Annotated in this window: 50 protein-coding genes and 4 pseudogenes (1 of these 54 only partly in view); 20 read left to right on the top strand and 34 right to left on the bottom strand. The window is 61.1% G+C overall.

Features of this window, described 5'->3' with window-relative positions; all coding sequences use genetic code 11:
* A protein-coding gene (locus NED97_RS21225; RefSeq protein WP_252490786.1) for an FAD-dependent oxidoreductase crosses the window boundary here: on the bottom strand, positions 1-1,001 show its 5' portion. Its footprint begins 220 nt before the window's first position; the window shows 1,001 of its 1,221 coding nt (coding positions 1-1,001); the start codon lies at positions 999-1,001; its stop codon lies off the left edge, out of view.
* On the bottom strand, positions 998-1,255 hold the full coding sequence (locus tag NED97_RS21220) for a hypothetical protein (protein ID WP_252490785.1): 258 nt from the start codon (positions 1,253-1,255) through the stop codon (positions 998-1,000). Before NED97_RS21220 ends, NED97_RS21225 begins: the two co-directional genes overlap by 4 nt.
* A gap of 195 nt (positions 1,256-1,450) precedes the next feature.
* Here NED97_RS21220 and NED97_RS21215 point away from each other — a divergent pair, with 195 nt between their 5' ends.
* Complete coding sequence (locus tag NED97_RS21215) at positions 1,451-2,077, top strand: helix-turn-helix domain-containing protein (RefSeq protein ID WP_252490784.1); 627 nt, start codon at positions 1,451-1,453, stop codon at positions 2,075-2,077.
* Between the two features lie 224 nt (positions 2,078-2,301).
* Here NED97_RS21215 and NED97_RS21210 read toward each other — a convergent pair whose 3' ends face one another.
* The 5 genes from NED97_RS21210 to NED97_RS21190 form a co-directional block, all read right to left on the bottom strand.
* On the bottom strand, positions 2,302-2,703 hold the full coding sequence (locus NED97_RS21210; RefSeq protein ID WP_252490783.1) for a GFA family protein: 402 nt from the start codon (positions 2,701-2,703) through the stop codon (positions 2,302-2,304).
* Entirely contained in the window at positions 2,700-3,182 is a 483-nt protein-coding gene (locus NED97_RS21205; RefSeq protein WP_252490782.1) for an SRPBCC family protein, read from the bottom strand. Before NED97_RS21205 ends, NED97_RS21210 begins: the two co-directional genes overlap by 4 nt.
* The gene (locus NED97_RS21200) at positions 3,179-3,688 is read right to left on the bottom strand and encodes an SRPBCC family protein (protein ID WP_252490781.1); all 510 of its coding nucleotides are present in this window, start codon (positions 3,686-3,688) and stop codon (positions 3,179-3,181) included. The genes NED97_RS21205 and NED97_RS21200 overlap by 4 nt, the downstream gene beginning before the upstream one ends.
* The gene (locus NED97_RS21195; RefSeq protein ID WP_252490780.1) at positions 3,685-4,023 is read right to left on the bottom strand and encodes an ArsR/SmtB family transcription factor; all 339 of its coding nucleotides are present in this window, start codon (positions 4,021-4,023) and stop codon (positions 3,685-3,687) included. The genes NED97_RS21200 and NED97_RS21195 overlap by 4 nt, the downstream gene beginning before the upstream one ends.
* Before the next feature lie 263 nt (positions 4,024-4,286).
* A complete protein-coding gene (locus tag NED97_RS21190; protein ID WP_252490779.1) occupies positions 4,287-4,910 on the bottom strand; it encodes a TetR/AcrR family transcriptional regulator in 624 nt (207 codons plus the stop codon).
* A 95-nt stretch (positions 4,911-5,005) separates the two neighbouring features.
* On the opposite strand from NED97_RS21190, the gene NED97_RS21185 reads away from it, so the two are divergent.
* Positions 5,006-5,923, top strand: coding sequence for an ABC transporter ATP-binding protein (locus tag NED97_RS21185; RefSeq protein WP_252490778.1), 918 nt, complete (start codon positions 5,006-5,008; stop codon positions 5,921-5,923).
* On the top strand, positions 5,916-6,701 hold the full coding sequence (locus tag NED97_RS21180) for an ABC transporter permease subunit (protein WP_252490777.1): 786 nt from the start codon (positions 5,916-5,918) through the stop codon (positions 6,699-6,701). The genes NED97_RS21185 and NED97_RS21180 overlap by 8 nt, the downstream gene beginning before the upstream one ends.
* 63 nt (positions 6,702-6,764) lie before the next feature.
* On the opposite strand, the gene NED97_RS21175 is transcribed toward NED97_RS21180, so the two are convergent.
* Both NED97_RS21175 and NED97_RS21170 read right to left on the bottom strand, forming a co-directional pair.
* Positions 6,765-8,057 carry an MFS transporter gene (locus NED97_RS21175; protein WP_252490776.1) on the bottom strand — a complete coding sequence of 431 codons (1,293 nt, stop codon included), beginning with the start codon at positions 8,055-8,057 and terminating at the stop codon, positions 6,765-6,767.
* A 250-nt stretch (positions 8,058-8,307) separates the two neighbouring features.
* The gene (locus tag NED97_RS21170) at positions 8,308-9,441 is read right to left on the bottom strand and encodes an MFS transporter (protein WP_382207857.1); all 1,134 of its coding nucleotides are present in this window, start codon (positions 9,439-9,441) and stop codon (positions 8,308-8,310) included.
* A 1,003-nt stretch (positions 9,442-10,444) separates the two neighbouring features.
* Between NED97_RS21170 and NED97_RS21165 the strand changes: the two genes are divergently transcribed.
* Positions 10,445-11,542, top strand: a complete 1,098-nt coding sequence (locus NED97_RS21165; RefSeq protein WP_252490774.1) for a carboxypeptidase-like regulatory domain-containing protein — start codon at positions 10,445-10,447, stop codon at positions 11,540-11,542.
* Positions 11,543-11,615: 73 nt separating this feature from the next.
* Here the strand turns inward: NED97_RS21165 and NED97_RS21160 are convergent.
* The 3 genes and pseudogenes from NED97_RS21160 to NED97_RS21150 form a co-directional block, all read right to left on the bottom strand.
* Positions 11,616-11,728, bottom strand: a pseudogene (locus NED97_RS21160) (IS6 family transposase); the annotation flags it as partial.
* Between the two features lie 102 nt (positions 11,729-11,830).
* Positions 11,831-12,375 (bottom strand): annotated as a pseudogene (locus tag NED97_RS21155) (class I SAM-dependent methyltransferase); the annotation flags it as partial.
* A 113-nt stretch (positions 12,376-12,488) separates the two neighbouring features.
* The gene (locus NED97_RS21150; protein ID WP_252490773.1) at positions 12,489-12,815 is read right to left on the bottom strand and encodes a TRAM domain-containing protein; all 327 of its coding nucleotides are present in this window, start codon (positions 12,813-12,815) and stop codon (positions 12,489-12,491) included.
* A 483-nt stretch (positions 12,816-13,298) separates the two neighbouring features.
* Here NED97_RS21150 and NED97_RS21145 point away from each other — a divergent pair, with 483 nt between their 5' ends.
* The 3 genes from NED97_RS21145 (at position 13,299) to NED97_RS21135 (ending at position 17,334) form a co-directional block, all read left to right on the top strand.
* Positions 13,299-14,456 (top strand): MFS transporter, encoded by a 1,158-nt coding sequence (locus NED97_RS21145; protein WP_252490772.1) that lies wholly within the window; start codon positions 13,299-13,301, stop codon positions 14,454-14,456.
* Positions 14,457-14,633: 177 nt separating this feature from the next.
* Positions 14,634-16,178, top strand: a complete 1,545-nt coding sequence (locus NED97_RS21140; protein WP_252490771.1) for a hypothetical protein — start codon at positions 14,634-14,636, stop codon at positions 16,176-16,178.
* A gap of 418 nt (positions 16,179-16,596) precedes the next feature.
* Positions 16,597-17,334 carry a hypothetical protein gene (locus tag NED97_RS21135; protein ID WP_252490770.1) on the top strand — a complete coding sequence of 246 codons (738 nt, stop codon included), beginning with the start codon at positions 16,597-16,599 and terminating at the stop codon, positions 17,332-17,334.
* A gap of 201 nt (positions 17,335-17,535) precedes the next feature.
* Here the strand turns inward: NED97_RS21135 and NED97_RS21130 are convergent, their stop codons facing one another.
* Both NED97_RS21130 and NED97_RS21125 read right to left on the bottom strand, forming a co-directional pair.
* Positions 17,536-18,666, bottom strand: a complete 1,131-nt coding sequence (locus NED97_RS21130) for a hypothetical protein (protein WP_252490769.1) — start codon at positions 18,664-18,666, stop codon at positions 17,536-17,538.
* Positions 18,667-18,898: 232 nt separating this feature from the next.
* On the bottom strand, positions 18,899-19,504 hold the full coding sequence (locus NED97_RS21125) for a hypothetical protein (protein ID WP_252490768.1): 606 nt from the start codon (positions 19,502-19,504) through the stop codon (positions 18,899-18,901).
* Between the two features lie 974 nt (positions 19,505-20,478).
* Between NED97_RS21125 and NED97_RS21120 the strand changes: the two genes are divergently transcribed.
* Both NED97_RS21120 and NED97_RS21115 read left to right on the top strand, forming a co-directional pair.
* Positions 20,479-20,817 (top strand): hypothetical protein, encoded by a 339-nt coding sequence (locus NED97_RS21120; RefSeq protein ID WP_252490767.1) that lies wholly within the window; start codon positions 20,479-20,481, stop codon positions 20,815-20,817.
* A 194-nt stretch (positions 20,818-21,011) separates the two neighbouring features.
* Positions 21,012-21,170: a hypothetical protein gene (locus NED97_RS21115; RefSeq protein WP_252490766.1), complete on the top strand. Its 159-nt coding sequence runs from the start codon at positions 21,012-21,014 to the stop codon at positions 21,168-21,170.
* A gap of 489 nt (positions 21,171-21,659) precedes the next feature.
* Here the strand turns inward: NED97_RS21115 and NED97_RS21110 are convergent, their stop codons facing one another.
* The 7 genes from NED97_RS21110 to NED97_RS21080 all read right to left on the bottom strand — a co-directional run bounded on the left by NED97_RS21110 (position 21,660) and on the right by NED97_RS21080 (position 30,262).
* On the bottom strand, positions 21,660-22,043 hold the full coding sequence (locus NED97_RS21110; protein WP_252490765.1) for a GNAT family N-acetyltransferase: 384 nt from the start codon (positions 22,041-22,043) through the stop codon (positions 21,660-21,662).
* Between the two features lie 292 nt (positions 22,044-22,335).
* Positions 22,336-24,222, bottom strand: a complete 1,887-nt coding sequence (locus NED97_RS21105) for a transposase (protein WP_252490764.1) — start codon at positions 24,220-24,222, stop codon at positions 22,336-22,338.
* A 779-nt stretch (positions 24,223-25,001) separates the two neighbouring features.
* Positions 25,002-25,238, bottom strand: coding sequence for a DUF2061 domain-containing protein (locus NED97_RS21100; protein ID WP_252490763.1), 237 nt, complete (start codon positions 25,236-25,238; stop codon positions 25,002-25,004).
* A 314-nt stretch (positions 25,239-25,552) separates the two neighbouring features.
* Positions 25,553-26,758: a CaiB/BaiF CoA transferase family protein gene (locus tag NED97_RS21095; RefSeq protein WP_252490762.1), complete on the bottom strand. Its 1,206-nt coding sequence runs from the start codon at positions 26,756-26,758 to the stop codon at positions 25,553-25,555.
* Between the two features lie 140 nt (positions 26,759-26,898).
* Positions 26,899-28,110 (bottom strand): molybdopterin molybdotransferase MoeA, encoded by a 1,212-nt coding sequence (locus tag NED97_RS21090; protein WP_252490761.1) that lies wholly within the window; start codon positions 28,108-28,110, stop codon positions 26,899-26,901.
* A 40-nt stretch (positions 28,111-28,150) separates the two neighbouring features.
* Positions 28,151-28,597 carry a hypothetical protein gene (locus NED97_RS21085; RefSeq protein ID WP_252490760.1) on the bottom strand — a complete coding sequence of 149 codons (447 nt, stop codon included), beginning with the start codon at positions 28,595-28,597 and terminating at the stop codon, positions 28,151-28,153.
* Positions 28,598-28,687: 90 nt separating this feature from the next.
* Positions 28,688-30,262: a uracil-xanthine permease family protein gene (locus NED97_RS21080; protein ID WP_252490759.1), complete on the bottom strand. Its 1,575-nt coding sequence runs from the start codon at positions 30,260-30,262 to the stop codon at positions 28,688-28,690.
* 208 nt (positions 30,263-30,470) lie between these two features.
* On the opposite strand from NED97_RS21080, the gene NED97_RS21075 reads away from it, so the two are divergent.
* On the top strand, positions 30,471-32,360 hold the full coding sequence (locus NED97_RS21075; protein ID WP_252490758.1) for a CocE/NonD family hydrolase: 1,890 nt from the start codon (positions 30,471-30,473) through the stop codon (positions 32,358-32,360).
* Between the two features lie 124 nt (positions 32,361-32,484).
* Positions 32,485-32,916: a universal stress protein gene (locus tag NED97_RS21070; RefSeq protein ID WP_382207835.1), complete on the top strand. Its 432-nt coding sequence runs from the start codon at positions 32,485-32,487 to the stop codon at positions 32,914-32,916.
* Positions 32,917-32,953: 37 nt separating this feature from the next.
* On the opposite strand, the gene NED97_RS21065 is transcribed toward NED97_RS21070, so the two are convergent.
* On the bottom strand, positions 32,954-33,712 hold the full coding sequence (locus NED97_RS21065; RefSeq protein ID WP_252490757.1) for a cyclase family protein: 759 nt from the start codon (positions 33,710-33,712) through the stop codon (positions 32,954-32,956).
* A 335-nt stretch (positions 33,713-34,047) separates the two neighbouring features.
* Between NED97_RS21065 and NED97_RS21060 the strand changes: the two genes are divergently transcribed.
* Together NED97_RS21060 and NED97_RS21055 are read left to right on the top strand one after the other, a co-directional pair.
* Complete coding sequence (locus tag NED97_RS21060) at positions 34,048-34,944, top strand: FAD binding domain-containing protein (RefSeq protein ID WP_252490950.1); 897 nt, start codon at positions 34,048-34,050, stop codon at positions 34,942-34,944.
* On the top strand, positions 34,938-35,474 hold the full coding sequence (locus tag NED97_RS21055) for a CoxG family protein (protein WP_382207833.1): 537 nt from the start codon (positions 34,938-34,940) through the stop codon (positions 35,472-35,474). The genes NED97_RS21060 and NED97_RS21055 overlap by 7 nt, the downstream gene beginning before the upstream one ends.
* A gap of 54 nt (positions 35,475-35,528) precedes the next feature.
* On the opposite strand, the gene NED97_RS21050 is transcribed toward NED97_RS21055, so the two are convergent.
* Together NED97_RS21050 and NED97_RS21045 are read right to left on the bottom strand one after the other, a co-directional pair.
* Positions 35,529-38,015 (bottom strand): xanthine dehydrogenase family protein molybdopterin-binding subunit, encoded by a 2,487-nt coding sequence (locus NED97_RS21050; RefSeq protein WP_252490755.1) that lies wholly within the window; start codon positions 38,013-38,015, stop codon positions 35,529-35,531.
* A gap of 2 nt (positions 38,016-38,017) precedes the next feature.
* Positions 38,018-38,527 (bottom strand): (2Fe-2S)-binding protein, encoded by a 510-nt coding sequence (locus tag NED97_RS21045; protein WP_252490754.1) that lies wholly within the window; start codon positions 38,525-38,527, stop codon positions 38,018-38,020.
* A gap of 140 nt (positions 38,528-38,667) precedes the next feature.
* Between NED97_RS21045 and NED97_RS21040 the strand changes: the two genes are divergently transcribed.
* Positions 38,668-40,098, top strand: coding sequence for a dihydroorotase (locus NED97_RS21040; RefSeq protein ID WP_252490753.1), 1,431 nt, complete (start codon positions 38,668-38,670; stop codon positions 40,096-40,098).
* 2 nt (positions 40,099-40,100) lie between these two features.
* Positions 40,101-40,700: a nucleotidyltransferase family protein gene (locus NED97_RS21035; protein ID WP_252490752.1), complete on the top strand. Its 600-nt coding sequence runs from the start codon at positions 40,101-40,103 to the stop codon at positions 40,698-40,700.
* Here NED97_RS21035 and NED97_RS21030 read toward each other — a convergent pair.
* Positions 40,679-41,833: an XdhC family protein gene (locus NED97_RS21030; RefSeq protein ID WP_252490751.1), complete on the bottom strand. Its 1,155-nt coding sequence runs from the start codon at positions 41,831-41,833 to the stop codon at positions 40,679-40,681. The genes NED97_RS21035 and NED97_RS21030 overlap by 22 nt on opposite strands.
* A gap of 266 nt (positions 41,834-42,099) precedes the next feature.
* Here NED97_RS21030 and NED97_RS21025 point away from each other — a divergent pair, with 266 nt between their 5' ends.
* Positions 42,100-42,858, top strand: coding sequence for an IclR family transcriptional regulator (locus tag NED97_RS21025; protein WP_252490949.1), 759 nt, complete (start codon positions 42,100-42,102; stop codon positions 42,856-42,858).
* 1,511 nt (positions 42,859-44,369) lie between these two features.
* Here the strand turns inward: NED97_RS21025 and NED97_RS21020 are convergent.
* Both NED97_RS21020 and NED97_RS21015 read right to left on the bottom strand, forming a co-directional pair.
* Positions 44,370-44,624, bottom strand: coding sequence for a PRC-barrel domain-containing protein (locus NED97_RS21020; protein WP_252490750.1), 255 nt, complete (start codon positions 44,622-44,624; stop codon positions 44,370-44,372).
* Positions 44,625-45,156: 532 nt separating this feature from the next.
* Entirely contained in the window at positions 45,157-46,497 is a 1,341-nt protein-coding gene (locus NED97_RS21015) for an Nramp family divalent metal transporter (RefSeq protein ID WP_252490749.1), read from the bottom strand.
* Positions 46,498-47,123: 626 nt separating this feature from the next.
* On the opposite strand from NED97_RS21015, the gene NED97_RS23285 reads away from it, so the two are divergent.
* Positions 47,124-47,276: a hypothetical protein gene (locus NED97_RS23285; RefSeq protein WP_345781251.1), complete on the top strand. Its 153-nt coding sequence runs from the start codon at positions 47,124-47,126 to the stop codon at positions 47,274-47,276.
* A gap of 66 nt (positions 47,277-47,342) precedes the next feature.
* On the opposite strand, the pseudogene NED97_RS23280 reads toward NED97_RS23285, so the two are convergent.
* The 3 genes and pseudogenes from NED97_RS23280 to NED97_RS21000 form a co-directional block, all read right to left on the bottom strand.
* Positions 47,343-47,648: pseudogene (locus NED97_RS23280) on the bottom strand (WD40/YVTN/BNR-like repeat-containing protein); the annotation flags it as partial.
* Positions 47,649-47,657: 9 nt separating this feature from the next.
* Positions 47,658-48,260, bottom strand: coding sequence for an NADPH-dependent FMN reductase (locus NED97_RS21005; RefSeq protein ID WP_252490747.1), 603 nt, complete (start codon positions 48,258-48,260; stop codon positions 47,658-47,660).
* Positions 48,257-48,676, bottom strand: coding sequence for a DUF6069 family protein (locus tag NED97_RS21000; protein ID WP_252490746.1), 420 nt, complete (start codon positions 48,674-48,676; stop codon positions 48,257-48,259). The genes NED97_RS21005 and NED97_RS21000 overlap by 4 nt, the downstream gene beginning before the upstream one ends.
* A 167-nt stretch (positions 48,677-48,843) precedes the next feature.
* Between NED97_RS21000 and NED97_RS20995 the strand changes: the two genes are divergently transcribed.
* Both NED97_RS20995 and NED97_RS20990 read left to right on the top strand, forming a co-directional pair.
* A complete protein-coding gene (locus tag NED97_RS20995; RefSeq protein ID WP_252490745.1) occupies positions 48,844-49,254 on the top strand; it encodes a winged helix-turn-helix transcriptional regulator in 411 nt (136 codons plus the stop codon).
* A 454-nt stretch (positions 49,255-49,708) separates the two neighbouring features.
* A pseudogene (locus tag NED97_RS20990) lies at positions 49,709-50,314 on the top strand (zinc ribbon domain-containing protein); the annotation flags it as partial.
* A gap of 11 nt (positions 50,315-50,325) precedes the next feature.
* Here NED97_RS20990 and NED97_RS20985 read toward each other — a convergent pair.
* Genes NED97_RS20985 through nikB form a run of 4 tightly spaced genes read right to left on the bottom strand, consistent with a single transcriptional unit; the run spans position 50,326 to position 56,046 of the window.
* On the bottom strand, positions 50,326-51,870 hold the full coding sequence (locus NED97_RS20985) for an ABC transporter substrate-binding protein (RefSeq protein WP_252490744.1): 1,545 nt from the start codon (positions 51,868-51,870) through the stop codon (positions 50,326-50,328).
* Positions 51,867-54,194 carry a dipeptide ABC transporter ATP-binding protein gene (locus tag NED97_RS20980; protein WP_252490743.1) on the bottom strand — a complete coding sequence of 776 codons (2,328 nt, stop codon included), beginning with the start codon at positions 54,192-54,194 and terminating at the stop codon, positions 51,867-51,869. The genes NED97_RS20985 and NED97_RS20980 overlap by 4 nt, the downstream gene beginning before the upstream one ends.
* A complete protein-coding gene (gene nikC / locus NED97_RS20975; protein ID WP_252490742.1) occupies positions 54,191-55,108 on the bottom strand; it encodes a nickel transporter permease in 918 nt (305 codons plus the stop codon). The genes NED97_RS20980 and nikC overlap by 4 nt, the downstream gene beginning before the upstream one ends.
* Positions 55,105-56,046 carry a nickel ABC transporter permease gene (nikB, locus tag NED97_RS20970; protein WP_252490741.1) on the bottom strand — a complete coding sequence of 314 codons (942 nt, stop codon included), beginning with the start codon at positions 56,044-56,046 and terminating at the stop codon, positions 55,105-55,107. The genes nikC and nikB overlap by 4 nt, the downstream gene beginning before the upstream one ends.
* 629 nt (positions 56,047-56,675) lie before the next feature.
* Between nikB and NED97_RS20965 the strand changes: the two genes are divergently transcribed.
* Positions 56,676-57,359: a class I SAM-dependent methyltransferase gene (locus tag NED97_RS20965; RefSeq protein WP_252490740.1), complete on the top strand. Its 684-nt coding sequence runs from the start codon at positions 56,676-56,678 to the stop codon at positions 57,357-57,359.
* Positions 57,360-57,671 lie beyond the last annotated feature (312 nt).

Below are 57,671 nucleotides of genomic sequence, written 5' to 3'. Positions count from 1 at the left end.
GGGATATCTCGAAGGCACTTGGCCAATACGATCGCGTCCTCGAGCGCCATCGACGCACCGTGACCGTTGTGCGGCGGCGTGGCGTGTGCGGCATCACCGATCAGACAGACCGGTCCCTCGTGCCAGGTGTCTAACGTGGGCAAATCGTACAGCGGCCACTTGCCGATCGTTCCGTCGGTCGATCGAATAATCTCGGAGATGAACGACGAATCGTCCTCGTGTGCGTCCAGCAGGTGCCGTTTCCACTCGTCGTTCGACATCGAACCGTGCTCCCCTCGCGCCGGTTCCCCGGGCCACGGGAGGTTGTCGAACCAGTAGACCTCGTCGTCCGGTTTAGCGAGGTAGCCGAAGAAGGCTTGCTTCCCGTAGGTCATGTGCATCGCGCTGGAAGACGGAACGGACGACGGCCGGGTGGTGAAGCCGCCGCAGTCGACCATTTTGGTGTACTCGGGTGCAGGTGCGTCGGGCATGACGAGTCGCCGCGTTTTCGAGCGCACGCCATCACATCCGACGAGGAGGTCACCTCGAGTCACGGGTCCGTCCTCGAACGCAGCTTCGACGGTGTCGTCGTCGACGATCTCGATATCCTCGAGTTTCGCATCGAAGCGAACGGTGATTCCGCGCTCGATCGCCGCTTCGCGAAGCAGTTTGGCCAAACGGCCGCGTTTGATAACGTAACTCCGCGCACCGTAGGCTTCCGTTTCGTTCGTCCCATCTAATTCAGCGATGGTCTCGCCCTCGCTGTTGTAGAAGACGATGCCCGAGTCGGGGAATCCGCCGGCGGCTTCGATCTCGTCGTCCGTAATCCCGAGCGTCTTGAGCACGTTGACACCCATCGGCGCCAGTTGCAGAAATGCACCTTCGTCGTCTCTCGGCTCGGCTGCGGCTTCGTACACTATCGGGTCCATTCCCGCGCGCTGCAAGAACGCGGCGAGAACCGGTCCGGCGATCCCACAGCCGATTACGAGTACGCTGCGGGACGTTCGTTCGCTCGAGGTCACTGGTGTCCCTCTCGGGCGGTGAGATCGGCGCGGTCGGTACGTGCCTCGTCGAAGAGCATGCTGCGAAGGAAGTCGAGCAACAGTACCGTGCCAAACCCGATACCGATCGCCATTCCGGTCGGCATTCCGAGGAACCAGATAAACGAGGTGAGGAGTGCCCCAACTGCGACGACCCCCTCGAGCCGGGTCCAGTTCACCGTGTCGCCTACGCTGACGCGAGTCGAGTTCGTTTCGTCCGTGTGTTCGGTAGTCATCGTCTCTCGTCAGCTAGGAGACCGCCGCCCGACTTCTCGATTTTCGCAAACATGTTGTCCTCCTCGAACGACGCGCCTTGCTACCGGCTTGATCGCCTTCTCGAGTTCACGATCGACTGGCAGTGAGATCGTTCGAACGGTCGATGGCAACATGTTTGCGTCTATGTTGAACCGCTGGCTCGTCGTACAGAGCGTATGCCCACCGTTCGAATGAAGGTAGAAGCGTTCGGCGGTCTCGCGACGCTCTCGACCGAGTATCCGGATGCCGAATTCGCGCTGCTGACCTCCTGTGAGACTACAGACGGCCACGTGACGCTCGTCGAGATAACCGGGCTGGATCACGACGTCGCTCGTCGATACTTCGAGACCGATCCGGACGTGCGATCCTACGAGGAGATACACGCCGGCGAACAGCGGCTCGTGGTCCAGTTCCGCCAGCGGTCGGAGCCTGCACCCGGTCGCGCGGGACGCGAATCCGGAAATCCGCCGCCGTTTCCGATGCGCATCCGAGACGGGTGGGTGGTCACCGAGGCGACGGTCACGCACGATCAGCTGACTCGATACACGACCGAACTCGAGGCGGCGGACGTCGCGTACGAGCTGGTATCTATTACGCAGTCGCACGATCCGCACGAGTTACTCACGGATCGGCAGCGCCAGTTCGTCGCGGCGGCGATCGAGAGAGGGTACTACGATTCCCCGCGTCGGTGCTCGCTCACGGATATCGCGGACGAATTCGACGTGAACAAGGCGACGGCGAGCGGAATCCTTCACCGGGCCGAGGGGACGATCATTACGGAGTCCATGCGTGATCCGATGTAGGCCGATTCGGCCGGACGCGGGTTCGTCGATGCGCTTCGAACGAAAGTCGAAAACGCTCGGTGGGGCCGGAGACGAGGGACGAGCGATTCGCGCTCGTCTCGAAGTCCGGTTTCGTCGATGGGCTCGACGACGACCTCGATGCGCTCGAGACGCTACTTTGATGTCGATACCGTGGCTTTCGTTCTCCAGGTGGACGGTCCGCGCATCGGTGAGGATCACACGCTTCAGAGGTGTCGAGTCTCGGCGGGCGACGACTCCCGGTCGTGTCTTCCGTCGACGTAGGTGACCGGCGCTTCTGCCAGCTCTTCGTCCGTAGCGTCGTCCAGGCAGGCGACGTTGACGGCGTAGAAGTCGCCACCGAGTTCGGCCGCGGTCCCTCGACCGAACGGCTTGACACTGCAGCGACTGCAGAAGCGGTGGTGAATCGTATCGCCTCCGAGCTGATAGTCCGTCAACGCGTCCGCGCCCTGCAGCAGTCGGAACGCATCGGGGGTAGCGACGGCGGCCCAGTACCGCGTCTTTGCGCAGATCGAGCAGTTACACCTGGTGGTCCCCTCGAGCAGATTGAGCTCCGACTCGAAGCGAACCGCGCCGCAGTGACAGCTTCCGGCGTACGTTTCCTTCATTCGCGGCTCGCAACCCCTTCTAGCTTCTCGAGCGCGCTGGTCCACCCCTCGGCGTAGCCGTCGGCGTTCTCGCGCGCCGAACGATCCTGGTACGGACCGATGTCTTCGTGGGTGAGCACGACTTCCGTTCCGTCGTCGACGTCCCGGAACTCGTAGGTCACGCGGCTCTCTTCTTCACCCGGGTACTGCCAGGTATGGACGATCCGCTCGTGCTCGAGCACCTTCAGGAACGTTCCCTCGATATCGGTCGGGTGCTCCTCGTCCACGAAGCTGAGTGAGAGGGCACCGTCGGGCTCGGGTTCGAGGATATGGACCTGTGTCGTCACCTCTCCCGGTGCGAACCACTGCTCGAGTTCTTCGGGGTCGGTGAAAGCTCGGAAGACGCGCTCGCGCGGCGCGTCGAAGGTCCGGCGGATGGTTAGGCTCGCCTCGTCCGTTTCGAGCTGCCGCCGATCACCAGTTCCGGCGTCGTCCGTCACTCCGCATCACCTGCTGACTGAGCGACGTACGCGTCGAGCTTGTCGAGGCTCTGACTCCAGCCCAGTTCCATTCCCTCGAGTGCATCGGCCACCTCGGGGGTCCCCGTGATGACCTCCGCTTCCAGCGTGAGTTCCGTTCTGCCGTCGCGGTCGGCGAACGTCACGGTCTGGCGCACCTCGAGCTGGAAGTCGCCATCCTCGTCCTCGAATGCGCGGCTCGTGGCGACGAGTCGTTCGGGTTCGTCGACCTCGTGAAATTCCCCTTCGTCGGGGTAGATGGTCCCGTCGGGGGCTTCCATGTCGATGTGAAAGGATCCGCCCGGCCGCACGTCCATCTCACAGCGGGGTACCGTGAAACCCTCCGGTCCCCACCACTGCTCGACCTGCTCGGGATTCGTCCACGCTTCCCAGACGCGCTCGCGCGGCGCGTCGAACGTTCGTTCGATGATCAGGTTATACTCGCTCGGTTCGAATTCGGTCTCGTCGGCCGCCTCGTGATCTGTCATTGGTCATCTTCCTCTAGATGGTCTTCGAGCGCGTCGAGCCGATCCTCCCAGAAGATCCGGTACCGAGTCAGCCAGCCGAAGGCGTCGCTCAGCGGTGCGGCGTCCAAGCGGCAACGGCGTACACGGCCGTCCTTCTCGACCTCGATGAGGCCCGCGTCTTCCAGCACTTGCAGGTGCTTCGACACCGCCGCCAGGGACATGTCGTGGGGCTCTGCCAGATCGCCGACGCTCTCTGAATTGCCGGCCAACTGCTCGATGAGCGCCCGTCGGGTCGGGTTGGCCAGCGCTCCGAAGATCGCGTCGAGGTCCGGATCGTTCGCCTCTCGTTCAACCATCCGGTTGAATAGACGCCGCGCTCTTATTTAACCTTTTAGTTGAATGAGGTGAACGACCGGATATAGATAGTCCGTGCGGACGTTCGTGACCCGGTCTCGTCGCGCCCGTGTCACCGTCGTGTGCGACGACCACAGCTTCAGCGGTGTCGAGTGGTGCCGGTATTCGTTCGTCGATCGGATCGGGAGCGGTCGACGCGGAACGCCAGTAACCGACTGTCGTCCCGTCGGAGAACGAGGTTGCGCCGACGGACGGGTCGACTGCATCAGTTCTGCCGTTCGGCTGTCAACCCTCTGGCGAGCGTCGCGATGAGCAGTTCCTGGACCTGTTCGTAGTAGTTATCGGCGTACTCCTCGTACTCGTCTCTGTAGAACACCAGGAGCCCGATCGCACTGAGTAATCCGAGGATCGTCGCGGGATCGTGTTCCGCGAGCAACCCGTCGCTCTGGTCCTGCAGCGCCTCGATATACGGTACAATCTCGGCCATCCCTTCCTGCTGGATCTCTTCTAACCGCTCCGCCGGGACGTTGTCGCGAAAAGTCATGGCGTAACGGTCGTCCGCCATCAGTTGCTGAATGAGCGGATTCCGTTCGGCGAACGTGCGATAGCAACGACAGAGTCGCTCGATTCCTTCGTGTGGATCCTCGATTCCGTCGAGTTCGCTCTCCAGGCTGTTGGTAAACTCGTCGGTCTCGCGGCGCATGATCTCGAGGTACAGATCGCCCTTCGAGTCGAAAAAGAGGTAGAACGTGCTCTTGGCGATCCCGACCGGTTCCGTGATGTCCGCGACGTTCGTCTTCTTCGGCCCGAACGCCAGGAGTTTCTCGCGACCGACCTCGACGAGTTTCTCCCGGATCTGGTCCCGTTCTTCGTCGCTAAAGCCGTGCATGGGTCTCCTTGCTTCCGAAACTCTATAAATAAGTTGGTCACCATTCACAACCCCATGACCACAAAAGATATCTATTCATGGAGTCAAGGATAGGTATGGCCGTTATTGAAGTGACCGAGCTGACGAAAGACTACGGGAGCGTCCTCGGCGTCGACTCCCTATCGTTCGCCGTCGAGGAGGGCGAAGTGTTCGGCTTCCTCGGTCCGAACGGAGCCGGGAAGACGACGACGATTCGCGCTCTCCTCGGGTTACTCGCGCCGACGTCCGGAACGGCGACGGTGCTCGGGGCGGACGTCCGCGACGAGGATGCGCTCATCGAAGCGAAGCGGCGGATCGGCTACCTGCCGGCGCACCTCGGGTTCGACGAAGACGTGACCGGCGAGCGAGTCCTCGACTATCACGCGTCCGTCAAAGGCGATCACAGGCGCGAGGAGCTCCTCGAGGTGTTCACGCCGCCCGTCGACCGGCCGATTCGGGAGTACTCGACCGGGAACGAGCGGATGCTCGGGATCGTCCAGGCGTTCATGCACGATCCCGATCTCGTCATCATGGACGAACCGACGTCGGGACTGGACCCGCTCAAACAGGAGGAGTTCAACGAGTTCGTCAGGAGCGAGCGCGAGCGGGGAACGACGATCTTCTTCTCCTCGCACGTGCTGAGCGAGGTGCGCCGCGTCTGCGACCGCGTCGGGATCCTCCGGGCCGGACGGCTCGTCGGACTCGAGGACGTCGAGACGCTCCTCGATCAGGGCGGCAAGCGCGTCCAGCTTCGAACTCCCAGCGAGGTACGTTCGGAACTCACCAGCCTCGACGGCGTCTTCGACGTTGCGACGATCGGCGACGAAGTCCGGTTCACCTACACAGGAGGCTACAACACGCTGCTCCGCAAACTCGCGACCTACGACGTTCTCGAGGTCGAGATCAGCGAACCCCCGCTCGAAGACGTGTTCATGCACTACTACGGAACGAACGGTGCGGAGCAACCCGGTCAGGAGGTAAAATCTGATGTTTGAGACCGCCCGCTACGAGGCGAGCCGTCGGATTCGGGGAACGGCGGTCCTGACCGCCGGTATCGGAGCGTACGCGGCGTTCGTAGTCTGGTACTTCACGCAACTCGAGGGCGTCGATCTGGACGAGATGCTCGAGTCGATGCCGCCCGCCATGATGGAGGCGTTCGGGATCGAGGCGATGACGACTATCGAGGGATTCCTCGGCGCTCAGTTCTACAGTTTCGTGTGGCTGCTCGGGTTGGGACTGTACTTCGCGTACGCCGCTGGGGGAGCGATCGCGAGCGACATCGAACACGACCGAATGGACCTGCTGCTCTCGTTTCCACTCTCTCGATCGAACCTGCTTACGGAGAAATTCACCTCGTTGCTGGTCCCGCTCGCCGCACTCAACGTCGTCGTCGGTGCCGTCGTCTACGTCCTGGTGCTCGCGATCGGCGAGTCGATCGATCCGGCGCATCTCGCGCTGGTGCACCTGCTGTCGATCCCGTATCTCCTCGTCTGCACGGGGATCGGTCTGGTCCTTTCGGTGCTCGTCGATCGAGCGGACGTCGCACAGCGCATCGCCGTCGCACTCGTGTTCGTTCTCTTCCTCGTCGAGTCGCTGGTCGCAGGGGCGGGCGATTTCGAGTGGATTCAGTACGTCAGTCCGACTCACTACTACGATCCGACGCCGATTCTGATCGACGGAACGTACCGGCTAGCCGACACCGGTATCCTCCTCGCCGCGTTCCTCGTTCTCTCGATCGTCAGCCGGTTCCTGTTCCGGCGACGAGACATATAAGGATATAGCGACGATACCGCCCGGACAGGGCGGCACCCGGGCAAGACATCAGACTGCCAGGTATCAGCTGACACCTGTACAACAGCGCTGCTCTCGGAGGTACAGCCAGAGCGAACTGAGAAACGCCACCGCGACGGCGGCGGTCGTAATAGCGAAGGCGACGCGGTACCCGAACTCGGTGTAGACGACGGTCCCCGCGACGACGTCGCCGGTCCGATATCGGTCGAGTGCGATGCCCATCAGCGGCGGGAGGACGGTCGCCCCGAAAAAGCCCGCCCCGTTGACGGTGGCGGTGGCGACGCCGCTCGCTTCGGGCGGATACTTTTCCTTGACGATCGACAGCGAGAGCATCACGAACCCGAGGGAGAAACCGATGAAGAAGTACGTGGCGGCGATGACGACCAGGGGAGGGTTGCCGAAGATAGGTACCGTAGCGAGCGAGAGCATGAACGCGCCGAGACCGACGGCCATCGGGAGGAATCGCCGCCCGATTCTGTCCGATACCCAGCCGACCATCGGGGCGCCGATAAGCATCCCAACCGACCCGAGCAGCGTGTAGTACGACGCCGTCGTAACGTCGAGTTCGTAGACGATGACGAGATACGGCACACCCCAGAGACCGATGATCGTCAGGATGGTCCCCATCGAGGAGAAGAAGATGAGCGACAGCAGCCACTGGTCGGCGTCGGCGAGCAGGTCTCGCAAGTAGTCGGTCGTCTCGGCGAGCGTCACCGACGGCTGTTCGGGCACGTTATCGATCGGCTCGAGGCCGGCGTCTGCGGGCGAACTCCGGGTAAGCGCGAGGACCGCGCCACCTGCGACGAAGCCGAGCAGGGCGAGCCCGAACACCGTCTGGCGCCACCCGAACCAGCCGATAGCGATCGCCAGCGGCGTCGTCGCGAAGATGGCCCCGAGGCCGGCGACGCCGCCGGTCAACCCCGTCATCGTCGCAAACTCGTCGATTCGATACCAGTTCGCACAGAATCGCAGAACGGAGATGAAGATGACGCCGCTCCCGAGACCGATAAGCGCTCGCGAGAGAAAGGCCGCGACGTAGCCACCACTCGCCGTGAACGCGATCGCACCGAGACTGAGGGTGAACGCGCCGGCCGCGCCAACGTATCGCGGCCCGTATCGATCCGCTAACGCCCCGGTCGGAATCTGGACGATGGCGTAGATGACGAAAAACGAGGCGTGGAGCGTCCCCAACTGGGCGGCCGTGATACCGAAATCGCCGGTCAACTGCTCCGATAGCACGGCCGTCGACAGTCGGTGGACGTTGACGAGCAGGAAGACGAGAGCCAGCGCCCCCCACGCGAGCCAGCGCCGTTTCGTGGGGTCTGTTAGCAGATCCACGCCCGCTCGTTCTCGAGGTTAGTGAGTAAGTGTTGTGATAGTAAACCGTCCGGTCGACGGGGACGACCCCCGCGGCTTTAGACGCGCGGCGATCCGTCAGCTCCGAAACGACCCCCCGGAGATACGGGCGACGGGTAACCCGCGCCTCTCGAGAGATCGGTCCCTCCGTTCGCTCGAAGAGGATGCCACGAGCTAACGGTCATCACCGCGTTCGTCCGGATCGTCGAGACGAAATAATCGTCGAGGGTAGTCACACTCGAGGAGCCGCGTCCGGCTCCGCGGTTCCGGCAGCAACGGTCCACATTCCGACGACGACGGCAGCGAACGTCAGGAGGATGGCGATCGTAAACCCTCCCGTGTAAGCGACGCTCACCGTTCCTAGCGGCGGCATCGCCAACGCGGTGATGCCGATGGCGATGTTGAACACGCCGACGATGGCGGTGTCGTTCTCGGGCGAGTAGACGGTCATGAGCAGCGGGATGTACAGCGTCGCCGAGCCGCCCAGTCCGAGTCCGATCAAGAAAATCGCGATCGGCATCGCCGGAACGGTAGAGGCGAACAGCAGGGAAACGCCGATAGCCGCGCAGACGAGCGACGCGAGAAACGCTCGTCGCGAGCCCACGACGTCGGCGAGATAGCCGCCACCGATCCGCGAGATGATGCTGACGCCACCGATCAGACCGAACGCGGCCGAAGCACCGGCCTCCGTCAGTCCGCGGTGGGCGAACAGATCGACGGCGTAGGCGGCGAGCAACTGGTACCACGCGAAGGAGAGCGCCATCCCCACGAACAGCAGCTGAAAGGTTCGCGTCCCGCCCAGGCGGGTGAGCCACTCGAGCAGTTCACCGGCGGTCGCGGTCGACTGCTCGGCCCATCGCGGTCGTCGACAGACGAGGCCTGCGAGGAAAAACGCGAGCGCGGTCACCGACACGATGACGAGGAAGCCGCGGCGCACGCCTAGCTCCGCGAGGGCAAGTTGCCAGACGGGCGGAAGCACGAACAGGCCGAGCCCGTTGCCGACGAAGATGAGGCCCGTTGCAGCGCCGCGCCGGGCCTCGAACCAGCGCGGGACGACCGACGCGATGAGAACGAAGGCCGTTCCCAGTGCGAGCCCGAGGACGGCGAACACGACGGCCAGCCCGACGACCGACCGCGTAACGTACAGCGAAGGTGCCAGAACAGCCGCTGCGAGCGAACAGACGACGAGTACTGCTCGAGACCGGAACCGCGCGCCGAAGACGCCGACGAGTCCGGACCCGATAAAGAACGTGAAGAGCATTCCGGCGAACACGCCGGAGAGGGCGACCGGCGAGATGCTGAACGCGTCGCTGAACGGACCTCGGAAAATACCGTACGACAGCGGCGTACCGAAGGTGAATACCATCGCAACGGCGCCGACAACCGCCACTACCCAGCTACGACGGCTGTCGGGACGTTCCGAGCGCTCGGCACACACGACCCGCTCTCGACCGTACTCGGCCGAAAGGGTTCTGATTCGCTCTCACTGCCAGCCGCGTGATCGAGGGCGTGTTACGACCCGTTCTCCGGCCGTAATTCATCGGAGACGGCCGTTACGGACGGATGAGAAGCCGAACGGTTGCAACCGAACCGTCTCCGCAGTTACAGAGGTGGGCGGCGACCACGACAGTCGGGTGCCGTTGTCGGGATCGGGATCACCGCCTCGGGTGGGGAACCGCGAACGCTGGCTTGGTACAACGGGCCAGATTTCGATTCCTCGTCGATCGGTTGTTGGTGCAGGTGTGATACCCGCGTGTTGTGTAATACCATATTACGACTTAAGAGAATCCTTTGGCCCAGTATTTGCACCGATCACATTCGACAGTACGGCGCGCGGAGCGAACGGAGAATCCCGCGCGACCGAGTTTACCGGTCCGCCGTGGAGTGCACCGAAAACGCCCGGCAGCCTGCAATCGAATTTTCGTCCCCGCTTGATCCACTCGCCGAACCGGACGGTGCGAGCGCGCGCCATCTCCGAGCAGCGAGGCGAGCGTCTCTCGTTCGAATCCCGCAGCACGACCAGTGGCAAGATCCTCACACAATCGAATGGGTCTAACGAGTGTAAAATAGTAACACCCGTTCGGAAGAAAGTGATTGCTAACTTCCAGTAATACTCTCCGACGAACAGATACGGTACCAGGGGATTTGAGCCGGAACGAGCGGCGACAGCGGTGTCGTCCCTGGACTCGTGCCGCCTCGAGAAACGACTGATATTTTATCTATCAACATCGGTGAAAATTCGTCATAACGCCGTTTTGAGAGGTTCTACACCGATTCGATACGCTAAACATAGTGGAACGAAGAACGGTCTATCCAGCGCTCATGTATCGGCATCGAATCGGCGGAGAGCGGCCACGAACGAGAGACACATGGATCTAAATCGTCGCGAATTCAGTACGGCTGCGGGGGTATCACTTTCAGCGGTCCTTGCGGGGTGTGGCGCACTCGAGGACGACTCGGATGGCGAGGGCGAGAACGAAACCGATCGGGAGTTCGAGGACGATGACGATTCAGACGTTAAGAACACTGACGATTCAGACGCCGAGGACACCGACGGTTCCGACACTGGGGGCGAAGACGAGACCGACAGCGACGAGCAGAAGATGCACGAAGACGAGTCGGTCGCGGGAACGATTCTGCTGTCGGATGACGCTGAACATCATCTCGCGGTCGTGAGACACACCTTCACCTGGGCGAGCGAACCGCCGAGCGACCACTGTCACGTTCACGTGATGGTCGAGAACACGAGCGATGCGGAGATGACCATCGACATGGAAGCCCGGATTTACGGGGAGGACGGAACGGAACTCTCCGCAACCACGGATACCGGAGTCGAGGGGCCCGGACCGGGCGATGACGACACGGTCTACTCGCTCGAACTCGATAACTGCGAGGGAACCGTCGAGTACGATTTCGAGGTCACGGACGTTCACGCTGACGACGATGAACCGGATGAATCCGACGAGCAGGACGACTCCGGTGCGCAGGATGAGGCTGACGAACCGAACGACGATAACACGGATGAAACGGATGGATCCGACGAGAGCGAGGACGAGCAGGAGGACGTCGACGACGATGACGAAGACGAGGGGGCTGACGAGGAAGACGATGAAGATGAGGGCGACGCCGGCGAAGATGAGGGTAACGAATCCGATGAGCAGGATGACACTGACGGCGATGGCGAAGACGGGGAGGATGACGGCGACGAGGAGACGAGTATACTGCGAGTAATCGTTCAGAACGGCGACGAAGACCCGATCGATCATGCCACCGTCGAAGTCGATGAAGGCGGTTTCGGCGGTTGGAGCGAAACGCAAGCCGTCGATGGCCAAGGGAGAGCCGACTTCGACGTCGAGAACGGCGAGTACACGCTTATCGTGGAGGCGGACGGCTACCCGACGCTGACTGAAGACATTGAAATCGACCACGACGTGATATACACCGTGACACTCCAAACGAACAACTAACCGCCGTTTCCGGGTTTAACTCGCTGATAGGGGCGTCTAGTTTAGGACCTTCGCTTGTGTTTTCCGTTGAGTGACGGTGCGGTCGCTGTGTGCTACGGTACTGTACGAACTGTTCGATCCATTCTCTGACGCTCGATCGGCTGCCCACGAGTTATGGAAGCGGTCCACCCGCATCGTGAGGCAGTACTCGCCGGCGACGAGTGTCGGTCCCGGTGCTCGAGGCCGGTCTCTCCGTCGGGAAGCCACCTGCGAAGCGTATCGGCATCTCTGGTCCCGATTCGGCGAGCGTCAGGGCGATCGAACTTCCGTCCCGGTGAGATCTGGATACGATTGTGTCTCTCCGGTAGAATTTCGCGCCACCAGCGTAACGACCGCAGCGGTTCCGTCGGTGACCGTCCGTCTCCGTTCTTCGTACTGCAGAATCGTTAGATCTAGACACGTCCGGAGCAGATCGTTCGAGCGATACCTGTACCGATCGTTCGAGGGGCCAACTTCGATCGGATCGGCGGAGCGGAGATGGTGTTCGTAAACCAGGATCCGCCAGGTGCGAGCGCATCCTTCAGTTCGGGGAGATACTCGAGGGCGACGAAGAAACTCACCGTGATCACGCCGTACGCACCGGGTTCCGTATCGAACTCGTCCAGATCGGCGCGGATCCAGTTCACGTCGACATCGCACGCTTCGGCGCGTTGACGGGCGATTGCAAGGGCCTCGTCTGCGACGTCGACCGCATCGACCTCGTAACCGTGATCGGCGAGGAAAAGGGCATTGCGACCGGTTCCAGTTGCGACGTCGAGTGCACGCCCGTTCGGCAACGTATCGATCCGGCGATCACGCCACTTCTCCGGCGAACTACCGGATCGACAGTAAAGGGTAAGCGACGTTCCAGATAGACACCAGGCCGTGGAGAATGAACGACAGACCGCGGCCGTCGAGAACCACGCGGCTATAATTCCGTTTCGACGACTTCTGCTTGTCCGTACGTCTCGTCAACGGAGGTGACTCGAACTGTGGCCTGGATCGCCGAAACCTCTTCCTCGAGAAAAAGAACGAATCCGTTATCCATCTTACAGACGAGCGTTCCGTCGGGTTTCTCGTCAACGATGTCGACAGTCACCTCATCACCCGGCTTAGGCTTTCCACTCAACGACTCTCCGCACCGCCAACAGTCGGTATCGTATTCTGCAGATCCCTCTGGGGCGTTGTTCGCTCCGCACCGAGATGCGTCACATTTGATGAACGTGTCGTGTATTCCTGGCTGGTAGCGTCCCACACCGCAATTATCTCCACTGACTCGTAAAAACGTGCCGCCGCGTTCAGCGGAACCGATAACGAATAGAGCCACGGGTGTACCCCTGATGACGTTGTCTCTTTCTTTGCCACTCGATGCCCGATCAGCGTCCCCGAATACGCTTTCTTCGTCTGGGAACGGATCACGTCGTTATCGCGCTAACTGGATCGGAGGAAAACGGCGTTTCAGTGGAAATCCGGCGTGTCACGCACGACGGGCGGACCGAAATCAGAATCGTCTCCAGAGCGTCCACCAGCGGATGTTATACACGAATACACGGCCAAATCGCTCGCGAAAGGCGGTCTACGATCCGGTCGTTTCGGTTCCGATCTACTGCGAACGTCGATTCGGTAGTCACGGTCGTCTGGTCATCCTCGCTGGGCCCCGTCTCGGAGTGAGCGCCCAACCGGTGTGAACCCGTTCCGATTCCGGAACGTTTGAGACGTTTTACTGGGAATACTGACCGTGACCCGTGCCCGACTCTTCGCTTCCCTCTGCGGATTCGTCTTTCTCGTCAACCTCGCCAGGATCGTCTTCGCACCGCTTTTGAGCGTATTTATCGCCGAATTCGGAATCGGCGAGGCGACCGCCGGACTCATCGTGACACTCGCCTGGGTCGGGAGTGCGGCTCCGAGATTGCCTACCGGATGGATTCTCACGAAAGTTCCGAGACACCACGTCGTGGTCTCGTCGGGAGTGATTCTCTCCATCTCCTCCGGAATCGCTGCGACGGCGACGACGGTTCGACACCTGATGGTCGGTGCCTTCCTCATGGGCATCGCCTCGGGAGTGTACTTCGTCTCGGCGAATCCGCTTCTGAGCGAACTGTATCCCGAGCGCGTCGGACGGATCCTGGGGATCCACGGGGCCGCCAGCCAGGTTGCCGCGGTGATTGCCGCCCCGTTCGTCGTCCTCGCACTCTTCGTCGACTGGCGACTCTCGCTGTGGGCGATCGCGGTTGGTGCAGCAGTGACAACGGCCTATACGTGGTTCGTTGCGAGGAAGACCGATATGCCGACGGCGGGACAGGACGATCGAAGCTTCGTGGCCGGCGCGCTTTCGGAGTGGCGTCTCATCGTAACGGGATTAGCAATCGTCGGCGCAGCATCGTTCGTCTGGCAGGGCCTGTTCAACTTCTACGAACTGTACATGCAGTCGAAAGGGCTCTCCGACTGGGCGGCGGGAGCGATGCTCACGATCGTCTTCACTGCTGGCGTTCCCGCGTTTTACTTCGGCGGCGATCTGGCGGACAGATTTCCGCAAATCCCGTATCTGCTCGGAATCGTCGGTGCCTTCTCCGTGAGCATTCTTCTCTTGACCATCGCGGAAGGTCTGGTTGCACTGATCGTAATCACCACGATCATCGGCTTCGTCATCCACGCCCTGTTCCCGGCTATCGATACGTACCTCCTCGGAACGCTTCCGGATTCGGCACGCGGCAGCGCCTACGCCGTGTTCAGTTCTACGTGGATGCTCACGCAAGCGGTCGGTTCGTCCGCCGTCGGCCTGTTCATCGAGCGCGGCTACTCCTACGACTCGGTGTTTAGCAGTGCCGCGCTCTTCCTCGGTGCCACGATCGTTGTCCTCCTCTTCCTCGAGCGAAGGGGACGATTGCCGAGTTAGATCGAACCTCCGGCACCGTCGTTCCGAATAGCTACCACACAGCGCTTTCCAGTCGGACGAAAGCTCCCAGTTTATTATTCGCGACCGTCCAGGGTACGAACACGCACCGCTATCACCGCGCGAAAGGAGAGCAGAGCGACTGGTAGCGTGATTTGGTGAACCGCTGTCTGTACACATATGAGATCACTTGACCGATCGGGAAGCGATCGACTCGACGAACTCGAGGGGTACCTCGAGGAAATCGGGTCGGAGGTCGATTGCACCGACGAGATCGCCAGCCAGATCGAGACGCTCGAGAGCGCGATCGCCGATCTCTCCGAGGACGGATCCGAGCCGACGCCGGATAGCAGAGTCGTCGCCAGCGAGCACGGCTATCCAGGAGACGGCAGCGGCGGCGACATCGGCGAGTGGATCCTCGAGAATCTCGACGCGGAGATCCATCTGGACGGCGACGTTTATCGGCTTCAGTCGCCAATCGACGTTGCTCCCGGCGACGCCGCGCTCGTCATCGCGGGCGGCGGTCGACTTCGGATCGATCACGACGATCTCGACGCCGCGTTCTCCGTCGGTGACTGGGGCGAGGGCATCTCGTCGTGTGTTCTCGAAGACCTCGAGATCGACCTCAACGGCTACGACGCCGGTATCGGGCGCTTTTTCGTCGACGACTACCTCCACAACTCGAATCTCGTTCTCCGGGGGCGGCGCGATCACTACGAGCAGCGCGGCGACAAGTACTGCTACCTGTCCTGTATCACGTCGAACGAGGGACTCGGATACAACGAGCGAATCCGGATTCCGGACGGCGATCGCTGGAGCGGAGACAACGATAACAGCCACGCGATCGGCATCGCATCAGATCCGCCCCACGTCGGCACGCAGCTCTGGACCGACTGCGTCGTCCGCGAGATCTGGGACAACGGGTTCTACATTCGGAACAGTCCCGACGGGGCGAATCTCCTCGTCTCGCCGCAAGCCGAGAACTGCGGCCGAGCGAACATTCGGCTCGGAAAGGGGGATATCGCGATCGAGCCGACGTCAATCTGGGACATGGATCCGGACGCGGAGCAGTTCCCCGTGCCGGCGGACGACGACGCGGTCAGCGGGTTCGGGACGCTGCTCGCGAGCGACGGCGACGGACCGCTGTTCCTGGGTGGCGAGGCTATCTCGCGTACCGGCCGCAACGATCTCGTCCGAACGTGGGGCGATTCGGGCCAGTTCACCGCGATCGGGACGACGATCGAAAACGAGACGGACCAGTGGGCGATCCGGGCCGGCGTCGGTTCCGGCGGCGACGACGACGCTGTTGCGAAGTTCCTGAACGTCTCGATCCGGGAGGACTCCGGTGCACGCATTCGCGGTGCTGCTGTGTGCTCGCGTCGGACTCGTCTCGTCCTCGAGTCAATTAGCTACGTCAACGACGGGGAGACGAATTCGAGGGCGTTCCTCGAGGCGTACGACGGCGACAGTGCGACGGTCACGGAGAGTTACATCGAGTCGGGAAGTGACAGCGTGGTCCGGTTACGACAGAGTCCGAACGAGATCGTGTTCGCCCGGTGTGAACTAAATGGCGGGATCGATCTCGGCGCTGGCGAGACGATAGACGCGCTCGAACTGGACAACTGCGATCTGTGCGAGTCTGACGAGTTCTGGACGGGTGACGGTAATGCGTCCGCCGTCGAGCGCTTTTCGTTCGACTCGGATCCGGACGCGCTCGTGGAGTGACGAACGGCGGTCGCCCCTCTCGGAGCGTGAAATCCACCCGGCGCTACGGTAGCACCTGGAGCACGAGTCCCGGCGAGCGAAACGGCCGTTTACCGAAACGTCCGCTCTACCGGAGCAGAAATTCTGTTTAATATACTGGTAATCTAATCCCATTAATCATAATATCCACTCTCTTAATCACGAGCGTACCGGAGCGGACACCGTTCGCCTTCCGGATCGCGCTCATAAAACGGCGCTAAGTGAGAAGCGCCGAAATCGGTCGCCGGGAACCGTACGTCTTCCGAACGGAGACATTCGATCGTGCTGCCGTATTTTGCCGGCGGACTCGAACGGGGACGCTGTCGCACCGTTCGACGTGACGGAAATTTCACTTAAGGACCGTATAGCAACATGACTAGTTACTGTCGTTGAATAACGCATGCCAAGCCGAAAACGACGATCCGTGCTGGCGAGTAGTGCAGCACTCCTGACCGGTAGCGTAATCGCCTCGAGCGGCACGGTCGGTGCGGACGATACGAATGACGTGGACCTCGAACTCACCGTCGACGCGGACGATTCGACACACGTAGACCTGGGCCATACATCCTTCCGGATCTCGGTGACGAATCACGGTCTGGACTCCACCTCGGTTCCGGTCGCGCTCGAGGTCGCGCACTTCGACGAGGAACTCGAGACGTTCGAACTCGAGGGCCACGATAGCGCGAGCACGCGACAATCGTTCGATCCCAGAAGTCTCGGCCCGGGCGAACACGACTGGACCGTCACCGTCGGCGACGAGACCGAGACCGGAACGCTCGTCGTCGAGTCGGACGACGACTACGAGGGCAGCGACGAGGGGTTCTACCTTAATGTTCCCGGCTGGGACTCCGGCGAGGAGGAAGTTCTCTACGTCGACGACGCCGACGAGACGCTCCCGCTCGGATTCGACATGACCGCGCTCAACTACCACTACGACGCCGTCGAGGCGGAGTTAACCTTCGATGTCAACAACGAAACCGAGGAAATTCCGCTCGAGTTCGAGCCTCGCGAGTCCAAGCATGTCTTTTCTCGTAAGAATCTCGGCGTAGGACGCTACGAGTGGACGATCACGCTCGGCGAAGAGACCGAAACCGGCCGCATTAGAATCGTTCCCGAAGAGGCGGACGACGACTGCTAATCGCGCTCTTACATCGCCGTCGAGCGTTCGACGTCGATACGCTCGGCGTCGGTGTTCCTCGAGATCGATCGGCCAACGGAACTGATCGAACCGAGTCCGGTATCACCGATCGACCGCCCCGAGGGGCCTCCGGTGGGTGCAGAAACGCCGTGAGTTCGGGGTGCGTTACAGCGGGGGCGAGACCAAAGCCGCGGGTGGATCTCAGCTGCCGAACCACGCGTTGAAGACGTCGATGAGCAGACTCGTACTGATGGTTCCGTTCTCCCAGTCGGAGAGCGCATCCTGAAAGCCGTCGATTTCGACGTCACCAGTCTCGTCGTCGCGATAATCGTCGACCGACGAGCCACCGTCCTCCGGTTCGTCGGTCCCGGATTCGTCGTCCTCCTCGGATCCGTCGTCTTCGGATCCGTCGTCTCCGGGGTCGTCTTCCTCGGCACCGACCGCCTCCGCGGCCGAAGTCGGACATCCGTCGGGGACGACGTTTTGCGGATCGTTTCCGTTTCCGCACTCGAAGTTCACCGTTCCGTCATCGATGGTTCGCCACCCGTCGTGGAACTGGTCGTCCCACTCCGTGCTGAAGACGTCGATTCGACTCCCCTCCTCGTTCGCGCCGGCGACGAACGAGTAGTGATGGCCGTTCATGTCGAAGTTGCAGTCGCGCACCTCGACGGGACCGGGCGACCACGCCCAGACGCCTCGCCCCCGTCGGTACTGTCGGTCGTCGGTAACGGACGCGGTACAGTTCTCGACGGATCCTTCAGCGAGTCGGAACTGCGAGATCCAACAGTTCGCCGCGTAACAGTCCCGTATAACGACCGTCCCACCAGCTCCCCAGTCGGTCCCGGGTGCCGAACAGTAAAAGCCGTTATCGCTCATCTCCTGGATGTTGACGCGCTCGATCTCGAGGTGGCCGTCGTGAGCGGGATCGACCCAGAGACCGGTCGCACCGTTTTCCTCGTAGACGGACCCGTCACCGAGCCACACGTTTTCGATACGCGACGTGCCGCCGCCGGTGTCGGCCACACCGAGGACCGTGCGATTGCCCATATCGACCTGGCCGTCGACCGCGACGTTTCGGATCGTCCAGTCCGTTCCCGTCGCGATAATCGTGACGCCCGCTCCGGAGGCCGTCACGTCGTACGTGACGTTCTCGAGCGTTTCGGAGTCGCCGACTTCGACGACTCTCCGTTCGTCTTCGGGGACGGTGACGGTCTCGTGGTCGGAAGCCGCCGCTGTTGCGGTCATCATCGTTCCCAGAATCGCAGCGCCCGCTATCTTGAGGTACGATCTCCGACCCAGTAGCCCTCGTTTCGCTTCTCGTGTCGTAGACATAGTGTCCGAAGTATTAGTTCATAGATTAACTATAATGAGTTCCGAATATTTTCAATAGCTGTGAGTTAGTTGTCATCGGGGTTAGAATTATGTGTCGCGTCAGTTCGATTTTCGGAGAACTAACGGTACCTGTAATAGGACCGAAAGACCTACTGAAGACGAGTCTCGAGTGCCGAACGGCCGCAATCCGAGACGAGTCGAGGAGGTCGCGGTTGGTGCCTTCTCCCGTCGGTTAGGCCGTCTCGAGAATCCGCTCTTCGAGTTCGTCCTCCGAGATCTCGCCGTTCGCGTACTCCACGATCCACTCGCTCTCGATCTCGAACACGGCGACGTTGAAGCCGTTGTAGTTGATATGCCAGGGAACGGCGTCGATCTCTTCGGTGAACGCTTCGGCGTCGTCGATCGAGTCCGCGAACGCGAGGACGCCCGACTCGAGTTCGGCGTTCAGTTCGTCTTCGTCGAGTTCATCCGCTTCGGCGACGACGGTGACCGAGGCGTCGTCGCGCGTGACGTTCGTCACCGAAACGTCGTCGGTGCTGGTTTCGAACTCCGCTCGGTTGAAGCCGGGGATCTGCTCCTGGCTGTCTTCCCCGTCCGATTCGTCGGCGCCCTGGTCGTCTTCGCTGACGTCGTCAGCGTCGCCCTCTCCCTCAGTATCGTCCTGTCCGTTTTCGCCGTCTTCACTGCCGTCTGCACCGTCCGTGTCGTCGCCGAACGATTCCGTCGTATCGTCCGATTCGTCATCCGACCGGGGATCGTCAGTTTCGGTGCTCGAACAGCCGGCGAGTGCGGTTGCGATCGCTGCTCCGCTTCCGAGGAGTATCTTTCGTCTCTCCATGATCGAGCCATCGGTTGACTCCCTGATTAGTAATCGTCGTGTACCTGTTCTGAAGAAGACACGTGTGACGAGCGCAACCGTTGACCGGTCGAAATTGAACGATAGAACTGTGGTAGGCACAGTGTTACGATCGGAGCTATCGTTTCAACTAGAGATATCCGGACCGATGAGTGACTGTAACCGATGAATGTCGTACACCTCTTACTCGCCGGACATCGATACTCTGACGCCGTAGATTCGATACTTGAGTGTTTGGACGCTGTCGATCGGGACGCCGAAGTAACAGGACGACTGTGCTGCGTCTACCGGTTCGTTCTTCCTCAGCCCCGCTGGGTATCGGTTCCGAGGGTGTCACACGTGATACGCCCTCCGCTGGCATCTACCCGGATGCTGGCTCGACGCCGTGCTACCGACCGCTCGAACCCGTTCGAATCGTACGGGACACACAGGCACACTCGATCGCATTTTCACGAATTTCGTCGCGCTAGCGCGTCAGATTTCACGGAAAGGGATCCACGCGTGTTTCGGGAGAGTGCGCGGCCTCGTGAGCGCAAACGACCCAACGGATCGATCCCCCCTCGAGAATCCGATAGGGGCGGCCGTGAGCACGCCAAGAGGTCGATACGCGAAATAACACGTACTGTCGGTTCACTACCGAATATTCACCGGAAACGCGGTGTCGTTCACTCCTCGTACTTTTCCGCGGTTTCGTAACTGCAGCGTAGCGTTCGGTCGCGTTTTGTACGATAGTGGCGGCGACGATCGTGCTGTCCGATAGCTTGAAACGCGATTTATCGGCTGGTTGCCATAGCACGCGACACGAGAACCGGCACGCCAGAGGCGACGCCAAACTCTCACGGTCCCTCGAGGACGGAGTTCGAGGACCGCGTAGACGACCTCTGGAGTCGGTAGGCGAACTGCGATCTCTGCGCGTACGACTGTCGCGTCGATCGGACCGCAGACGACATCGCTACGTGCCAGGCCGACGACATCCCAGTCGAGAGGCCGAAGGCGAACCCGCCACGCCCGCGGAGATCGCTGAGATCTACCTCCGTTTCGACGACACCGGGCTCGCGACCGGCGGCCTCCTCGTGCGCCATCTCGTCACGCCGAATCCCGTCGAGGGTGCGAAGCGAGCGCTGGAGTTCGTCGCAGGCGAGATTTCCGAAGCGACGTTTGTCGACGTTCGGCCGATCACCGAGGAAGAGTACGAGGAGGTGTTCGAACGCGCCCGCGACAGCGGACTCGAACGACTTTACCTCGACCGCTCGATGCTCGCCGATCGGGATCCGGGCTCGACCGGGTCGTTCTAACGACGAGCAAGCCGGCTGGCGACGCGGAACTCGAGTAGATTCAACGGATCAGCGGCGGTCAGAAATTTACAGCTTCAACATCAGTCAAATTACCAGGATTAACACCGATGCTCTATCGGATATGGCGTGTTTCACCAGTACCCCCGGCGATCGAAAGCAAATACCTTTAGAACTGCTGAAGAACTACATGTGTTATGTCCCTCACCACTGTGCGGCGGTGGTTATCCGACGACGACGTGATCTACGAGTGTCGGGACTGTGGGACGACGCTCGAGTCAGTCCAGCGGGTCTGTCCCTCGTGTGGTTCGTCGGAGATTGCAGAGTACGATAGCTCGGAATACGACGACTCGTAACCGGTCCGTCTCCATCCCGTGGTGGCCGAATCAGTCCGTAATGAGTAGCGCTGTTCACGATATCGATCCCGAGTCCAGTTGTACGTTTTACTCGAGACTGGACCGAGACGGACGCTGTTTCACCGCTACTACGGAATGCAAGGATAATCGCTCGGGTTTGAAAGAATCGGTCGTAGGAATCGATGGGGTATCGCTACTATTGGTCAAATCTCTTTGTGTTAGTAGAACACATTTACCGTGCCGTATATAAGTGGGTGCATGGTATCCCAACGGATTTGTAATCCGCTTCTAACAGTGGCGGGGGCGATCACCATCTCGGTCGGTGCGTATCTCCCGTGGCTACAGACAAATCCGAATTTACCATTGGACGCCAAAAACGCGAATTACCGGACTCACAAAACCCAACCGCAGGTGCGGTTGGTGCGTCTGTCCGGGTCGGGGCGCGTAAGCCGCCCAACCTCATCCCGTTTCCTCGCGGAACAGGGAGTGCTATCGCACGGCTGAGGGAACCAACAAAAGCCTCGGGCCACCGCGCCCGAGGTTGTTTACATAGGTACGTGTCCCAACACCTTCCCGAGCGACAGATGGGTGGACATAGACACCCGTAACTTCGGCATCTACGTCCGCTTCGTATGCATCAGGAGACGCAAATTTCAGAGACCCGAACGCCACGACTTTGCCATCGACCTCGGCTACAACGAACGCCGACTCCTCAGACTCGATAGCCGAGGTATAGTCTGCGGATTCACATCCTTGTGCCCACGCATTAACTTGTTCTTCGCTATATGCCTCAGTTTCAAGCCGCGTGGTGGAATTAGAATGAGCCGCTCGGACGGCTTCAGTATCAGATGGCTTCGCATCACAGGTTTCCATGATAGATAGTTACTGTGGTGTGTGATTATCACGTTCGGTCTGGCAGATAATCCGGTTAAGCCAATCCAAGCGATTATTTCTGACGCGCCTGACTTCAGGATAGAATAGAAGGCAGGCATGTAGACAAATAATTGGTTGAGCCATAGTTTCTCCCGCTACAATCTCCTTGTACGAAAAAGTCGGTGGAGTAGGATGAGGTGGCCAGTACAGAAACAGATAGGAATCAGCCGAAAATAGAGGGTACAGAACAGTGCTGCCGCTCAGCGGTCAGCGAACACGGGGACGCTCGGCGTTAGCCGGGCGGGTCGAGACCGTAGTACTTCTTCGCCACCGTGAGGAACTGATTGGCGTCCACGCGCGGCGCGTACGTCGCGTTTTCGCCGTCGATGGCCAGTTTCACCAGCAAGTCTACGAGCCGCCAGACGTTGTACAGTACGCACGCGAACACGAAGTTGAAGAACCGATACGTGTGGCGTTTACTCGTCGTTCGGACGCGGAACGTCTTGATTTGCTTGTAGCCGTTCTCGATGCCCCAGCGGTGGCGATACCGGCGAACCATCCGCTCAACCATGTGAACGCGCTCTATCTCGCTTTCGTCGTCATTCAGCGTCACGCTGGGGTGGTTCGTCTCGAACAACGCATACGCCTGCGCATCCTCGCCGCTTCCGACAGACGGCTCGTTTGCCTCCTGCTCACGGAGGTCGTCAATGACCGGACCGAAACTGCGCCGGTTGTTGTCATCGTTTAGGTCGATACCGAGTTCAGCGAGGTCTTCACGCATCTCCTCGCGGACATCCGAACTCCCCTTTACGGGTTCGCTGCTCTCTTCCATATCCTCCGCATCAGGGTCGTCCGTGCTGGAGGGGAGGAACATCCGCTTGCGAGTCGGACCATCTGCGACTGTTTCCTCTTCGATGTGAACCGTTTTTCCGGCACGGCGAAGTCGCGTGCATGTCGCTTTTTCAGATTGGCGTTTGCGTGCGCCGTTCAGGTAGTAGACGCCGTGCTTATCACACGCGTCCTTCACGCCATCATTATCGAACTCTCTGTCCATCATCACGAGTTCGATGTCGTCTACGAGGTTGAGCGCGTTCTCCAGCAGGGTATCCACGATGTCGGCTCGCTTCATTCCACGCTTGACGGGTATTGCGTCCAGCACGAGTGGGATGTCGTAGCCCACAATCTGGATGGTCGCCCACTGGTAGTACACTTCACCGTCTTTGTAGCCGAGAATCCAGTCTTCCGTGATGTTGTCGTCCTCGTCGCGCTCGATGTTTCCCGTCCACGGGTTCCCCTTGGTAATGTCGATGGCAGCCCAGAGTTTGCCGACGAGTTCGGAGTTGTGGCGAGCGCGGGCGATGAGCATCCGGGTTGTCGCGTGGAGCATCGAGCGTGTCTCCTCGACGGTGAGCTTCCCTATCTGGTAGCGGTGATTGGATGCGCTCGGCGTCTGGTTGCGCTGGGAGTCGATGTAGAATGAGTGCTGGCCGCTTTGAGCGTACATATTCTCGCGCATTCCCATATACGCGTGCTGTTCCCAGAACGCGTTCTCGTGAATCACGCTATTGTCGGCTCGCTTCAGGTAGAACGTATCCGTGACGAACGGCTTGGCCTGTTGCCAGACCTCTTTGGTCTTCTCAGCGACGAGTCGCTGTTCGCTCCGTTTCGAGGAGATGTCGCGTTCTTCGGGTCGGAACACTGGGTCCGGTGCGGGAATGCCTTGTTCGCGGGCGAAGGTGAGGGCTTCCTCGGTAGCTGTTCGGACAAACTCTCGTTGTACGTCGGTGAACTCTTTGTTCCACATCTCCCAGAGCCGGGACTGGCTCGGTGCTCCGCTCAGGTCGCGGTTGTGAGCGACGGGGAATCCAAAGTCGCGGCAGATATTGGGGAATGAGTGAAGGAAGTGGTGGAGGAACCCTTCACGGCAGTCCCACGCAAGCCGAAGCATGTGCGCTTTCACCCACGCGTAAAATGACGTGGTGTTCCGATGCCATGCCGCCCGGGTATCGCCATAGGTTTCATCTCGGAAGAAGGCACTTCGCAAGACTTCTACGAAGTCTGGCTTCCCGGCGTAGTGGGTGAGGAAGTGAATACTTCCGGTGTAGGTCTTGTCGTTGACAGTGAACGTGAAGTACCTGTCGTGGTCAAACGGGGAGTCAGTAGGTTGAGCAACCGACACTACGTTGATAGCACGAGAAACGTCTTATATAATAGTATGTATCTTGATGAAACCCTGAACGGAGAACATCCGATAAGTACAGCGTGCGCACTGACCACTGGAACTTTTGTCGTTGTAATAGATGTTCTTGATGCCGTGCAAGATACACGGCACAAATGTTGTACGACGTAAATTACAACCGACATAGACGAGGATTGACTAGTATAGGATTTTCACCATAAGACACTTACATAAATAGTGTGTAGAATACATTATGTATGGTGATTCAAATGCGACTGGTGCTTTCGGAGATGTTCACTTAGTCCTTATAGCAGTTATAGTGCTGGCACTCATCGGGACCTATGGATTATACCTCTCCGGACTACCAGTTACATGGCTGGGAGCCGCATTTCTCCTCATTTTCATCGGGTTGTCGGTAGTCGCGTGGCCTCTATTTAAGAAGGCTCAACCACAACACGACCGTAATTAGAAATAATAATTGACTGAGGTATTGATTGTTCTAACGTTAATTGTTTCACCTATATTGAACGGCTAGTCCGCAAGAAGCGGTCGTGAAATAAAGTCCGTTGAATGAGAAATTCAACCGATTATTTCTGACGTGCCTGCCTTCAGGATAGAACAATACATATCGCGAATAGTAGTTTATCGTTCCGCGAAGTAAGCAGAAAACGGCGTTTCGGACACCGCGTTTCTCGTGAATAATACGCCACAGAACGAGAACAGGGGTTTAAACGAATTCCACCGAAACGGTACTACCGTGATGACGGGTTACGTTTGGCTCACGAGGACGACACTCCCCAGGTAATGTGATCCCAGACCCGTTCGTAGAAGTAGTACGTCCCAGTCTTCAGTGCGTTCGTCAGTAATCCGATGTTCAGTGCGTCTCCAACGTCACCGACGATCAACCACGCGACAGCAACGGTGATCAACAGCATGAACAGGCGGTAACAGAGCGTCTTGATGACGGCGCGCTTTCGCGCCTGTAGTGCAGAGCGCGAGGCGACATCTCGAATCATGAGTGGTTCTCACGGGGATCCCACATAAGTAACCGGGATGGGGCACATTCTCCGCCGGAGGTAACTGATTTCGGTTTCTTCGGAGACGTTCCGTACCCACGAGTACGAACTATTCCCCCGGTCGAAGCCGACGACTGATCGTCGAGGTACCGCAACGAAGCTCTCGTTCGACTCTAGTATCAGCTAAAACGATTTACACACCGATCGCACTGTCCGCGGTTCTCGCTTGCTTCGCTCGCTCCGACCCGCGCTCCCGTCGTGCGATCGGGTGTGCATCGATTTTCAGTGACTACTATAGCTCGAGCGCTATCGTCTCACTCTCCACCGAAGGCACCCCGTTCTTCGAGGTCGTCCAGTTCGGTTTCCTCGTAGCCGAGCTCGCGGAAGACGCTCCGGTTGTGTTCGCCCAGCCGTGGCGGTGGCGACTCGAACCCGCTGCGTGATCGGCCGTATTTCAGGGGATGTTCGACGACTGGTATCTCTCCTCGCTCGGGATGCTCGAGCGTCGTCGTACTGTTGCGAGCGTCGGTCTGTTCGTTGTAGAGTGCGTCTTCGACGTCGAAAACCGGACCGGCTGGAACGCCGGCCTCCTCGACGAGCAGCGTAACCCACTCGTCGGTCGTCAGTTCGCGAAAGGTCGCCTCGAGTTCGTCCTCGAGGTCGGCCATGTGTTCGACGCGATCCGCGTTGGTCGCGAAGCGATCGTCGTCGACGAGTTCCGGACGGTCGATCGCCCGGCAGAGACGCTTCCAGAGCCGCTGGTTGAGACAGGCGACGTTAATGTGTCCGTCGGCGGTTTCGAACGTCTGGTACGGCGCGAGAACGGGATCTTTCGTCCCCATCCGCGAGGGGGACTCGTCGGCGAAGACCTTCCCGGCCTGTTTGGTGAGCCACGGGAGTACCGCGTCGAGCATCCCGAGATCGATGTACTCTCCCTCGCCGACTCGTTCCCGCCGGTAGAGCGCGTTCGAGATACCGAACGCAGCCCACATCGCCGTAATGAGGTCCGTCATCGGGAGCCCGACTTTCACCGGTTCTCCACCCTCCTCCCCCGTGACGCTCATGATACCACTCATTCCCTGGATCATCAGGTCGTACCCCGGCCGTTCCCGCCAGGGACCGGTCTGCCCGAACGCCGAGATCGCACAGTAGACGATATCGTCGTTGTACGAGCGGATCGTCTCCTCGTCGACGTCGAGGCGTTCCGCCGTCCCCGGCCGGTAGTTCTGCAGGAAGACGTCGGCCTCGCCGACGAGCTCGTAGAGCGCGTCCCGTCCGGCGTCGGTCTTGAGATCGAGTTCGACGCTTTTCTTTCCGTAGTTTACCGTCCAGAAATACGGCGATTCGCCGTCGATAAACGGCGGACCGGAGTGACGGTTGTCGTCACCTGCATCCGGACGTTCGACCTTGATTACCTCTGCCCCCTGATTGGCCAGCATCAACGAGCAGAAGCCGCCGGTAACGAACGTCGTCAGATCGACGACTCTCACGCCCTCGAGAATGCGATCGCCGGGAGTCATGGGTAACCATGACAATGTCGAGTATCCACCAAAAACGTTCCTATCGTTCGCGGACGGTGGTACACCCGCGTCCGTCGTCGCTCGGTCCGCCTCTCGCCACTCGCTTCCCGTCACTCGAACGTGAGCGCCCCGTCTTCTCGTCACTCGAGTGCCGTCGTCGGAACGACTGCCACCCGTTCGCCGGCGGTCAGGTCGTCCGTCGTCGTGACGAACCCGTCTGCGGTGGCTGCTCGCGTACTCGAGGAGAGAACGCTCGGGTCGAAGGTCGTCTCGTACACCGCGAGCGGGGAGTCGGCGTGGCCGAGCGGGACCGCGTCGTCGCCGTCCAGCACGACGGGGACGACATACTCGAATCCCGCCGGGCCGAGTCCGACGTCGTGGGTCAGTGTCCGCTCGAGGGACGGCGTCGCCGCCTCGCCCGTGAAGAGCGCTCGAGCGACGAACGCGGCGCTGACGTAGGCCCCGATCGGTTTCCCGGGGATGGCGACGGCGAGGGCGTCGTGGTCGGACGATCGTGCGAGGGCGATCGGTTTTCCGGGCCGGATGCGGACCCGGTGAAAGGCGACCTCGCCGAGGGACGCCAGCGCGTCGAGGACGTAGTCTTTCTTCCCGACGCTGGTGCCGCCGGTGGTGACGACCACGTCGTGGCGCTCGGCGAGTTCGTCGACCCGCCGCTCGACCTGCCCGCCCTCGTCGGGGACTGACCCCTCGTAGCTGGGGTCGTGTCCCCACGACCGGAGCAGATTACAGAGCATCGGCGAGTCGAGGTCGGTGTGGAGTCCCTCGTGTATCTCCGTTCCGGTCGCGAGGACGCCGACCGAGAACGGCTCGTAGCACTCGACCTCTTCGCGCCCGAGGTCCCGAAGCAGGATCGCGTCGAGCGCCGAGAGTCGATCGCCGACCGCGTACAACCGGTCGCCCGCGGTGACGTTCGATCCGCGCTCGTAGACGTAGGTGCCGACTTCGAGGTCCGGATGCTCCAGTCGCGATCCCTCGACGACCGCGTCCTCCCGTTTGACGACGGTATCGACTCGCTCCGGCAGCGGCGCTCCCGTGGCGATCCGGACGGCGGTACCCGGCTCGAGGGCCGGCGGGGTTGCTTCGGGAAAGATCTCGTCGTCGACGATCTCGAACGGGCCGTCGTCGGCCGCGGCGAACGCGTAGCCGTCCATCGTGGCGTGGTCGCCGGCAGGCTGGTCGGTCTCGGCGACGATATCTTCGGCGACGACCCGCCCGTCGATCCGATCGACGGCGACCGTCGTCGTCCGGTGGCGCTCGAGAAACGAGCGGCGGTGAGCGAGCGTCCGATCGACGGCGTCCGTACGCGAGAGCAGGTCGTCGTGGTCGGCCATGATCGCGTTTCGACGTGGATCGAAAAAGCGCTTGTGACACTCACCCGTCCGCGTCGGCCGGACCCTGTTCGTCCCGGACCGCGTCGATGGCCGGCTCGAGTTCGGTGTAGAGGCCGTCGACGTCTTCGGGGAAGACTTCGACGGGTTTGGCCTGGCTGTGGGTGTGGATCCGAACGCGGTCGCGGTGACGGTAGGTGCGATAGAGACTCCAGAGCCCGGCCGCGGCGAAACCGGTCCCGACGAAGGCGTTCGCCGGGATCGAGTAGACGCCGAACCCGGCGAGCGAGAGGCTCATGATGGCGAGAAACCAGTTGAACGATTCGTGGCTGACCTCGCTGACGTTCGCGTACGGTACGCTCGTGGTCCCGTCGGCTCTGCGGACGAGGACGCGGCGGCCGGTGACAGCGATTTCGCCGCCGGGACGGAGCTTACCACGGTAGCGGAGTCGTTCGCCGCGATCGATGTCGAGGCCGTCTCGGCTCGGCATTACCGTCAGTGAGCGAGCGCTCGTAATCAAGCTTTCCCCCACGTCGGTGAAAATACGAGTCGAATCGGAGACGCGCCGATCCGCCCGCCGTTAGTCGGCTCGGTCGACCGGTCTCGGTTCGTCTCCCGAGCGCATCTCCTCGAAGAAGGTGACGAACTCCTCGTCGTCCTCGGCGAGTTGCTCCCACTGCGTGAGCCCGCGCTCGTCTTTCGTACCGCGGATCGTGTTGTCGAGCACGAAGGCGACGATCCCGCCGACGGCCATCGTGGTCGAACCGATGACGAATATCGTGTCGGCGACGAGTTGTTGCCCGAGGACCGGGCCGACTACCGCGGCACCCGAGGCGATCTCCCGGAACTCCTCGGCGCCGCCGACGTTCGCCATGTACTCCGGCACCGCCAGACCGAGGAAGAGCGCGATACCGATGATGAAGACGTTCCGCGATGCGTCGAGATCGACGTACTTGAGGTTCGACAGTCCGACTGCGGCGATCTGTCCGAACATCGCGATGTACAGCGCGCCGACGATCGGCGACGGAATCGTCGTGATCAACGCGCCGAAGTAACCGACGAACCCGACGATCAACATCACGATCGCGCCGATCTGGACGACGTACCGGGATGCGACGCCGGTGATCCCGATCGCACCGATGTTCTCGCCGTAGGAGGTTGACCCGTTTCCAGTTCCCATGATGCCGGCGATGACGTTGCCGACTCCTTCCATCCCGATGCCGTGGTTGATGCGCTTCTCGCTGGGCGCACCGACGCCGGCGATCCGGGCGACCGCGTAGTAGTCACCCATACTCTCGATCATCGACGCGACGACGCCGGCGAAAATCCCCACGGTGAAAGCGAGGGTGAGCCGCGGCATACCCCATTGCAACGGCGTGATTACCTGAATCGCAGACGCCTCGGCGACGGCCCCCGTGTCGACGTATCCGACCGTTTCCGGACCGTAGGCGCCGGTCACGGAGAGCACTGCGGCGAGGACCCAGGCGGCGACGATGCCAAGCAGCACCGGGAATAGCTTCGCGTAACGGCTGTACTGGTCGAGATACTGGGAGAACAGCACGATCAGGAACAGGGTCAGTCCCAGCAGCCACCAGTTCTGGTCCGGCCTCGTCACGTCTTCGACGCCGATCAACGAGAGACCGATCAGGACGATCACCGGCGCGATCACGACCGGCGAGAGGTAGTACTTGAGTTTTCCCAGGGCCCCGATGTAGCCGAGCAGGACCTGAACCACTGCGGCCGCGATGATCGCTCCCTGTAACTCGAGTAGCGTTACTTGCCAGCCGACCCCCTGTGCGCCGAGCGCGCCGATGACGGCGAGGGCGGGCGCGAGGAGCGCGAACGTTCCGCCCTGAACGATCGGGTAGCGGTTTCCGACCGTCGTCTGTAATAGCGTCGCGATACCCGAGACGACGAAGAACGTCCCGACGAGGCGGGCCGTTTCCGCCGCGGGCATCTCCATCGCCCCGGCGAGGATCAACGGGATCGCGACCGTCGCCCCGATCATCGTCAGGTAGTGCTGTACGCCGAGGAAGATCGACTCACCGAGCGGTGGCTTGTCTTCGATGCCGTACTCGACGAACGACGCTTCCTCTCGCGAGACTGAACCCCCATCCGTTCGTCCCTGATCCGTGTTGTCGTTTTCACCCGTCATAGTGATCGATCCCGGTTGCACACCGAGCATGCTGTACGAGAACCTGTCTCGGACTCGCACAGATATGCGACAACAAACCGAGGGTAACATTATAAAAGTACCGCTGCTGCCGGTCGTAACCGGAGACGGGCCGCCGGAACGGACGAGCGACGACCCGCTCCCGAAGCGGGAGTTAACTTATTACATGATGCCTGTCTCTGTTTGGATGATGGTTTCAGATCCGGAGTACGCGGTCCACGCCGAGTTGAACGTGATGGTCGAGACCCGCGACGGGACCCGGCTCGCGACCGACGTCTACCGTCCGGCCGACCCCGACACCGGGGAGCCGATCGAGGAGCCCGAACCCGCGCTGCTCGACCGGACGCCCTACGGCAAGCGCGGCCGCATGGAACGACACGGCGAGTGGTACGCCGAACGCGGCTACGTCGTCGCGATCCAGGACTGTCGCGGTCGCTTCGACAGCGAGGGCGACTACTACATCTTCGTCGACGAACCGGAGGACGGCTACGACACCGTCGAGTGGCTCGCCGACCGGGACTACTGTGACGGCCAGGTCGGAACGATCGGCACCTCCTACGGCGCGTGGGTCCAGAACGCGCTCGCGACACAGGATCCTCCCTCCCTCGAGGCGATGTTCGTCAACCAGGGCGCGGCCGACGGTCGAAAGGCGACGTTCCGACACAACGGCGCCTTCGAACTGCGCTGGCTCTGCTGGGCGCTCACGCTCGGCGGGGGCTTCGCACAGCGCGCTCTCGAGGACCCCGACGTCCAGCAACGCCTGGCGAACGTCGACGTCCGGGACGTCCTCGAGAACGGCCCCGTCCAGCCGGGCCAGTCGCCGCTGCGGCACATTCCCGACTACGAGGAGTGGGCGTTTGACATCATGACCCAGGGGAGCGCGAGCGACGAACTCTGGCAGGAACCCGGGCTCAACTTCGAGGCCTACTACGACCGGTCGGCGGACGTCCCGACGGTCTACGCCGGCGCGTGGTACGACTCCTACACGAAGGCAACCTGCGATAACTTCGAGGCGCTCGCGGAGCGGAAGGACAGCGACCACTACCTCCTGATGGGGCCGTGGACCCACGGCTGGAACTCCTATCCGCTCCCGTCCTGGAACAAGTCCTACTCGGGCGAACTCGAGTTCGGCCAGGCCTGCCTGCGGGACTATCAGGAGACGCGCCTGCGCTTTTTCGACCACTACCTCAAGGGGAAGGACACGTGGGCGGACCAGCCGACGGTCCAGTACTTTCAGATGGGGACCGGCGACGGCTCACAGACCCGTAACGGACGGCTCTTCCACGGCGGCGAGTGGCGTGACGCCGACGAGTGGCCGCTCCCTGACACCGAGTTCCGGACGTACTACGCCCACGAGGGCGGCCGGCTCTCGACGGACGAGCCGACCGCCGAGGACGCCGCGACGAGCTACGAGTTCGACCCGCGCGATCCCGTCCCGACCGTCGGCGGCAACTGTTCGTCGTACATCACCTACGAACAGCGCGAAGAGAACCTCATCGAGTACCCCCTCTCCGAGCGCAAACTGCAGGACATTACCGGCCGCGGCGGCTTCGATCAGCGCACCCGGCCCGACACGCTCGGCGCGGAGCCGCCGTACGGCCCGCTCGAGGAGCGCAACGACGTGCTCGTCTATCGGACGCCGCCGCTCGACCGGGACCTCGAGATCGCGGGCCCGGTCCGGGTGCGCGTCTACGGCTCGACCGACGGGCCGGACACCGACTTCACGGCGAAGCTGATCGACGAACACCCGCCCAGCGAGGAGTTCCCCGACGGCTTCGCGGTGAATCTCTGTGATTCGATCTGTCGCGGCCGGTACCGCGGCTACCGCGACGAGCCGGACCTTCTCGAGCCCGGCGCAGTCTACGAGTTCGAGATGGAGCCGTATCCGACGGCGAACGTCTTCAAGGAGGGCCACCGCCTCCGACTCGACATCTCCTCGTCGAACTACCCGCGGTACGACGTGAATCACAACACCGGGGGTCCGCTCTACGGCGACCGCGAGTACCGAGTGGCGACGAACACGGTCCACCACGACGCCGAGTACTCGACGCATATCGAACTGCCGGTCCAGCCGCACTGACGACCCGAGACCTCCGCGTTCGATCGTTCTCCTCGCGACCATCTCTACCGTAATTCTCGGGCCGGATGAGCGTTCACGGCTCACTAGATGTCGAGCAAGTGCTATTCCCCTCCCGATCGTACACGTGAGTCTGCCGGAACGGATTCTGGTCCCAGTCGACGGTTCGGAGCGATCGACGGACGCACTCGAGTACGCGGCCGAGACGTTCCCCGACGCGGAGATCACGGCGTTTCACGTCGTCGAGGCGGGACGCGGCGACATCGGGACGTTCTCCGGAATGACCGGAGACCTGCCCGACGACGCGCCGGAGCTGGAGCGATCCGATGAGATCCTCGAGTCGGCCCGCGAGCGCGGACGCAATCACGACGTCGATATCGAGACCGAGCGTGGTCGCGTCCGACCCGATCGACTGATCGTCGCGCGCGCCGAGGAAGACGAGTTCGACATGGTCGCTATCGGGAGCCACGGTCGGGAAGGCGTTGCGCGAGTGCTACTCGGAAGTGTCGCAGAGAAGGTCACACGGCGGTCGCCGATTCCGGTTCTCGTGGTCCGGTGACCGCTCGCTGGATTGCGTTCGATCGTCGGTCGAGTCGTTACTTGAACGCGACGCAGCGACTGACGCTGGATTCACCGCCGCGGAACCGCCACGGGAAGGTGCCGATCTGGACGCGTTCGTTCAGCAGTTCTTCGGGGACCCGTGCGTTTTCGACGTGGATGATCCCTTCGGGGAACAGTTCGGTGTGCATGAGCTGGTACCCCTCCGGCGGGAAGATCTCGTCGAGATCGTCGACGTCGAGTTCGTCGACCGCTTCGTCGGCGAGTTCGGGACGGACGTCTCGAATCACGGTGTTCATCGGGTGATCGGCGCTGCCGCAGTCCAGCAGCAGGTAGTTCAGATTCATCTCCTTGCACCACTCGGCGAACTCCGCGTTCGGGCCGGGGTGCTTGCAGAAGTAGCGGTGAGGATCTGCGTCCTCTTTGTACCAGGCGTAGTCCTGGTAGCCGGTGTGGATAAAGAGGATGTCGCCTTCGCGGACGTCACAGACGTCCTCGATCATCTCGCTCGTGTAGACGTCGTAGTCGCCGACTTCGTCGGAGATGTCCGCGACGACGGCGTCGCCGACGAGTTCGTCGAGTCCCACCTGTTCGATATCTCGGCCGCTGGCGACGAAGTGTTTCTCGCCGTCCAGGTGGGTCCCGGTGTGGTTCATGAATTCGATCTTCTGACCGTTGACTTTCTCCGTGTCCAGGCTCTTCTCGTACCAGACTTTCGGATTATCGTAGGTCGGCCAGGCCGGCGTATCCTGCGACCAGGGCTGTGTCAGGTCGTACATCTCGTAGCCGTCGAGCATGACCGGTACATCCCCGGGGCCGTACTTAAAATTACGTGAATAGGATACGACACTCGCGGTTGAAGGTCACCAGATGTGACCTCCGGCCGGTAGCAGGTTCGAACTCCCGGCCGGTTCGCAGTATCTCGCGCCTGATCGTTACCTCCGCAAGTGAATAGATACACATCCCCATGCCAACACCCAACAACACTTATTAGTGGGGTTCGAGAAATGGTATGATATCCGTGTGACCGACCCATGACCACTCGTATCACTACTCAGCGTCGCATCGACAGCAACCGATGGCCGTCAGCGGGGTGGCGGCCGGCCCGCTCGAGCGATCGACTCCCGAAACCATGAAGCCGGCGCCGTTTACCCATCACCGGCCCGAGACGGTCCCGGAGGTTCTCGAACTGCTCGAGGAACTCGAGGACGCCGAACTCCTCGCGGGGAACCAGTCGCTGGGCATCGTGATGGCGAACCGGCTCGCGACGCCCGATCACCTCGTCGACCTCAACGGCGTCGACGACCTCGCCGGCGTCGAAGTAACCGACGACGAGGTCCGGATCGGCGCGATGACGACCCACCGAACGCTCGAGCGATCTGATCGGCTCGCCGAGCGGTTGCCGATGCTTCCCGAGGCCGCCGAACAGATCGCCGGCCCCTCGGTGCGCAATCAGGGGACGATCGGCGGCAGCATCGGCGAGGCCGATCCGGCGGGAAACTACCCGACGGCACTGCTCGCGCTCGGCGGCTCGTTGACGCTGCGCTCCCTCGAGGAGACGCGGACGGTTCCCGTGAGCGACTACTTCATCGCGTACATGTTCACCGACCTGCGCGAGGGGGAGCTCATCGAGAGCGTCTCGGTACCGACGGACCCGTTTCCGCCGGAGCGGACCGGAATGACCTTCCTCGAACTCAAGCCGGCGGCACAGACCTGGCCGACCGTCAGCGCGGCGACGTCCGTTCGCGTCGCCGAGCCGGGTGCCGACGAGCCGGTCGTCGAAGACGTGCGAATCGCGCTCGCGAACGCGGCCGACGTGCCGCTGCGGGTCGAGGACGCGGAGTCGATCGTCGAGGGTGAACCGCTCTCGGCGGATACGCTCGAGGAGGTCGCGGCGACCGTCACCGATGCGGTCGATCCCGAAGGGGAGATGCACGCGGACCGAGAGTACAAGGAGGAAGTGGCCGGCGAGTACGCCAAACGCTCGCTCGAAACGTCGTACGAACGCGCTCGCACCGATCAATGTTAGAATTCACCGGCGAAAACGAGATGGAACAGTCGAGAGAAGAACTGTGGGACTACTTCACGGACACCGACGTCCTCGCGGAGTGTGCGCCCGGCTGCAAGGAGATGACGCTCGAGTCGTCCTACGAGATCGACGCCGTCATGGCCGTCGGCGTCGGCAGCGTCAAACCCGAGTTCGACGTCGACGTCGTCGTCACCCGGGCCGACTACCCCGAGGCGCTCGAAATGAAAGCGGTCGGCCACGCGCCGCGAAACGAGTTCGAGACCACCGCCGAGATGAATCTCGTAGAGAACGAGGACGGCGGAACGACCGTCGAGTGGTCGGCGACGGCCGACGTCTCGGGGACGATTGCGAGCCTCGGCGGCCGCGCGTTGAAGAGCGTAACGAACCGACTGGTCGGGAAGTTCTTCTCCTGTATGCAGGAGAAAGCCGAGGAAGGCGTCGAGGCCGAGTCCGAACTCGAGGCCGCTCCCGCTGACGAAGACGTGGCTCTCGAATCCGACGAAGACGTCGCGCTCGAGTCGGACGACTGACGGACTGCGCTTCTTCGATACCGTAGGAAGGTGGGGGCACAGCCGTGACCGTTGCTACTGCTCGCGATCGCGAATCTTCTTCCGCAGGTGGTCCGGCGCGACGGGGATCCGGTCTGCGGGCTCATCGAGCCCGAGCGGCTCCAGCGCGGCGTTGATCGAGGTGGCGATGCTGGCGGGTGCGTCGATCATGCCGCCCTCACCGACGCCTTTCGCGCCGGTTTCGGTGAACGGAGACGGCGTCTCCGTGTGCTCCATCTCGATCTTCGGCACGTTCTCGATCGAGGGGAGCAGGTAGTCGAACAGCGTGATCGCCTGGGGCTGGCCGTTCGCCTCGTAGCCGAACTCCTCGAGCAGGGCAGCGCCGACTCCCTGGGCGATCCCGCCGTGGGCCTGCCCTTCGACGATCATCGGGTTGAGCATCGTCCCGCAGTCCCGAACGGTGTGGAACGTGAGGATCTCGACCTCGCCGGTCTCGACGTCCACCTCGACGATCGGCGCGTTCGAACCGAAGGCGGCGGTCGGGTACACCGGCAGCTTCCCGGTGAGGGCCTCGTCGAACTCCTCGAGTTCGGTCGCCGGGTGGTCGTAGTCGTAGCTCGCGCGGGTGCGGCGCTCGTCGCCGTCCGCGTCGATGGCGGCGAGTTCGGCCAGCGAGAGCGAGTCGTCGCCGTCGATCAGCTCGACGCTCCCGTCCTGGTAGGAGACATCGTCGGTCGAGACGCTCCAGTGGTCGGCCGCGAGTTCCTCGAGGTTCCGGACGAGTTCCTCCGCCACGCCGACGGTCGCGCCCGAGAGCATGACGGCCATCCGGGAGGCCGCGCTCCCGTACTCGGTCGGCGCGTCGACGCTGTCGAGGTAGCCGACCTCGATGTCGCTCGGCAGCACCTCGAGTTCGTCCGCGAGCAACTGCGAGACGAGCGTCTGGTGGCCCTGGCCGGAGGAGTCGGTCGCGAGAAAGGCCCGAACCGTTCCGTCCTCGCTGATCTCGGCGCGGAGGTGTTCCGGGAGTTCCTCGACCTCCTCGCGGGAGCGCTCCTCGAGCGCATCGCGGTTGGACCGCTGTCGGTCGGTCCAGTCGGAGCCGCTGACGCCGGGTTCGATGATGACGCTCGGCTGGACGCCGCGGTACTTGCCCTCCTCGCGTTTCGCCGCCACGACCTCCGGATCGAGGAGGCCGCCGTCCCGTTCGTCCTCGACGATCTCCTGGATGCGATCGAGAGTCGCGGGATAGTCTCCCGAGTCGTAGATGTTCTTCGACGGCAGCGTGTACGGCATCTGTTCGGGACGGATCAGGTTCCGCCGGCGGAACTCGGTGGGGTCCGTGCCGATCTCGCGGGCCGCCTCGTCGACGATCATCTCGAGCGCGTAGATGTGAGGGTCGACGCCGAACCCGCGGTAGGCGGTCTGGGAGGTCTTGTTCGTCAACACGAGGTCGTACTCGTAGCTGACGTCCTCGATCTCGTAGGAGTTCGTGAGCACCGACAGCGGCTTCAGCACCTGATTGATCGGATACCGGGGGAAGGCGCCGAAGTCGTCGACGAACCAGACGTCGAGTCCCCGCATCGTACCGTCGTCGTCGACGGCCAGCCGGACCTCGTACTCGCGGTCGGAGGAGTGCATGTCGCCGCCCTGCAGGTTCTCGAGGCGGTCCTCCTCGAATTTGACCGGACGCTCGAGTTGCTGGCTCGCCATCGCGGCCAGACAGCAGTAGCGGTGGATCGCGATCTTCGTCCCGTAGCTGCCGCCGACGTCGGCCGGCACGTTCACCCGCACGTCGTCGGCGTCGTAGCCGAGCGTCTCGTAGATCGTCTCGTCGACGAGCGTGTGCAGCTGGATGTTACAGTCGATGTCGAAGGAGTCGGCCTCGTCGTCGTACTGGGCGACGACGCCCGCCGTCTCGAGGGGGACGCCCGAGATACGACCCCACGAGTACTCGCCCTCGACGACGCGGTCGGCGTCGTCGAAGGCCGCGTCGGGGTCGCCGAACTCGATGTGCTCGTGGTCGACGACGTTCGTCCCGATCGACTCGTGGACGACCACCTCGTCCTCGCGGGCTTTCATCCCGTCGGCGACGGCCTCGAGGGTATCGTAGTCGACGTCGACGAGGTCGGCGACGTCCTCGGCCGCGTAGCGACTCGAGGCGACGACGAGCGCGACGGGTTCGCCGACGAACCGGGCCTTCTCGTCGGCCAGCGACCACTCGGGAAGTTCGACGGCTTCGCCGGTCCCCCCGATCTTGACCCGGCCGACGCCGGTCGGCATCGGATTGTAGTCGGCTTTGAGGTCCTCGGCGGTGAGCACCAGTTCGCAGTCGGGGTGGGCCTCGGCTTCGCTCGTGTCGATGTCGACGATCTCGGCGTGGGCGTGCATGCTGCGCACGAGCGCCATGTGCAGGCAGTTTTCCGGCGTGATGTCGTGGACGTACTCGGCCTCCCCGGTCAGGATGCGGTGATCCTCGACTCGAGGGAGCCCCTGCCCGGTGAACGACTCTGACTCCGACTCGACCTCGGCGTCGGCCTCTGCGGGCTGCGAGCTGGACATGGTCAGTCCTCCATCGCTTCCGCCGCGCGTTCGACGGCCTCGTAGATGTTCTGGTAGCCGGTACAGCGACAGATGTTGTCGGCCAGCCCGGTCTCGATCTCCTCGCGGGAGGGATCCGGGTTCTCCTCTAAGAGCTCCTTGGTCGCCATGACGAACCCGCTGGTGCAGAACCCACACTGCAACGCATGCGTTTCGTGGAACGCCTCCTGGATCGGGTGCAGGGTGCCGTCCTCGCTCGCGAGCCCTTCGACGGTCTCGATCTCTGCCCCGTCGGCTTGCACTGCGTACGAGAGACAGCTCTTTACCGTCCGTCCGCCCTGCTGGACGGTACAGGCGCCACAGACGCCGTGTTCGCACCCGACGCGAACGCCGTGGAGATCGCATTCGTACCGGAGAAAATCCGAGAGCTTGAGCCGCGGTTCGACTTCGGCTGTCACCGCTTCACCGTTGACCGTCACGGTGATCTCTTCGGTAACGTGGCCGTCGATTCCGTCTGTGCTATCTGTACTCATGGGGATAGTTACTACAACCCGCGACCGAGGCATAAACGTTGTGCCGCGCTGGATCGCGGTCTCCGACCGCATCGTGGGTACCGGGATCACGGGTTTCCCGGCCGGGGTACACTCAAGTAGGATGGGAAGTATCTACGACTATGGTCGAATCGACCGCAGACCTTCGCGTGACCGACGCTCGAGTGGTCACGCCGAACGGAACGATCAGCGGCGGTGTTGCAGCGAACGACGGCGTCATCGTCGGCGTCGGCAGCGAAACGAACCTTCCCCCGGCAGACCGGGAGATCGACGCGGCGGGGAATTACCTCGTTCCCGGGTTTATCGACCCGCACGTCCACTGGGGACTCTCCCGGTACGAGTTCGAGTACCACGAGGGACTCGAGCACGACTTCGAGACCGAGACCCGCGGCGCCGTCCACGGCGGCGTCACGTCCGTCGTCAACTTCCTCCTGCAGAAGGAGCCGTACCTGCCGGACATGGACTTCTTCAGGCGAGCAGGTGAGGAGAACTCCTACGTCGACTTCGCGTACCACGCGATCGTCCACCAGGACCACCACGTCGAGGAGATCGAGGGGCTCGCCGAGGCGGGGATCCGATCGTACAAGATCTTCTTCAACTGGTACAAACACGCCTCGCCCGAACTCGGGATCGACCACTCCGACGCCGGACAGGTGTACCGGGTGCTCGACACCGTCTCGGAGATCCCCGACGGCGTCGTGATGTTCCACGCCGAGAACGAGGATCTCGCGATCGAACGCCGGGAGGAGCTCAGAGCCGAGGGACGCAACGACCTCGAGGCCTGGAGCGAGGCCTCGCCGAACGTCGCCGAGGCGATGCAGATCGAACAGATCGGCCGCCTCACCGAGTACACCGACTCGCGGGCGTACATCGTCCACATGAGCACCGGCGAGGGCGTCGACGTCTGCGAACGGTTCCAGGAGCAAGGGGTCAACCTCCACGCCGAGACGCTTCCCGCGTTCCTCGCTCACACGTACGAGCAGGACGATCTCGGCGTCTGGGGGAAGATCTCTCCGCCGCTTCGGGGCGAGGAGAGTCGAAAACGCCTCTGGGAGGGGCTGCGGACCGGCGTCGTCGATACCGTCGGCACCGACCACTGTCCCCACAAGATCGAGTTCAAGGAGAAAGAGGAGGGAAAACACGGCGATATCTGGGATGCCATTCCCGGCGACAACAACGGTATCGAGTACTTCCTGCCCGTGATGATGCACGAGGGCGTGAACAAGAACCGCATCAGTATGGAGCGCCTCGTCGAGGTCTGCTCGACGAACAACGCCAAGCGGTTCGGCCTCTACCCGCGCAAGGGCGCCATCGCCGAGGGATCGGACGCCGACATGGTCATCGTCGACCTCGAGAAGAGCGCGGTCGTCGACGACGACTTCTACCACACGATGGAGCCACGCTACTCGACGTTCCACGGCGAAGAGCTCCAGGGGCTGCCCACGCACACCATCGTCGGCGGTGAGGTCGTCGTCGAGGACGGCGAACTGCTCGCCGACCCCGGCGGCCGAAACTACCTGCCCCGCGGCCCGGAGGGCGTCGACCTGGCGTGACCATGGGTGAACTGGTCGGCATCGTGATCGCGGCCGGTCGAGGCACTCGGTTCGAGGGCGGGAACAAACTGCTCGCGACCGTCGACGGGGAGCCGATCGTCAGCCGCGCCGCCCGCTCGCTGAACGTCGCTGCCGTCGATCACGCGGTCGCGATCCTCGGCCACGACGCCGACGCCGTCCGCGACGTCGTCGCGGCGAACGTCGACGAAACGACGTACAATCCAGCGTACGCACGGGGACAGAGCCGATCGGTTCGGCTGGGGGCACGCGCAGCGAGCGAACGGGACGCTGAGGCGGTCATCTTCCTTCCGGGCGATATGCCCTGCGTCGACGAAACGACGGTCGAACGCCTCGTCGCGGCCTACCGGGACGGCCACAACGAGGTCGTCGTTCCGACGTACGACGGCCAGCGCGGAAATCCCGTCCTCTTCGACGCGGCGCAGTTCGACGCGTTACAGGAGTTGACGGGCGACACCGGCGGCAGAGCGGTACTCGAGACCGCGGACGTCCGCCGCGTCGCCGTCGACGATCCGGGCGTTCGAATCGACGTCGACACCGTCAGGGATCGAGAGCGGCTTCGTCAGTCGGACTGTTCCGGTTGACGAGCGTGAATCGACCCCTTTCGATCGCGGAGTCGGCCTCCTTCCCGTCCGTTGCTCACCGCGAGTGCCTCCGAAACGATGCTCAGCGCGATCTCGATCGGTTCGCCGCCGCCGAGGTCGAGTCCGACGGGCGATGCGATCCGTTCGCGGTCGGCCGCCGATAGCGAGATTCCCTCGTCCGCGAGGTCCTCGCGCAGTCGCTCGAAGCGCTCGCGAGGTCCCATGAGTCCGATAAACGGCGCGTCGCTCTCGAACAGCGATTCGAGGGCGAGCCTGTCGTCCAGGAAGTTGTGGGACATGACGACGACGTAACTCCGCCCGTCGACCAGTTCGTCGAGTTCGGTGGGGTGCGTCGCGACGACGCGGTCGGCGCGCGGAAACGCCGACTCGTCGGCCTGTCCGCCGCGGGCGGTCGCGACCGTGACCTCGAAGCCGGCGTCCCGAGCGAGCCGCGTCACCGGCCGCACGTCGGGCTGTCCGCCGAATATCAGTAGCCGGTCGGCCGGTTCGATACCGTCGATAAACAGCGATAGCTCTCCCGCTTCGGTCGACACGGTCCGTCCGGTCCATCGACCGTCACCCGCTCGAGCACGCGCGTCGTCGCGGACCTGCTCGAGAACCGATTCGGGAATCGCTGGCCGATCGTTGGACTCCGTCGACGTCCCGTCTCGAGACACTACCGCGCGTGCGCCGACCGGGACCGACTCGGTTCCGTCGACGACGGTGACGAGCGCGATGGGGTCTCCCTCGGCGTACGCGTCGACCGGCTTCCGCCACGCATCGTCTGCGGGTTCGACGAGGACGTCGACGATCCCCTCGCATCCGAGGCCGAGCCCCCACCCGTCCTCGTCGTCGGTGAGATCGAACGTGACCACGTCGGGCGCTCCGTCCGCGATGACGTCGCGAGCTACCGTCTGCAGCGGTCCCTCGAGACAGCCGGCCGTGATCCCGCCGTAGGTCGATCCGTCGGCACCGAGTAGCATCTTCGCACCCGGACGGCGGTACGCCGATCCGTCGACGTTGACGACCGTGGCGACCGCACGATTCGACTCTCGAGTGATCGTCTCCTCGAGAAGTTCGAAAATCTCGAGGGTGGTAACACCCCAGGGGTCCGCGGGTTCGGTATCGGTCATGCGTGAACAATTAGCACCGGCGAGTATATTCGTTGCCCTCACGAACTGTTCCACGACGTGGAACGCGGAAGGGAATCGAAGCTGGCCGTCCGTTCACCGTATCCGACAAGAACGGGAGAACGTCGCATAGATGCGCCCGAACATCGGTGTATTTTAACGTTGACGGCAGTAATCCCGTACTAGTACCGGTCGTCTCTCCTCTCTCGACGTTCGTTCTACACTGCTGAACATTTATGCTGCTCCAGTCTCTACGTCATTCCGTGACAATGACGGGTGAAAACGGAATCCAGGCGGTCGATCGTGCGTTCGATATCGTGGAATCGGTAACCGAACTGAACGGAGCGGGCGTCTCAGAACTCGCCAGGCACGTCGGATTGCCCAAAAGCACCGTTCACAATCACCTGAACACCCTCGAGCGGGCGGAGTACGTGGTCCGCGAGGACGGAGAGTATCGAACAGGATTGAAGTTTCTGCGGATCAGCGAGAGCGCACGACACCAACACGACCTCTACCAGGTCGCCCGGCCGGAAGTCGATCAGGTCGTGGACAAAACCGGAGAGATTTCGGCCCTCATGACGGAAGAACACGGTCGAGGCGTCTTCATCTATCGGAATCGCGGCTCCGAGGCCGCTCGTATCGACACCTGCGTCGGCGATCGGGTTCCGATCCACTGTACGGCGCTCGGAAAGGCTATTCTGGCGTTTCTCCCCGAGCAGCGGCGTCGGGAGATCGTCGACCGCCACGGACTCCCCGCGGTGAATCATAACACGATCACGGACCGAGACGCGCTCACCCAGGAACTCGAGACGATCCGCGAAGAGCAGATCGCGTACGACGACGAAGAGCGACTGAAGGGGTTGCGAAGCGTTGCTGCGCCGATTCTCGACGGATCAGACTCGGTGATCGGTTCTATCAGTATCGCCGGACCGACACACCGAATGCAGGGCGATCGGTTCCGAACGGAACTTCCCGAGATCGTCCTCGGGACGGCGAACGTCATCGAACTCAACCTTCAGCACTCTTAGGTGTTCTACATCGTGGAACGAAAGTCGATTGGAGGGAAGCGCCCACCGATAGGAGCGCAACCCGCGGCACGCATCTTGATCACGGCACTGACCGACGCTCGGATACTCGACTCGATATTACAATTGTACTTTCGTAAATAGCTGCGCGAACGAAAGTGTCGGTATCAGTAGAAAGAGAGCGATGGCGCTCGTCGTCAGTTTTGAACGGTCGAACGACGAACGTCCGTCGGTCGTGTACGGTTCGTAGCATTATGCCGAGCGGCGAAGAGGTAGAGCCACGATTCTGCGGTGACTGGTCTCGCGTAGCTGAAATAGTTTGGAAACGATGAGGATCGATATTTTACCACTCCGAAAATACGTTTTAATAGCGCTCCGAGTTCTCCGTTTCTCGTCTCGAAATCCGAGTCCTCGTCGATCGAGTGCTGTCTGAAGCTGTCTCGCTCCGTCACCGAGAAACGCGGTGTCGGAGAGCTCTCATTTCTCGGCTGATCTCTGCAAGAAAATTTCTGTGAAGGGGTCGTAGTCGCCGAAAGAAGCCGTGGATGAAGCAGCTCTGTTCGTTTCAGGATCGACTGCAGCGCACAGCCAGTACTGCCGGCCGTCGATTCGAGTTACAGTCTCGTCGAGCGCGCCGTGATTCACGAGGCCTCGTTAGAAGGCTGTAGATGACATTTTCGAACTCAGTTGTGGACTGCTTTTCGTAACCTCTCGATCGATCATATCTGATCTTAGAACTGAATCTGAATCCGATAGCTCGACGGATTGGTGTTGAATATCTCCCTCCCTCAGGTCGTCTCTTGAATCGAATCGTCCGCTTATTAGGTCTCGAACGGCTGTCTATTGCGAACACGGCGCGGCGTTAGCACGGCTCAGACGGACAGTCTGCTACGAGGATCACGTCTACTCCGTTCCGCCTTCGAGCAGACGGGACGAGTAGCCGAAATAGTAATTCACTTCGCACCGTCTGTTCGACGGCTGCCCCTGGAACTCCGTGACCGATCCTCTGTTTTGGCGAAACAGGTACTATTGTTCCTTATCTACCTATCCCACCTATTGAATCTAATCCACCTATTACATATCGAGTGTCGGAGATAGACCGCGTCTGTTCCAGGCTTTCAGCGATATTTAGTGAGAAATAGGTGGCTATTGTAGATGGACAACCACACATCAGAGGCGATTACGCAGAGGTAAGGAGAACGCCTGCTCTTCAGAGCGGGGAGGATAGCGAGTAACTGGAGCAGCGTCGGTTCGAAATGCGATTCACGATACTGTCAGACCGCTCTATAGTACCAACTGAGACGATTTCCACACCGATCGCACTGTGCGCGGTTCTCGCTCGCTTCGCTCGCTCCGACCCGCGCTCCCGTCGTGCGATCGGGTGTGCCTTGACTGTCAGTGGCTACTATAGTTCACTGCGAACCAACTGGCCGTCCGATAGCAGAGCCACCCTCCGGATCAACGCGCGTGACTCCGATTCGTTACCGAGGGATTCACCTCGAGGGCCGTCAGTTTCAGACGGATTCCGGATGAATAACGATCTGATCGCTTACCGTTTTGACCTGACTAACGGGAACGAGCAGCCGGCCATTGGCGTCGGTTCCGGTACTGATCGACGCGGACGAATCCCGTTCTCGCGGTTCGACGACCAGATTCTGCAGCGCGCCGGAGTCGGCGTTCGCGGAGACGGTGTGGAGCGTTCCGAAAACCGTCCCATCAGTTCCGACGATCGACTTCCCGGTGAGGCTTCGTGCCAGTACGGTACTCATACGTTCCAATTATCAGTTCTGATTATTAAACACACGGGGTCGCTTCGCAGAATTCGAGGCACCGGTGGCGGGTGTTCGTTACGATCCTGTCAGCTGATCGAACGCTGCCGGCGAGTTCAGCGTTCACCGGCGGAACGAACTCTCGAGCGGTTCGTCGAACGAATGACCCAGACGAACCGCCTCGTGACCGGGGCTGCAGCGTCCGGAAACGGTGATAGCCCGTCCGTGATTAATTATACCCGGTCGGCGTGCGGTAGGTAGGTACTACTAATATATGTTCCCCGTCTGAATTTTCAGACGCACCGCGAGGTGCCGTGAGGGAGTGTCGTCTGGATGCCACCACCCCTCGTGCGACTGCTCCAGTCTCGAAAACAGATGAAGGTTACGAACCGGGAGAAGAACGATACTGCCGCTATCTGCGGGGTAGACGTGTCTATCTGACTCTCAGGGGAAAGACGAGAACTGGGCGCTCGACTATTGGACGCACTCGATAGTCGGAAAACGTGGCGGTGAGGCGGCTCGAGGCGCGTTCTCAGGGTCCGAGCACGCCGAGCTCTTCCGCGGCACCCATCAGTGCAAAGATGACGACCAGCACGATCGTAACCGCGTAGTAGATCTTCCACCGCATCGACGGCCGGAACGCCTCCGGCAGTCGCCGTTCGACGATGTACCAGTTCGCGGGATAGAAGAACACCTCGAAAACGACGAGCAGCACCGAGATCCACAGGATGAGCGTGACCGGCAACTCGCCGATGACCAGGATCGGAATCAGGCTTCCGACGCCCATCCCGACGACGACGAATCGACGGATCCGCTCGCTGTCGAGATCGTCGTTCTCGAGCGCGATCGGTAAAATATCGGCAGTCGCACGCGAGCCGCCGTCGAGGAGGGTGAGCACGGTAGAGTACAGCGCGGCGAACGCACAGACCAACATGGCCCAGAACGACCACGGCCCGAAGGAGTCGCTCAGAATCTCTCCGAGGACGAACGCGAGGTTCTCGTCCGTTGGCGGGTTCGGATAGAGCACGTTCGCCGCGAGGAGCACCATGCTGAGCATAATGATCAGACTGAACGCGTAGCCGATGTTGAAGTCCCGCCGGCCGGTCTTGATCCAGGCGGCGATGTAGTCGTGGTACCGCTCGTCGTTCGGGTCGACCCCTTCCTCGCGGAGCGCCCGCGCCCCCTGTTTTTTCGCCATCGACCAGCTACCGATCAGGATACTCGTGCTGTGGCCCGTCGGAGCGAACCCGGCGGCGGCCGCGAACAGTCCGACGAACAGCGCGAGCGACGTCCCCTCCGGCAGCCCCGTCGCCGTCTCAGCGATCACGCCGGTCGACGGAGGCCCGAACAGCACGCCCAGGACGATGAGAACGCCGAGAACGGCGGTAAACACCTTGAGGATGTTCTCGAGCAAGCCGTACCGGGAGAACACCACGACGCCGACGGCGATGGCAAGGAGGATGGCGTACGCCGAGAGCGGATCGAGCGGCGTCAGCGCTGCAGCGAGTGCGGCGGTGCCGAAGCCGACTGCAGCCGTGATACCGGTGTAGAGGACCGTGAAGATGAACACGGAGACCCACATCGCCCAGTTCTTCGGTCCGGGGAGATCGCCGTACGCCTCGACCGGATTGCCACCGACCCCGTAGGTGTACCGGATACCGAGCTCCCAGCCACCGTACTTTGCGACGTAAATCAACAGGAAGATCCACACCGCAAAGACGCCGAAGAAGCCGCCGAGCGTCGGTGCGAGGATGATGTGACTGCCACCGATGCTGATCAGCGCCCACAGCATCGACGGCCCGAAATGCTCTTTGAAAAAGCCGGTCCACGATTCAGCCGGATACTCGAGCGACTCCTCTGTCACCTGTTCCATCGTCCTTCACCAGCCGACCGTCGTTCGTAGAAGGCGACTCGTCGACTATTTTCTAGCGTACTGTTTGTGTGTGCCACGACAACAGGCCTATCAAAGAATGGCCGGTATGTAAAGCTATGCAACAATCGAGCGCGGTCGGGGCCGTCTCGTCCCTCGGTCTCTTCGGACACGTGCGACACTATAGTTTACGCGTGCGATAGCGATCGAATCCATCTCGGAACGTACCCGAGAGTAGTCCAGGTATCGTTCCCGCGGACAATCACCCGTCCCTCCGTTGTTCCGGCGAGAACGCGCCCGTCGGCTACCGTCCAAGCAGAGACGAACTCGTCCCGTGCGCCGGGATACGGCTTGCTCTCGAATGTATCTCCACCATCCGTGGATTCGAACAACGACGCGTTCGTGTCCCGTTTCCCGTACCTCGAGCCCATTGGAAGGGTCGGTGGGAGTGTTTGGGCAGCCGCGTACAACGTATCTTGAGAGGAAAACGCCTCCTGGAAGTACGGTCCCCGTAAATCGGCGTCGAGTCGAGTCCACGAGTGTCCGGTATCGCGGGTCCGATACAGTCCGCCGCCGCATGAGACGACGTACTCTTCGGCGGTTATCACCGAGACATGATGCACATCGTATTGGAGGTCGTCTTCTCGTTCGCTCTCGAGTCCTGCACGCCGTTCGGACCACGTTTCGCCGCTGTCATCGCTGACGTGAACGCCGCCAACTTCCACGCCAGCGATAACGCGGTCGGGTGCATCAGGATGAACACCAAGGCTTCGAACGTGTGATTCGTTCCGATGCCGCGGGGTGTGCCATTGATCTCGAGAGGGGAGTTTTTGAAAACCGCCCAGTTCGGTCCACGTCTTCCCATTATTCGTCGAGACGTACAGGCGGGCCGGATGCGTACCTGCGTACAGACGGGTTCCGTCAGGACTGGCCGTAACTGCATATACTTCGGTCTGCGGCACGTCGAGATGATCCCACGTGATACCTCCGTCAACTGAGCGGTACAGGCCCGTTTTCGACGTCACGTACGAGCCGTGATCGCCGAACGTGTGAACGCGAAGCGTTACTCCAGAATCGAGCACCCGTTCGACGTCATCGAGTACGTCGCTACGCGACCGGTAGACGCCGTCCTGCGTGCCGATAAGGAGTGTCATAATGCTCGGTCACACCTCCTGACGCTGGACCGCCCGGAACGTTCCCGGTTCAATCGTTGCGTATTCGACTACGTGTGCGCCGAGGGTTCGGACGCGCTCCTGGATATCCTCGTCCGTAAATCCAGCATCGTCAAATACGGTCCGTGCCTGGGGGACAGCCGCCTGATATGGGTGCACCCAGGCGTTCAGCGATCGGCAAACTGCTCGTAAGTGATTGAGCGCAGGGGTCGGAAACGGACCCCCTGACACGACGAGTAGTCCGACAACCGTCTCTTCGAACTCGTCGAACCCGCAGTAATCGAGTGCGTTCTTCAACACACCAGAATACGATCCGTGATACACAGGCGTCCCGAGGATGACCGCATCGGCCTCACGCATCTTTTTTCTCACCACGTCGCTGTCACCTGCGGCCTTGAGGTCGGGATCAAGCGGCGGGAGATTGAAATCAGTGAGGGCGATCAGTTCAGTCGTTCCTCCGGCCTTTTCCGCTCCCGACAGCGCCTCAGAGAGCGATCGGTACGTGTAGCTTCCCTCACGTTGACTCCCACAGAGCGCAACGACGTGTGGCTGTCTCTCACTGGGAAGGTGGGCCCGTAGTTCGAGGTCACTCATGGTAATTCCACCTCCGCGGTCGGTGCGCGGGTTAGAACGCCGACGATGGTGGTCGCTGCGGTCACGTGCATTGCGATGAGCGTGGCAAAGACGGTCCAGGGCGCATCAGCGAGCTCTGGCGGTGGAGCGAGAAGAGCACCAATTGGACCGGCAAACGAGAGTGCGAGCACGGTCACTGCGGCGATCGTAAAGATCCGGTTCGGTCGGTTCGAAACCCGGGTGAGGAGTCCGTACACGATGGTCGCACCAATCGCCCCAACTGCTGATGCGACGAGTACTGGTTCCCACCACAGCGCGAAGACGTTCGGGACGTCAAAGACGGTAAGTGCGATCGTGCGTACGAGCCCGTTGACGAGACTGGTGAGGATCACCGCTATCAACCCATAGGTGACCAGACGGGTGACGCTGACTTGCAAATCGGTGTTCGATCCGTTCGTGGCTCTGAGTGATGCCATACACACCACTACATTGTGTGAAGTAATATACTATCAAGTTAGAAGCTATGAAGTAACTCACCCGTCTCTAGGTAACTTAGGGACGTCGAAGGAAGAAGCTATACTACTTCAGAAGGAGTAGTCTCGATATGGTTGAGCCACCTCACGCTGAAGAATTTATTGAGAGAGTTCTCTCCAACGAGATAGCGAGGCCGCCCGGTTCCGAACAAGCCGAGAAAGACAATCAAACGATGTCTGCACTGCTGAATCTACTGGGGAAGAAACACACTATCGTAATCTTACATCAGTTCGCAACTGGTGACGGCCCGTTACGATTCAGCGATCTGGAAGCGGTCGTTGATATCGCGCCAAACACGCTCTCAAATCGACTCGAGGAACTCACTGAAGTCGGATTACTGACGCGGAAAGCGTACAACGAGATCCCGCCCCGTGTAGAGTACGATGCCACGGAGAAAGCGAGAGATTTGGCGCCCGTATTCTGGTATCTCGGTGTCTGGACCGAGCGTCACGACCTCGAACCGGTCACTACCGATGATTAGGTAGCGCGACCGCACAGAAACTCAATCGATTGGTCTTCGATGGTCTCTCCTTTTCGGTAGCACTGGCGGTCCGCACACGGCGAAGGGTACGATAGATGAGGTACCACTGATGCTCCGCTTGATCGCGACGAACGAGGCCTCGATAACGACGGTGTGATGCCCTCTTCGCTCGCGAAGCGCTCAGCCGCTTTCGAGGAGCCGGCAGGCCTTCCGGAGTTGCACGAGCGCCTCGTCGTTTACGTCGAGTCCCGTCTCGAGTGGCCGTCCGAGAGTATTTTCGAATACCCTCTTGGTCGTCTCGAGCGCCGATTCATCGTCGCTACCGTCCGTCGGTCAGAACCTCCGTTTTGAGGTCGCTCGACGGTCCCGTGTCGTATAGCGTCAGTCCGTCGTCGAAGATTTCCCGCAGGCGATCCGCCTGCCGTTCAGCGGACTCGCTGGTTTCGATCGGTACCTGAAACGCAAGCGCCGCGACTTCTTGCGCAAGTTATCGGCGTACTACGCTCGAGAGAACGACCTCGTCGCAGTCGAAGACCTCGACGCGAAAGGCTCGGTCGAACTCGAGGGCAACTCACGCGACCGTGCCGGAGCGGCGCGGGGGACGTTCCCCGGATGCTCGAGTACAAGTGCGAACGCGAAGGGACGTACTTCGTCCGCGTTGATCCGGTGGGAACGACCAAGAGTGCGCGGCATGCGGCGTCTCGACAGACGAGCCACTGGAGGTTCGCGAACGCTCCCGTCCGTCGTGCGGTTTCACGGTGGATCTATACTGGAAGCGGTCTGGAACAGCCTTTCTCGCGGTATCGAGCGAGTAGGAGCGGGACGCTCCGAACCAACGTCCTCAGAATCGCATGGCGATTCTGGTGTCGAGGCGAATCATAGATTCGCCGACCATCGGAGAGCGAAGCTCTCCGAGAGCCTGCGAAAATCACACACCGATTTTCGAACGCCTGTGGAGACTTCGCTCCGTACGGGAACCACTTCGGTTCCTGCAAAGCGCGTCTTGGAAGCAGGAAGCCTCACCCTCCCGGAGCGAACGGTGTCAGCCGTGAGCGAGTAGGCTGGGGTAGTTCACTCGCTGTTCAGCGTAATTGAGTTGAGACCGTACAGCAGTTCCGTTGGATGGGGTTCGTAGCCGCTCACGTCGGACGTGGCCGCGACGACATTCGTGTAGCTAGTCAGCACAGCAATCGGAGCGTCCTCGAGAATGATCGACTGAACCTCGTGATACCGTTCTAAACGCGCCTCACGATCGTCGAGTTCACGCGCTTCTTCGAGGAGCGTATCGACACGATCGTTCTCGTAGCCGTGATGCAGCGAGGCGGCCGTCGAGTGGACCATTTCAGCGAGTCGGTCTGGGTCAGGATACCACAGCGTTCCCCACGACGTAAGGTAAACATCGAACGAGTCCTGCCCAACTCGGTCGACCATGGTAGCGTAGTCCATCGTCGTCACGTCGACATCGATCCCGACCGCGGCGAGATGGTCCTGAATCACCTCGGCAATGAGAGGGAGATCCCGCCCGTCGAAGGTGAGGCACTCGACGGTGAGATCTGACCCGTTACGGGTTCGGATGTCATCATCGTCAGTCCATCCGGCATCCGAAAGCAGTGTTCGAGCGCGATCCGGATCGTAGAGATCGGCCTCGAGATCCGGATTCGCCCAGTCTGTGAGTTCCGGGGAGAACGGGCCGACAGCAGGGTCGTCGATCCCGGCGAGAATCGATTCGGCGATCGCCCTTCGATCGATCGCGCGGGAAACTGCCTGCCGAACTCGCTGGTCGTCGAACGGCTCTGACTGAGTGTCGTATGTGAGGAACCTAATCCGGGGTACTTCGGGGGTATAGACATCGATACCGTCGGTTGACTCGAGCGTTTCGACTGTCTCGTTCGGAAGAACCCGCGCCATATGGATTTCACCGTTTTCGAGTTTCATCTGTCGTGTTTGGTCGTCGTCGACAACCTCGTAGCGGACAGTTTCGAAGTCGGGCAGGTCTCCGTGGTAGTCGTCATGGCGGACGAGCCGGAGTTCGGACTCCGGTCGGAACTTTTCGACAGCGAACGGACCAGTACCGACCGGATTATCGATCGCTTCGTCCGAATCAATACTGTCGGGACTGAGGATTACTGCTTCGTTGCGCGAGAGATGCGCTGGCAGCGGGGAGAACGGCGTTTCCGTTTCGATGACGATAGTTGTTGTATCGACCGCGTCAATCGTGTCGATCGGCACATCCTCGAACGATGCAGACGCGTTAGTGCGTTGGAGCGAGCCCACTGCGGCTTCTGCATCGAACTGTGAACCATCTTGAAAGACGACGTCCTCCAGAAGGTGAAACTCCCAGCGGTACTCGTTGAGTCGCTCCCACTCGACGGCGAGACCGGGAACTGGATTCGCATCGTGGTCGACGCTGACCAGTGCCTCAGTGATTCCGAGTCGACGGATTTGACTTCCGCCGTCGAGAGGGTCCCGGTTCGGCGCCCACTTACCGCCGATGCGAAAACCGGTTCCGTCGTCGGGATCGGTAGAGAGGCAACCAGCAACGGCGAGCGTCGCCGTTCCGAGCGTCGTTTGCAGTGCGGTTCGTCGGTTCACCGTGACTTGGGATTGCTTTCTCATTCGAAGTTAGATTGGTCGGTTATCTCACTCGGCGATTCCCCGTCTGGAACGAGGCGACGGTTGTCCACCTCGTCGCCAGCACCGATCGCGTTGGAACCGCAGTTTGTGCTGCCCAACTGGGATCTCCCTGATTCATCGACCCATTCGTCGGCGTACAGGCACCGCGAGTACCCCTCAGCGATCGGCTCAAGCGTGGGCTCGATTCGTGAACACTCGTCTTCGGCTATCGGACAGCGAGGATGAAAGGCACAACCCGACGGTGGATCAGTGAGACTGGGCGGTTCGGCTGCGAGCGTCCGCTCACGCCGGTCCGTACCGTTGAGATCGGGAATCGCATCCAGCAACGTCTGCGTATACGGATGTGTTGGACTCGACAGCGTCGTGCGGGCCGGACCGATCTCAACGAGTTGCCCGCAGTACATCACCGCTACACGGTCAGCAACGTGGCGCACGGCGTCGAGATTGTGCGAGACATACAGGTATGTGAGCCCGAGTTCGTCCTGGAGATCCGCAAGCAGGTTGAGCACCGTTGCCTGAATCGAGACGTCGAGGGCGGCCGTCGGCTCGTCTAATACGAGCACTGACGGTTCCAGTGCAAGAGCTCGACCGATAGCGACTCGTTGGCGTTGTCCCCCAGAGAGCTGTCGAGGGTACCGATCGGCGATATCCGTCGAGAGACCGACCAGCGAGAGCAATTCCGTGATACGATCGGCGCGTCGCGACGCTGCCCAGCCGGCTTCGACGAGCGGTTCCGCGATCGATCCGCTAACGGTTCGCTTCGGGTTGAGACTCGCGCCCGGATGCTGAAAGACGACGCCGATCTCGGTTAGCTGCTCATCCGTCCGTTCGCTGACGCCACCGACGCGCCGGCCACGAAGGCGGACGGTGCCGTCGTCGGGTTTCTCGAGCCCCGCAATTACGTTCGCGAGCGTCGATTTTCCACAACCGCTCTCGCCGACCAGTCCGAGGGTCTCGCCGGATCGAAGTTTGAGTGAGACGTCTTTGACGACCGGGATCTGATCGTCAGTTCCAAGAAGACGATCGATTAGCGAGTCGGACTCTCGGAACGACTTTGTGATCTTTTCGAGCTCGACGATCGACTCGACAAATGTTCCCGTCTCTCGGCTGGCCGAACTACCGCTCGAACCGATCGACCTTCTCGCTTCAGAGTCGTTTCTCGCCGCGTCTCCCGAAACGACCGCGGAAGGGCGTGTCTTCGTTCCGCCGTCGATTTCAATCGAGGCTGGCTCGGTCGACTGCTCGCTTACGCCGTCCGTTTGCGCTGTGTGCATCGCCTCGAGCGGTGCTTGGCGTGCTGCCGGCACCTCGCATCGAACCGCGTGGTTCGGGCCAGTTGAGACAACCGATGGGTCCGTCTCTCGACAGTCGTCGGTCGCGAACGGACATCGGTCGGCGAACTCACATCCCGTTGGTGGCACAGACCCGTCCGGCGGTGTCCCCACAACGGTCGGGAGACGAGACTTCGGGTCGGCATGTTGTGGCAAGCAACCGAGTAACGCTTTCGTATACGGATGGGCAGGAGCCGACTGAAGCTGCTCGGCCGGGCCCTGCTCGACGACGACCCCGTCGTACATGACGACGATCCGATCGCACAGCGCCGAGACAACGCCGAAGTCGTGGCTGATAACCAGCATTCCCATCTCACGTGCTTCGTTGAGGGTCGCCAGTCGGTCGAGAATCGCCGCCTGGGTAGTCGTATCCAGAGCCGTCGTGGGCTCATCGGCGATCAACAGTGATGGTTGCCGGGCAAGCGCGATTGCAAGCATCGCTCGCTGACGCATACCGCCGCTGAACTGGTGCGGGTAGGCGTCGACTCGTTGCCTGGGATTAGGAATCCCGACCGTTTTCATGAGATCGAGCACGTCTGACCGCAGCTGAGACGATCGGAGCCGCGGGCTCGCACCGAGCGCGAGCTCGCGGAAAAACGGCTGGTAGTCCGGATCGCGGTGAATCCGAAGCGCTTCGGCGATCTGTTCGCCAACCGGATAGACCGGGTTCAGCGTTGCCGATGGATCCTGAAAGACCATCGCGAGTTCTCGCCCTCGAAGTCGCTGGAGCGTCCGATCGTCGGCTGTCGTCAGTTCCTGGTCGCCGTACTGAACGCTCCCCTCGACGATTTCGCCCGGCGATTCGAGTCGGACGATCGATCGCGCGGTAACGGACTTTCCGCAGCCGCTCTCACCGACCAGGCCGACGACTTCCCCGGGTGCGATCTCGAAAGACGCACCGTTGACCGCGTGCACCGTTTCTGAGTTACTGTTGAAGTGGACGTGAAGGTTCTCAATCTCGAGTGTATTGCTCACGTTCGCCTCCGTGATCGATCGTCGAGGTGGTCGGGATCGAGGGCGTCCTGCAGGCCATCGCCGAGCAGATTGAAGGTGATAACGGTCAGCATAATCGCGACGCCGGGTGCAGTCACGATCCACGGCGCCAGTCGAAGGTAGTTCCGACCGTCGGCGATCATCGTCCCCCACTCGGATGTAGGCGGTTGTGCTCCCTGCCCGAGATAGGAGAGGCCAGCGGCTGCGAGCACGACCGTCCCGATATTGAGCGTCGCGAGAACTAGTACCGGACTCACGACGTGGGGCAAAAGATGGCGGCGGACGAGCCGGTGCCGCGGCGTCCCGTAGAGCTTAGCAGACTGGACGAACGGCCGGTCCTTGATAGCGAGAACACTTCCCCTGACTACTCGCGCGTACGATGCCCAACCGACGAGAGAAAGCGCAATCACGACGTTTCGCAGGCTCGGTCCGAGGACGCCGGCGATTACAAGCGCGAGTACGAGTCCGGGAAAGGCAAGCTGAACGTCGACCAGACGCATTAGTAGGGTATCGACGAATCGCCCCGCCGTCGCTGCGAGCAGCCCCACCGTCGTCCCGATTGCCAGCCGGACTGCCGTAGCCGTGACGGCCAGTGCAAGCGAGACACGGGCACCGTAGGTGAGCCGGGTCGCGATGTCACGTCCGAGAGAATCAGTCCCTAACGGATGGGCGAGCGACGGTCCTTGGAGCCGAGCCTCGAGCGCCTGTGCCGTCGGATCGTACGGTGATAGTATCGGGCCGACAAGCGCGAGAATCACCAGGAGTCCGGCGGTGCCTCCGCCTACAGTGATCGCGGTATTCGAGCGGAAACGGAACCAGTGAATAACGTCCCGGCCCTGCTCGAGGGCTACCGACCCGAGCGCTGTGGGAACGAATCCGGGACCGCGTTCGCTCATGCACGATCACCACGTTCGACGCGAGGGTCGAGCGCGACGTAGGCGAGATCGACGAGCTGGTTGGTCACGACGAAGGTGACGGCCGTCACTAAGACAACACCCTGGACAATCGGATAATCACGGGCGAAGACGGCATCGACGAGCAGCGTCCCGAGTCCCGGCCGTTGGAAGACTGCCTCGACGACGACAGCACCATTAATCACGAAGCCGAATTGGAGGCCCACGATCGTGACGACCGGAATCAACGCGTTCCGGAGCCCGTGTTTGTACACGACAAGCCGTTCACGGACACCCTTCGACCGCGCAGTATCGATGTACTCCGTCTCGAGAACTTCGAGCATCGACGCTCGGACGAGACGGGTGACGATCGCGGCCATCCCAGTGCCAAGCGTGATCGCGGGTAACGCGAGGTGACCGAGAGTCCCGGTCCCGCTAACTGGTGTGAGTCCCAGCCAGAGTGAACAGACAAGAATCAGGAGATAGCCGAGCCAGAAGTTCGGCATAGAGACGCCGACCAGGGCGGCGATCTGACTGGTTCGATCGATCCAGGTGTCGCGGTGCACTGCGCTTACCACGCCCGCGGGGACGGCGAGCAACAACGAGACGGCTGTCGCCGCCAGCGCAAGTTCGAGCGTGTTCGGTAGGTGTGCAAGCACCAGTGAGGTTACCGGTTCCGACTGATAGTACGAGGTGCCGAGATCCCCGCGAATAGCATCGGTGAGCCACGAGACGTACTGAATGATGAACGGTTCATCTAGTCCGTGTTCCGTACGGAAGGCGGAAACCTCAGATTCGGACGGTGGACTCTGACGTTGCTCTCTGAGGATTGTGTACGCGGGATCGCCGGGTGTGAGGAAAATAAGGCCGTACGTGATCAATGAGACGCCAGCCAGAACGGCCGACAGTGATCCGATTCGGGTGAGGAGAGCGCGTAGCATCTCAGTAATACTGGCTAGTAGATAGTCGTGCTTGACTGTCGGTATCCGGATGCAAATCGTCGCTCATCCGTTTGCATTCGGTGAGTACTTGTCGATACTGGACAGTGCTGTTCTGCCGCATCGCCTCGTGACCTGTTCTACGGCGTGACTCGTTGAGCATCGGTAACGCGTCCTTGTATTGTCTACTCGTCAAGTGTATTTGTAGTAGTGTAACCTAGGTTGTTAAGGTTTAGTGACTGCATTTCCCTACTGGGCCTGTCGAACACGGCTCGGATGTCGATCACTTCTCTGTGTAGAGTACCTTGAATGGCTCAAGGGCTGTGTCACTTGGATCATGCCGGCAGGTTGCATTGTCAACTGGGAGAGTATAAATAATTCCCGATCCTATCTTAATATATTCTAATAAATATACTAGTAGCCATATTTATAAATAGTAATATATTTATAAATTTTATTATTTGAAGGGGAACGTTCTTATACCTGTCGTTGAAAAAGGAGCTCTGGTCAGCGATAATGCGAACTCCCGACAAGGAAATAGAGTCGAATAACGTAAACACGCACTGTCACATGTCGCGCTCCTCCGGATACGGTTCCACCTCCATCTTAGAACGACGTCGAGGTGAGCAGTTGTGACACCATCCGAGCAGACTGAGGAGGTGAAGAAACACGTCCAAGCGTACTGGGACGACCGAGCCGATACGTTCGACGACGATAGTCAACACGGAATCCACGGTGACGAACAGCGGGAAGCCTGGTTATCGGTGCTTCGAACGCGGACAGGTGATCCGCCACAAAAGATTCTCGATGTTGGTTGCGGAACGGGAGTCATCTCGTTGCTACTGGCAGAAATCGGTCACGACGTAACGGGAATCGACATGTCCGCTGAAATGCTCGAAAAGGCGAGACGAAAAGCCCGCCAAACGGAGTATTCGATTGAGTTTTTCACTGGCGACGCGGAGGCCTTAGACCAATCCGACAACACGTACGATCTGGTAACCGGACGTCACCTCATCTGGACGCTGCCGAACCCATCGAAAGCGATCCGAGAGTGGCAGCGAATCGTTCGCCCCGGCGGTCGAATCGTTCTCATCGAGGGACATTGGGATTTCCCGGAACCATTCGATGGATACGAAGAAATTCACGACGATCTCCCGCTGTACGACGGCCGTCCACCCGAGGAACTCGCAACCATCCTTACAGAACAGGGACTTACAGCGGTCGAACACGAGCCACTGATGGACCCAGTACTCTGGGGGGAGGATCCGAACTACGAGCAGTACGTCATGACCGGCACCGTCCCGGAACGATCGTAGGACCGGTGCGGTAGAACGATTCTGCGATCGTGCAATCGCATACTCTGGAGACCGTGGCAACGAGGTCTCGAGCGACCAGCGGAACTACCTCCGCGATAGTAGCCACTGAAAGTCGGTGCACACCCGATCGCCCGACGGGAGCGCGGGTCGGAGCGAGCGAAGCGAGCGAGAACCGCGCACAGTGCGATCGGTGTGGAAACCGTTTCAGTCGGTACTATAGAACGACGATTCGGACAACAGTCGTTCTCGCACTCGAGTCAAGGAACTCGAGTGCGCCGGCCAACGCCACCGACCGTACGGCGATCCCCGCCA

The sequence above is a fragment of the Natronococcus sp. CG52 genome, assembly GCF_023913515.1.
Lineage (GTDB): Archaea > Halobacteriota > Halobacteria > Halobacteriales > Natrialbaceae > Natronococcus > Natronococcus zhouii.
Note: the sequence above shows the minus strand (reverse complement) of the source record. Positions and strands in the feature narration are given on the sequence as shown.

Coding starts and splice junctions, on each gene's coding strand:
- NED97_RS21130 (WP_252490769.1), bottom strand. CDS start 18,666: ATGTCTACGACACGAGAAGCGAAACGAGGGCTACTGGGTCGGAGATCG.
- NED97_RS21220 (WP_252490785.1), bottom strand. CDS start 1,255: ATGACTACCGAACACACGGACGAAACGAACTCGACTCGCGTCAGCGTA.
- NED97_RS21125 (WP_252490768.1), bottom strand. CDS start 19,504: ATGGAGAGACGAAAGATACTCCTCGGAAGCGGAGCAGCGATCGCAACC.
- NED97_RS21080 (WP_252490759.1), bottom strand. CDS start 30,262: ATGACGGGTGAAAACGACAACACGGATCAGGGACGAACGGATGGGGGT.
- NED97_RS21005 (WP_252490747.1), bottom strand. CDS start 48,260: ATGAGTGACCTCGAACTACGGGCCCACCTTCCCAGTGAGAGACAGCCA.
- NED97_RS20995 (WP_252490745.1), top strand. CDS start 48,844: ATGGTTGAGCCACCTCACGCTGAAGAATTTATTGAGAGAGTTCTCTCC.
- NED97_RS21210 (WP_252490783.1), bottom strand. CDS start 2,703: ATGAAGGAAACGTACGCCGGAAGCTGTCACTGCGGCGCGGTTCGCTTC.
- NED97_RS21190 (WP_252490779.1), bottom strand. CDS start 4,910: ATGCACGGCTTTAGCGACGAAGAACGGGACCAGATCCGGGAGAAACTC.
- NED97_RS20985 (WP_252490744.1), bottom strand. CDS start 51,870: ATGAGAAAGCAATCCCAAGTCACGGTGAACCGACGAACCGCACTGCAA.
- NED97_RS21215 (WP_252490784.1), top strand. CDS start 1,451: ATGCCCACCGTTCGAATGAAGGTAGAAGCGTTCGGCGGTCTCGCGACG.
- NED97_RS21100 (WP_252490763.1), bottom strand. CDS start 25,238: ATGATTCGAGATGTCGCCTCGCGCTCTGCACTACAGGCGCGAAAGCGC.
- NED97_RS21030 (WP_252490751.1), bottom strand. CDS start 41,833: ATGACCGATACCGAACCCGCGGACCCCTGGGGTGTTACCACCCTCGAG.
- NED97_RS21180 (WP_252490777.1), top strand. CDS start 5,916: ATGTTTGAGACCGCCCGCTACGAGGCGAGCCGTCGGATTCGGGGAACG.
- NED97_RS21185 (WP_252490778.1), top strand. CDS start 5,006: ATGGCCGTTATTGAAGTGACCGAGCTGACGAAAGACTACGGGAGCGTC.
- NED97_RS21110 (WP_252490765.1), bottom strand. CDS start 22,043: ATGGAAACCTGTGATGCGAAGCCATCTGATACTGAAGCCGTCCGAGCG.
- nikB (WP_252490741.1), bottom strand. CDS start 56,046: ATGCTACGCGCTCTCCTCACCCGAATCGGATCACTGTCGGCCGTTCTG.
- NED97_RS21050 (WP_252490755.1), bottom strand. CDS start 38,015: ATGTCCAGCTCGCAGCCCGCAGAGGCCGACGCCGAGGTCGAGTCGGAG.
- NED97_RS21020 (WP_252490750.1), bottom strand. CDS start 44,624: ATGAGTACCGTACTGGCACGAAGCCTCACCGGGAAGTCGATCGTCGGA.
- NED97_RS21065 (WP_252490757.1), bottom strand. CDS start 33,712: ATGCTCGACGGCTACGAGATGTACGACCTGACACAGCCCTGGTCGCAG.
- NED97_RS21085 (WP_252490760.1), bottom strand. CDS start 28,597: ATGCCGAGCCGAGACGGCCTCGACATCGATCGCGGCGAACGACTCCGC.
- NED97_RS21095 (WP_252490762.1), bottom strand. CDS start 26,758: ATGACTCCCGGCGATCGCATTCTCGAGGGCGTGAGAGTCGTCGATCTG.
- NED97_RS21200 (WP_252490781.1), bottom strand. CDS start 3,688: ATGACAGATCACGAGGCGGCCGACGAGACCGAATTCGAACCGAGCGAG.
- NED97_RS21165 (WP_252490774.1), top strand. CDS start 10,445: ATGGATCTAAATCGTCGCGAATTCAGTACGGCTGCGGGGGTATCACTT.
- NED97_RS21115 (WP_252490766.1), top strand. CDS start 21,012: ATGTCCCTCACCACTGTGCGGCGGTGGTTATCCGACGACGACGTGATC.
- NED97_RS21090 (WP_252490761.1), bottom strand. CDS start 28,110: ATGGCCGACCACGACGACCTGCTCTCGCGTACGGACGCCGTCGATCGG.
- NED97_RS21060 (WP_252490950.1), top strand. CDS start 34,048: ATGAAGCCGGCGCCGTTTACCCATCACCGGCCCGAGACGGTCCCGGAG.
- NED97_RS21040 (WP_252490753.1), top strand. CDS start 38,668: ATGGTCGAATCGACCGCAGACCTTCGCGTGACCGACGCTCGAGTGGTC.
- NED97_RS21035 (WP_252490752.1), top strand. CDS start 40,101: ATGGGTGAACTGGTCGGCATCGTGATCGCGGCCGGTCGAGGCACTCGG.
- NED97_RS21195 (WP_252490780.1), bottom strand. CDS start 4,023: ATGGTTGAACGAGAGGCGAACGATCCGGACCTCGACGCGATCTTCGGA.
- nikC (WP_252490742.1), bottom strand. CDS start 55,108: ATGAGCGAACGCGGTCCCGGATTCGTTCCCACAGCGCTCGGGTCGGTA.
- NED97_RS21025 (WP_252490949.1), top strand. CDS start 42,100: ATGACGGGTGAAAACGGAATCCAGGCGGTCGATCGTGCGTTCGATATC.
- NED97_RS21055 (WP_382207833.1), top strand. CDS start 34,938: ATGTTAGAATTCACCGGCGAAAACGAGATGGAACAGTCGAGAGAAGAA.
- NED97_RS21135 (WP_252490770.1), top strand. CDS start 16,597: ATGCCAAGCCGAAAACGACGATCCGTGCTGGCGAGTAGTGCAGCACTC.
- NED97_RS21045 (WP_252490754.1), bottom strand. CDS start 38,527: ATGAGTACAGATAGCACAGACGGAATCGACGGCCACGTTACCGAAGAG.
- NED97_RS21170 (WP_382207857.1), bottom strand. CDS start 9,441: ATGGTATTCACCTTCGGTACGCCGCTGTCGTACGGTATTTTCCGAGGT.
- NED97_RS21140 (WP_252490771.1), top strand. CDS start 14,634: ATGAGATCACTTGACCGATCGGGAAGCGATCGACTCGACGAACTCGAG.
- NED97_RS21015 (WP_252490749.1), bottom strand. CDS start 46,497: ATGGAACAGGTGACAGAGGAGTCGCTCGAGTATCCGGCTGAATCGTGG.
- NED97_RS21075 (WP_252490758.1), top strand. CDS start 30,471: ATGGTTTCAGATCCGGAGTACGCGGTCCACGCCGAGTTGAACGTGATG.